Here is a 57,671-nt window from a genome sequence, read left to right as displayed (position 1 = left end):
CAACTCGCAAGCGGCCTTTCGGAGCCGGCCGAAGAGGATGTTCCGCTGCCGCAGCCGGCGAGTGTCTCGGATTTTGACTCCAGCGTCGCCGTCGAGCCGACTGGGTCCGCGCAAGAAGAGCTGCAGTTGCAGGGCTCCGCGGCCCCTTCGACCGCCGTGACCTCCGCCGCTGAGCCCATCCTTCGCGGTTCCCTGGCTGCGCTCGCCGCGTCCAAATGCGCAGGCGGCGCGGAGGCGGACGCCGAGCGAGAAGCCTGGTCGCAAGATGTCACCAAGAAACTCAAAGCCGCGCTCAACAGCTATGGCCTGCAAGCTGCCATCCTGGGCACCCGGTTGACGCCCAACGGCTGCTTAGTGCGCCTGGCCGGCTCCGACAGGCTGCGCGTCGAGGATATTGAAAACAAGCGCACCCAGCTCTTGACCACCCACGCAATCAACCTCGTCACCGTGCAGCCGAAGCCCGGCGAAATCGTGGTGACAGTCGCGGGCTCAAAACGGCAAGCGGTGTCTCTGTGGGAGCTATGGGCTCGCCGCGAGCTCAACCGCAACCTCGCCGGCATCAACACGTCTTTCTTGCTGGGCCTCCAAGAAATCAACGGCGCGCTGCTATATCTGAACCTCGGCGCGGAGTTTGGCGGCCTCTCATCCCACGAACCACATGCACTGGTGGCTGGGGCCACCGGCAGCGGCAAGTCCGTCCTCATCCAAGCCTTACTCTTGGACATTGCTGCGACTAATCCCAAGGAGCTCGCGCAGATCGTCTTAATCGATCCCAAGATGGGCGTGGACTACGCCCCTTTGGCCGACTTGCCGCATATGCGCGAAGAGATTGTCACCACCAAGGAGCGCGCGACTGAGGTGCTTGAAGTGCTGGTTCAGGAGATGGAGGATCGCTACCGGGCCTTCGCTAAGGCCAGGACTCGCGACTTGCCGACCTACAACGCCAAAGCGCAGGTAGCGGAGCGCCTGCCCATGCTTTTCGTCGTTCATGACGAGTTTGCCGACTGGATGCTCGATGACGCCTACAAGGCGGCGGTGAGCGCTGCGGTGCAACGCCTTGGCGTGAAGGCCCGCGCGGCCGGCATCCACCTGATCTTCGCTGCGCAGCGCCCCGACAAGGACGTGATGCCCATGCAGCTTCGCGAGAACCTGGGCAATCGTTTGATCTTGAAGGTCTCTAGTGAAGCCACTTCTAAGATTTCCCTGGACCGCCCTGGGGCAGAGCTCCTGCTCGGGCGTGGTCATCTAGCCGCTAAGCTTAACGGTGAGCAAGGGCTTGTCTTCGCGCAGGCCCCGTTTCTGTCGGACCAAGACATTGAGGCTGCGGTCGAGGCGATTCGAGCTGACAACGCTTAAGCGCCCGTACCAGTGTGGCCTATCGGATGATGAGATCGTCCTGCAGTTTCAGCAGGGCTGCGAATCTGCAAGACGCGACTAAGTGACTTTGGGTGGAAGCTGCGCCGTCTCGTCCGCCATGGCCTTTCGATACCTGCTGAGTAAGGTTGCCTCCGAGTATTTCGAAACCCCGACCATGTGCATCAGGACCTCTCGGACAGTTATTGTGTGGGCGTTTGAAATGGTCTTCGTGCTTGGACTCCACATGAGGCCGCTATAAGGCGCCTCGCCCAAGTTGCGAGGAAGCTTACTGGCCAGTGCAACGGCTTTTTCTAGCGTCATGTGTTTGCTAAGTTTTGCGATGACCTTGGCAAAGATGTCGAGCCCAATTGGACGAAACAATGCAGTGCCCCCATGGGGGCCGCGATGCTGTTGAACCACCGTCTCTGGATTACCCGATTTGAAATAACTCTGAACTTCCGAAAAATTCTTATCAAGCAATCCAAAGAATTTTTTTGACAATTCGAAATAAGCATCAAGCTTATCATCAGAAGGTCGAATCCTTTGGAGGTCAGCCTTTCTTGCTTTTATTTCCGTCGGGATTTGTGTAAAAAGCGTTATGAGCACGTCGTAGAGATTGCCGATTGTTGTTATGCTGACGGCGTTTTTTGTCGGCATGTTGTTAGAGGCAACGAAGGCAATCTTGTCTCCAGAAAAGAAATCCGTCTCTTCAATAAGTTTTCTGACGCAAATCGCCATTGCATCATCTTCATCTAGGGCGATGATGTCGCCTTTCGAGACGGGGCGGGCAGTCTTGTTCAAGGTAGTGAATAACCGGCGGGTTCGCTCCAGTCCTTGCGGAGTGGTTTTGTGTGCGACAAAGATGACGGATAGCTCGTCAGCGTGGTCTTCCGGAAGTCCTTCCGCGACAGCTTTCTTGATGCCCGCCAATCTATGTTGACCATCCAAGGCGAAGAGCTCCTCATCCCCACGGAAAGAGAGAAATCCCACCGATTCCAGCGCCTCTTCTGAGAGCTCGCCAAGTTCAGGCCCACCGGGCTTTGACTTGACGCTGGAGATTGCGTGCCAATTGGGTTGACCTCCATATGTCGCCACTACCAGTGAGTTGAAGAATCGCTCAGGCTGATTCTTGATGTAGTTCGCGATCTGCGCGCTTCTGGTTAATCGAAGTTGCCGCTGAATCATTCCCGACAGGTTCTTGTTCTTGTGGACTTCTTCGGCGAAACGAACTCGCTCAGATAGTTCCTGCACGCTCATTAAGCAGGTGTAATAGACCCAATTACCCATGACTCCGCGAAGAGCGGGGAGGGTGAGTTGTTTGTTGTTGCTGCCGCTCATCGGAATGCCCTCCGCTTTCTCTTTGTATCAGCCTCTAGGTCGCCTTCTGAAAAAGGTGGAAGTAGAGCTGTATTGAGTTGGGTTTCAAGTTCTTCGAGTTGGTCGGAGGTAATAGCGTCTTCGACGGGTGCAAAGTGAAATCGTAGTACGTCTTGCCAGTTTGCAATCATTCGAGCGATCCGTTCACGCTTGATGATCTTTTGAGGGTTTAGATAGTCCTTGTATCGGGCCTTCAGAGAGCGATCCGATCTTCTTCCGGCGATTCCGATGTAGAGGATGTAGCCATGTGGAGGCAGGATTTGGCTCGGATACGATATGGAAAAAGCATAGATGCCGCGTTTGTCTGACGGCACTTGATCAATCTCGGCATCACCATATTTGATGCTTTGCCAATTGAGGCCGGCTAGTACGAAAGCATTGTTTGATAGTTTTGAAGGGGAGATTGCTATTTCAAATCGGTATTTGCCGATTTCTGTGTCGGCTTGATTGACAAAGTCAACAACGGAAGACAGATCCAAACCAACTCCTCCAAGCTAAACTTGCATCACACGTGGCGCCTTCTTTGGGCCTTCTAAGGCTGCAATGCAAGCCACAGTCTCATTTATGGCAGACTAGGCACGAGCCGCCGCCTTCGTCTTCCCCATAGACATCATCGATGTCCTCTGGGCAGGCCTTCACAGGCCGTAGCGGGTTGATGGGGATGCTCTTGCGCTGACGAGCGCGGCGGACTTCGTACTCAGCCTCTATCGCGGTCACGCGCTCGGGCTGCTCCAACTCACTGAGCGACTCGCCCTTTGACCAAGTGAAAGGCGAGCCGTGGTCCAAGGCGTCTTTCTCCAGTGCCTTGGCTGCCTCGAATGACTCGGGGTGGCGCTCTTTCAGCCTGACCCATTCGATCTTTTGTTGGAAGAAGCAGAAGGTGCAGCCACTGCGCGAGCGCCACTCGTAATACTTCGGGTACCCGACGCCGGAGGACTCCAAAATGTCCATCACGCCAGCCTTGTCGATGCCGGCTTCGCGGAAAGGCAGTTTCACGAAGAGGTTGTCGGCCTTGGCCGAATAGCCTTCGCGATAGTCCTCGTCAGCGCGAATGGCGACATAGGAGGTCACCTTGTCCCCTGCGGCTAGCCAAGGCCTAACCCATTGCTCGAAGGGCGCCAACTTGAGCTTGCGGGTGCACCAACGGGTTTGAGGGCTTGGCAGAAAATGGTTGTATTCGCGAAGCCAAAACTGGAAGTCCCGGCGCGGATTGAGTCTGGCGATGGGTTTACCCACATAGCCTTCCAAGCGGCCGAGGAACTCGTACACCTCTGGGAGTTCTTCGCCCGTGTCGGTGAAGAAGTAGTCAATGTCCAGGTCTGGGTGGTGGTCCCGCATGTAGATCGCCAGGGCGGCGCTGTCCTTGCCGCCAGAAAGCCCCAGAACGTGCCGTTCAACCATTTGCCAACTCCTTGTCGCTGGATGCCAGCTTCATCCCTGCCTTGGCGAGGATCGCCAGCAGCACTTCGGTTCCCAAACCTTGTCCTTCCAGCATCGAAGCGATTTCTTCGGCTTTCGCTTCAACGGTCTTCCGATGGCGGTCGGCGATGGAGAACGACCGCGAGATCGTCTTGGTATCGGAGCCGGTCCCGATGACCACCGCGATGGCCTCGCTATGGGCCTTCCGACCCTGGACGGCCACGTAGGCTTCCGCTTCGCGGAAGCCCCGGGCGAACTTGGCCAGTTCCAAGATCGCCGCGTCTATGTGCCGATCCACCCACTCGCGCGGAGGCTTCTCTGCCGCCAAGCTCAGAATACCTTCGAGCGATTCGCGGCTTCCATCGAACCCTGCTAGTCGCGTCGCGAACGCATCCATACGCAGATCTCCCGACACGCCGGCTACGGCTTCGGCGCGCTCACGCAGAGCGTCCATGTCATTGCGGCCTGCGTCGAGCGCGTCGAGCATCTTGGCTTCGACCATCGTCAACATTTTTCCGTAGGCTCCCGCGAGCTCATGAAGCGGCGCCCGCAGGGCCTTCACGTAGGCCTTGCCGTCAGCGGCGCTAAGCACTGACGCCAGGTCGACAAACAGAACCTTGTGAGGGTCGCTGGCCTTCAAGAGCATGTCCCGCATTGCCTTGGCAGCTTCACCCAGGCGCTGCGTCCTCCGGGTCCATTCCGGCAAGTTGAAGACCATAGCCACCAGTCCGCGGGCAGCCTCCAGCGGGTCCGCAGCGCCGGCGCTTTCGCCGATCTCAGCAAGGAGCTTGGCGATGCCTTCGAGGATGCGGTTCTTATCCTCGTCGATCGCTACCCAGCGCAGTGAGAAGCGGCTGGGGTCTTGCAGGCACTCGTCGATATCAGCGTCGGTCAATCGTGGCACGAACATCCCGTCCTTGTAGACGCCGATGTTGGCCTTGTGGGCGAGCATAAAGGCGGAGAGCATGACAGGCTGAATGCCTTGCTTCATGCCGAAGGGCGGCGCGCTCCATAGGCTGTAGATGCCGTCGGCCCCGATCCGGGTGTTGGCGTCCGAAAACAGGTTCCGAGTTGCCCGCCAAACGTCCTCAAACCCCTCAGACTTGCCGTCGCCTGGCGGAAGAAAGCGCCAGGCTCCAGAGGCGTCTTGCCGGTACAGCTCCGTGTGCCTTAGCAGCGTCTCGTAGAGCCCGCGCTCCGCCGGAAAACCTTCGATGCCGAGGGCCTCTTGGCCCTCGGCGCTGACCATGGCGTGGAGGAGATCCCGACGTGCCTTGACGCTGTTGCTCGACACGCTGTCCCGGTTGACCAACTCGCTCCAAACCGGGGGCGAGGAGCTGAAAAGGTCATCGGCGAGCTCGGAGGCGACTGGAGACAGCTTCGAGCCTGGCTCGACGATTTGGTCGCTCCCGTCGTGCCACTTCGCGAGCGAAACTGCAGCCTGGAGCTGGTCCTCCAAGTCGGCTCGGGTCGCCGCCAGCCGGGCATAGACCTCACGACGGGCGACGGCATCGCCTGAGAGCTCATGCCGGTCTTTGACATGCTCCAACGCCACCAGCTCGGCCGAGAGTTCGGCGATGCGGGAGTGGTTGCTGGGGATACCGACCATCACCGGCCAAGGGCGCAACTTTGAGCATGCCTGCGCGCGTTTGCGTGCCTCGCGCAGGCTCATGCCGCGGCTGGGCAGGGCCAGGATGAAGGCTCCGAAGTCGCCCCTGCGAGGGAAATAATCATTGGCGATCTTCTCGGCCTGCTCGATGCTGCACAGGGTCAACTCCATCCAGCGCATCGATCCCGTCTCGTGGTAATGCCGCTTGGCGACCACCGGATGCAAACCCATGAGCTGCGATAGGCGCCCATAGTCGATCCCTGGCGAACTGGCGAGGGCTTGCGCGATGGCGGCGTCGATGTCGAAGTCACTGCCTTCGAAGACTGACCAGGCGCCGGTAAAGCTCTTGTAGAGGGCGACCTTCAGCGCAGCGAGCCTTTGCAGCGCGGCCTCAAGCTCTTCGCGAGACCTGTCGTAGAAAAGAGCGCCCAACACGGCCGCGTCGGCTGCCAAGCCCGATCCATTTCGGAACAGATCAATGACGGCGATGTTCTTGATCAAGGAAACTAGCAACGGATCGCCCGTTTTTGCTTCGGCGCGTTCGACCGCTTCCACGGCTTGCGACCATCGGTGGCCGTCGGGCGAGGCCAGGATTGCCGGCTCCAGGTTCGCTCGCAGGTAGTCCCAGTAGTCGCTCGGCCTGTACCACGTCGCTTGGCTGATCGGGGTCGAGTTCAGGTAAGAGCGGAAGCCATGAGGCTCCACCGACGACAAAAAGCCGAAGGTGCTGCGCTCGTTCTGGCCGAATTGCCGCTTGGAGATCGGGCCTAGCAGCGCGGCCATGGCTGGGTGCAACGGCCAGCACGCGGCGAGTGAATGGGCAAAGGCCTCCCCGACTGCGGGGCGGCGCGATCGTATGGCGTCGGCGATGACCTTGGATGCGTCGATCATCCAGTTGGGACGCCGTTTGGCGTCAATCGCGCGCCCAATGAGCTCTACTACTTCATCGCTGGCCGCCACGAACGGAAGGTCGAGGTATCGACCTTGGACTTTGGCCCAATCATCGCGGGTGTCGATGCCAAGCCGGGCGGAATATTGAGCGAAGGATTGGTGCAGCACACCCACGACCACCAAGCGGCCGTCCGAACGGGCCGCGGCTTCGGCAAGCTCCTGGAAGAAATAGACATCATCTCCGGAACCTAGCGCGGAGGCCTCCAGGAACTTGCCCATCTCATCGAGGATGACCAAAACTCCGTCCTGCAGGCGGTCCTTGGCCTCTTGAATGAGTTCGGCAATGACGCTTTGGGCATTGGGCTTGTTGCGTCCGTCAACGCTCTTGCCTTGAGCTCGCCTGATCGCGGCCCCAAGGTCGGCTACGACGCTACCGCGCCGGCCCACCACGGACATCAGCAGCCACCCTTTGCGGACCGGGAACGCTCTATCGAAAGCGGGCTTGGAGTCCAGCCCCAAGGCGTGGCGTGCGCGGGTTCTGAGGGCCTTGTCGGGATGCAGCGCACTGGCTAGGGCCACGGCCAATGAAGACTTACCCCCGCCGAATGGGCCCGTCCAAGTGAAGCTGCGTTGGTTAGTGTCAGAGAGCTGCCTGCACATGCCGTCAACAATTGACGCGGCAGTGGCATGGCAGATGTAGCCCGCTAGGGCGTCGAGGCGGCCGATGTCCGTGTCGACTCGAATCGAACGTTGGTATTGACGCGAGATTTGGACGAGGTCCGACAATGCGTCTTCTTTATTTTCACTCATAGGCGCGCCTGATCAGTTCTTTGCTGTCTTCCTTCGACATGGCCTTGCGGTGCACTTGGCGCAGGCCCGCCGAATCGGTCCAAGTGAGCTTGCCGCCGGTGAAGTCGGCAAGACCGATCAGCCGTTGCGCGATCGACTCTTCGTCGAGTTTGAAGACGCGCCCCGGCGAGCCTTCTGAATAAGCAACTGTCTCGAATGCCAATGAGCTTTGCCCTTTGGCTGCGCGGTCCCAGAAATCCGCCAACGCGTAAGCGAACACGCCATCGTGCAGAGAAGCCTTTGGACCGCGACGGAAGGCATATTGGCCCTTGTGGACTTCCTGCAGCAGGCCCAACTCGCCCAACAGTGGTTCGGCGAAGTCCTCGGGGGAGCCACCGGCCGCTCGCGGTGCGTAGCTGCGCAAGCACGTCTCCAAATCACGGGAGATCGTCGAGGCGGATAGTCGATGCTTGGGGTCAAGCTCGCGGGCGTATCGCGCCAAGGGCTCTTCGAGCTCTTGGCGAGTGAACGTGGGCGCCGTCACATGATTGAACAGCCATTGCCACGTCGTCGACCGGAAACAATGGCCGGCGAGTTGCCAATGGGCGAGCCAAGCCGTGGAAGGACTTTCAGCGTATGGGTCAAGCCCACCGTCCTGCAGAATTTCCGTGGCGAGGCCACTGACTCGGAAGCTATCGCCGTCCTCGTACATCACGCCGCACGCCAAGGCCCAATGACGGATGGACGCCACCATGTTCTTGCCTACGCCAAATTCAGCGATGGCCGCGTCCTCGGCGAAGATGGACTTACGGATGCCACCACTAATGGATTGGTCGAAAGCCTTCTTGAGCCACATTTGGCGCAGGGGAAACGTCTCATGGCCCGAGAAGTGGGCGGGCGTTCTTCCGCTGAGTTTGGAAATGGCTTGCATGAAAGCATTCTAGTGGCGAGCGGACCTGAACTGGTGGAACCCACCAGTTCAGGTCCGCTCGCTGAACAAGGCATCGCTTAGCCTCGGCAGAGCTGAATACTGTATAAACATCCATATGCTAGCCCCCTCGCTCGAGGTTGTCTACATCGATGGGCACGCGGTATCCGCCCATCGCAGTCGGTAGCCTTACTTTCCGCAGGTCGGGAGACGCATTTGCGCGTAATTTCCTGACTGCGAAGGACGGGTCTAGAACGTGCCGGGCGGGACGCCAAGGAGGGCGAGCACTTGGCGCTGCAACTGTGTGAGCTTGAGGTCGAAGACCTGGACGGGGTGTCCGTGCTGAAGCAGATGGTGGCGCTCGGCGAGGCTGAACAGCCGTAGCACCTGCTCGGTGGTGGGGTGCGCGCACTGGCGTTGCTCGGGATAGATGGGGAGTTCTTCGATGCCCTCGCGCGCCATGGCCTGGCGCAGCTCGCGCTCGATGAGGGCTTGAACCAACAGCGCGATGGCGTATAGCGTGAACAGCGCTTCGATGCGCCCCTCGTTCTTGAGGAAGACCGGGGCGATTTCGTGCACGGTCTTGACCTGCTCGAAGCGCTTCTCGATCATGGGCTGGCCCTTGTGGGCCTCAAGGACCTGGGCGGCGGTGAGCGTGCGGTCGTTGGTCATCAACGGATAGCAGCCATCACTCCTGCGGTCGTAGGTGATGGCGTCCTCGTCAATGACCCACTGCACGTCAAAGCGCCGCTTGGTGATCTTGCGGTAGGCGGTGTCGGGGCCGGGGCGACCGCGGCGCGCTTGCTTGAATACATGCTCCTCGCGCACGACGCGGCGCACCTTGAGGTAGCGGCCCACGTGGTGCTGCTCCAGGAGGAGCTTGATCTGCAGGTCGATCTCCGGGGCGCCGCGCAGTCGGGTCTTGGAGGAGGCCAGGCGCCGGCGCAGATCCTCGAACTGCTCGATGGCCGCAGCGATGTTGCGCAGGCGCCGGGCGTGCTGGCGCAGCGTCAGCAGCGTGCTCCAGACCCAGACGATGGACCAGGCCTCCATGGAGGGCAGAGGGGCGCGGTGCACGTACCAGCAGTCGCGCGGCCCGTCGCCGTAACGCGGGTTGGGCCGGTCCCAGACCAGGGTCCATTCGGGCGTGTGGGTCTGGATCCATTCGCGGAACTGCGCATCCTCCAGCCGGTTGCGCGGCATGACGGTGACGAAGCGGCCGCCCGCGCGGTCGATGTGATCCATGTTCTCGCGGGAACAAAGTTTTGAGTCCGCGCAATACAAGAAGTCGCTGCTGCCGGCAATGGCGCGTAGCGTGTTCCAAGTCTCGATGTGGGTGACTGAGTCGCTGGTGTTGCCGTCGGTGCAGCGAAACGCCACGGGGACGTTGCCATCGGCGCTCATGGTGAGGATGAACAGCAGCTGCTTGAGATCGGGGCGGTGCGCTTTGGACCTCCCGTACGTGATCGCCGGGGCGGTTCGCCCCCGGATCTGGCGCCCGCCCGCGCCGCGATAGCTGCCACAGAAGCTGATCGTCGTGGAGTCGTTGTGGAACTCCTCGAAACGCACACCGAAGCGCTGCCCGACGGCCAGGACGAGTTCGGTGAGCAACGCGGTGCGGTCGGCATCGAACAGGTGGTCCAGGGCCCGTCCGAGGCGGTCGTCGCTCAGGTGCCCCATCTCCCGGGCGCTGATGCCGAACATGCCGTCGGCGAAGCCGTGCACCGTCTCCTGCTGACGGTAGATGGGCTCACGCTCGACGATGATGGAGCGCAGCAGCACGCCCAGCGCGCTGGCGTGACTGACGGCGCAACGCCGGTCCGAGGCCACGAAGCGCGACAGCGTCTCGGTCAGCCCGATGCGCTCGATGAAGTGGTTGATCAGGGGCAGCGGGCCCAGGCGCTCGGTGTGAAGAGTGAAGCCTGCCTCCTCCATGGTGGAAGTGGGGGCTTGCGAGCGCGGCATGCTGGCGATATTATTATCGCCAGCAACACACCCGTCAAGAGCCTATGCCGAGTTCAGTCGCCCAACGCATTGAGCAAACCCGCGAGAAGATCGGGCGCATCCGAGCCGCGCTCACCGAGATCGAATACCTGTGCTCCGGCACGCTGCACAAGCGCACGAAGGTGTGCGGCAGGCCGAGTTGCCGCTGCGCCCAGGACCCCTCGGCGCGGCACGGTCCGTACTACGAATGGGGCCACCTCAGGGACGGCAAGCTTGTGCACCGCGTGGTCACGCCCGAGCAGGCCAGTTTGCTGCAGCAGGCCATAGACAACCAACGCCACGCCAAGAAGCTCATGCGGGCGTGGGAGGAGCAGACCGAGCGCCTCATCGACCTGGAAGCACCGCGCCAACCCTGATCTTCCCGGGCGTCAGGAAATTACGCGCAAATGCGTCTGCCGACCTGCGGAAAGTAAGGGTAGCGGCTCGCCGCGGCACCTTGATTGCGACGGTTCGGCGAGATGGTGCGCGCTTGGCTCCAGGAGCGGGTACCGTAGGGTCGCAAGGCGGCGTTGGCGCATCAGGACTGGAGAAGCCGGAAACTCATATTCGAGTTGGACGACGGGCAGTTTCTCGCTCGCGAGCCGCACAACTTCATCACGGGTCGGTGAGTCCCTACCAAATACACAATCGTCGTGCGCGACGCGGGATCGCTGAAAAATGAGTGCCAGGACATGGCCCTGCGGCGGATCTTGTTCGAAATTTTTTTTTGGAACACCCGTTCCAGATCGAGCGGGACATCCGACGTCTGTCGGCTCGCGAGTTCCGCAGAACTACGACGCGCTGAATGACGATGCCGCCTCCAAAAAGGCTGCCTCACTGCCGGTGGCTGTATTCCTCAATCGAATTGGCAACTGAATTGAGCTCATCTTCCATAAACAACGACAATTCAGGCCCATTTGCTGCATCATATTTTCGTTGAAACGCCAAAATCTCTCGTGCTGCATTGACTTGAGTTTTAGCCAAGCGCACCGCCTTTTGATCAAAATAATCCCGGCGCGCCACACTGTCCCACCAGGTTCTTAATTTTTGAAAGCCCATTCGAAGATGCATTGGGCGACGCACAAAACTGTCGAACGCTTCCTTCACCGCGAGCCATACCTCCAGATGATCGCCATCGTTCAAGGCTAACTCTTCAGTTAATAGCACGTAGCGAGAGAAAAATTCATTCTTCAAATCGCGCAGTTCAAGTACGTTTCCGACCGCTCTTCGTTTTTCGAACGCGCCGAAAATCTCTAGACCACCGGCTCTAAACCAAGTTGCCGCAGATCTAGTATCTCCAATAGCTAGCGCAGTGTTCGCCAGCTCCCTGTAGGCAGTTCCGCGCTGAATATATACCTCGCTTTGCGCCGCCTTATTGTTAATATCCGCAGAGGTGATGTCCAGGAGACCTTTCCAATCGAGAAGTCCGATCTTAGCCTCCACCCATAACTGTAATAGCTCCGGCCTACTAGATCCGTGAGTGCTTGCCTCCCGAAAATTCAACTCCGCATTTTTATAGTCCGGCGGAATGATTCGCAAATAAGCGCGGCCGAGCAAACAATAAAGATCTGGGATCTTCGAATTTTCATGAACCGCCTGCTTAGCAACATCTAGCGCAAGGTTTGGATTATCATCCTGCCAAATCGCGACGACCCGCCTAGCGATGCGCTCGGCTACAAAAGACTTATTGTTGCTCTGGAGGCGCAAACGCGCACATTCATCATCTATTCGCTTTGGGTCTTGCACCCGCTTCCGCACCACATCCCTCATTAATTGCAAACTGGACGGCACCGCGAGCGCAATACCTTGCGCACCAGATTCTCCGGATGAAACCAAATGATATTTTCGAAGCTCTGATACTGTATCTCTAAGCATTGCAAGGTTGGAATTTAGAATGACCACCAATTCATCTAGATAACAACTTCCCAACACAATCGCAGCATAGAGAGTTCGAATTTGAGAGTCCGTCAGATTCTTAAGTTCACGCTCAAATGCAAATTTTCGAACTTCTTCACCGTCAGCGCCCTTCCATCGCTTGAGGGCAGTCTCGATGTGCTCCCCAAGACTCACCAACCGAAGTACCGCATCCGCAAATATAGGACTTCCCTCGGTCGCAGAGTGGAATTGCTTCATTAATTGAGAATTGGCCGCATACTTCCAAGGCAAATCAATAGTCGCAGCGGACTGGGATACGTACTCAAAGAAATCCTGGGATACAAGACCTCCAATTTTAAATAATTGGGAGGGTGCTGCGCCGAGATCAAGACGAGCGGTAATCATGCATTTGCTCGGCTTGGGCGCCTTCGCCGCCGCGGTTATGAACGAATGCAAGAGCGTGTGAAACGCCTCCTGCTGGAGGTCTAAGGGCAGCGAATCAAGATCGTCTACAACGAGTAGTGCAGGCAAGTGCACAAGATTGGTCACCAAACACTCGACCAACTCATCTTTATCGTCAATGTCGGCATAGTTTGCTTCTGGCTCACCAAGCTCATTTAGTATCGCCTTGAGAAGCGAGATTACATCAGTGAAATCCACGCGGGACGCCTGATGAAAACGTCCTTGAATTGCTGTGTAAACAGCTTGCTTGGCGCTTAGCCAGACTACCTTTTCAATTCCGCTGGGTGAAGTTCGAACAACGTCTTCCACAAATTCTCTAACGAGCGTCGTCTTGCCAACCCCTCCGAAACCGGAAAATAGTTTCACTGGCGAATGCTCATCTAAGAACCAATTCCAGATTCGCACTAAATCGCCTTCTCTCCCGATAAACTCAACGAAGGAAGGGTCGCGAGGAGGCAAATTGTTAATCAGCGCTGCGCTGCCAGAAGGTTGAGCAGTGGCGAACGAAAGCGAGCGCCGTCCGATTGAAACAAGAAACTGAAAGTCTTCTGGTTCATCGGCGGGGGCGCAGCTGTCTCCTTTCCGAAGAAACACAGTGCCTTTAGTGAACAGGGCCTTTCCCGATCCGTCTGCGGGACCATCCTTACGAACTAACGTTATACCTTCTACATCAGGGCGCTGAGGGATCAATAAAACACCAATGGTTTTCGCGGCCGTCTTTATGGCGAGAGTTCGAAATGTGCATTCAATAGAGCATTTGCTGTAGGCCAAGACACGTCTATTGAGCTCGTCAACGTCGAAATCCCCTTCAAATCCAGATATTGATCGAGGGCTATCAGCAACTCCAAAGACGATATACCCTCCGTAGCTATTATAGAAAGAGATGATGTCCTTTATGAGCTCAGCCCATTCTCGCTCGATGAAGTATTTTTCCTCCCTGGTTGAGGATTTTGATCGTGTATGTGTGGGTTGTTTCAACTTGAAATCCCACAACTGCCGCTCGTAGGGCAGCGGATTTCCATCTTCAAACAACAAGTCAGTTACACGATCATCTATACAACCTTCGCGGATGAGGCCATGCAGTTGTACTTTTAGCTCAAGAATAGAAAAGGTCTTTTGAGTCATTCAAACTTCACCAATTAGTTGCTCTCGGGGATTTTCTTTTGGGAGGGAGGCATATGCGACCCAATGCCTGTACGGGAGGTTCACTCTGTCCCATGAATTCCGATTCTGGCAGATTTTTCGCGGCAGCCGACCAAGGCTAACCGCCAGAAAGGGAATCAATTCGCCGCGATCCAATATTCCCTCTTTGGGCCTCTCACTCAGGCGTGCACTCCAGGAGCACGGTGAACCTTTTGCCGATGTCGGCGACGTCGGCGGTTCCAAGGATCTTGGTCGATGGCGCAGCGCTATATTTCACGTCATTCGCGTCAAGAAAACCGCGCAGCGTCGAAGGCGACACGGCAAAATTGACGTTCTGGGCAATGTCGCCAGTCAGAGCCGCGGTCTTGAGAACATTCAGCTTGCTTGTCACGACCCCAACGACGTTGCCACTTGAATCAAGCACTGGACCGCCGCTGTTGCCAGGTTGTACTGGGGCTGAGATCTGAACGATTGCCGTGTTGTTGGCTAGGCCTGCAAGCGCGGTTGCGTTGCCCGCCGTAACCTGAGGTCCAGCGGCGAGCAGGCCACGCAACGGAAAACCAACAACGGTCACTGCGTCACCTGCCGCAAACGCGTCTGGCTCAAGGTTGCCGTGGGTGCCATGATTGCATCCACTTCGATCAAAGCCAAATCGTTCTTTGCATCCGACGCTTTTACACGGGCCGAGCCACGATCCGCCACTTCGATCTTCTTGCATCCCTGGACGACATGAGCATATGTGACTACGGGTTGCAGCAATGGCGAAACCAGAGCCGGTCGTCTTTCCCTTGGGTTTGGCCACTTCCTCCGTCTGAGCAGTCTGCGGTGATGCCAGTTTCCCCCGCGCGATCTGGACGTTGCGCCGATCGTCTTGGTCTCGTCGAGGACTTTGCGAGGCGCACTGAGACCAGTATTTGGCGTTGATCGCGTTCCAGTCAAGAGCGGAATCCAGCGCCACCACGTCGGTATAGAAATCTGGATAGGCGGCGCCCGCGTTAGCGTCTGAAATAGCCCATTGTCGCCCGAGCCCGACACCCAGTGCCACCGAACTGACAAGGTGCAGGATCTCGCCCTGACTGCCCGGCGGCAGACCCGTGTTGCCAAGGTTCACCGAATACAGCATGGGCGAGCGAGGGCAAAAGTAGAACGGGACGAATTCGCCCACAAAGCGATTGCCAGCCTGCGGGACTCGTGTTTCCTGGAGCCGTCGGCGCTTCATATGGTTGTGGCCGATGACGACGGCGGGCCCACCTTTGCGCGCAGCGAGCATTGCATCGGAGACGAGGCGGCCCTCCGCGATGATCGCGGGCAGATTGGTGATGTTGGTGATGTGGTAGATCGGCGTAGCGTTTAGATCGCGCGGCATGGCCCCCTACAGACTGTTGAATGACTGGAACTCAGGCGGGAGCCTCATGCGAGCATGGTGCGCGAGATATGTTTCGCCTGCGACGCCGAGTGGCGCCTCCCTCTTGCGCAGCGCTTGCTATTGAACTCTCCTCCGGGCGTGGTTTGGTTACGAATCTACACGATGTTGATGCGATAGGAAAGCTCAGTGCTCCCCTGCAGCTACCGCCATTCTCACGGAGGCACCAGCTCCGCCTCGCGCCACAGGCCGACGCACTTCGCCCTGGATTCGGTTGCTGCGAACGGTCCGTGCTCCTGTGGCATCGGCTCGTGCGCGTAGTCGCGACGCCACTACACCAAGCCGATGGTGAGCATGGCGAACCCAACATCGAGCGTCTTCGGGCCATTCAGGGCTGAGTGCGACGCGACCTTCACTCGACTCACTCGCCCGCCGTGCCGGTCGATCTTCGGGCAGTCGCATGCGCCCGACGTTCGGCGCCGGACAGGCATACAGGCCGCACTGAATATTTGGGAGTTGCCAAGTAAATCGCCAAAAACTGAAGTGCCTTGCTATCAACTTGATAGCGGTTGCTCCAGAGACCTTGCGGATTGCAGTGGCTCCTCGACCTGAGCTCGGACCAGGAACCTGCGGATTAACAGTCCGTCAATGAAGCCCGGTGGGCCCAATTGACCAATGATGAAAACCTCCCTCAGCCCCCGCTCAAGGCTTCCGCCGTCGACGAGCGGCGGACGTATCAGCCTTCGCAGCTGACTTGCTGACCAAAGCCTCGGCCAACATCCGCCGCGTTGTCTCGTGCGCGGCTTTTTCATCGTCGATCCGGCTCTCGAGCGCTTTGGCGCGCGCCGCGAGCGCATCTGTTTGGGTCCGCGCCTGCGCCAAGTCGATGCTTTGGGTGGCCAGCTGCTCGCGCAGCCCAGCCTCGGCATGCCGCGCCGCTTCCCGAACCTGGTGGAGCTTCTCCAACTCTTCCTCCAACCGTTTTGCCGCCGCTTCCTCGCTCTTGGCCCGCCGCTGCTGCTCCCTGGCCAACTCGGATTCCAGCGCCTTGGCCGTTTGCCTGGCCCGATCCACCTCGGCCAGCATCCGCCGCTCCTGACCCGCGTGCCGCTCTTCGGCTTGGCGCAGGTCCTGGTCGCGCGCGGCCATCGCCTCGGCGTGTTCCCGACGCATTCGTTCCTGGGCTTCCCCCGCCTGAGAGAGCAGGGTGGTCAGCCGCCTGATGTCGTCATCCAGGCCCGTGCGCACCCGGTGCGCCTCGAGCGCGTGTTCCTTGAGTTGCCGTTCCAGCGCCTCGCGAGCCTGCTGAGAGGAGGCCAGCGCCGCGTCCAGGCTCGCCCGCGCGTGAGCGAAGGCTTCCTCGCGCTGCGACAGCGCCGCCTGCGCCCCGGCCAAGGCATCCTCGCGGGCCTGCAGGTCCGCCCGAACTGATTCCAGCTCGCCGCGCTGAACTTCCTCGGCCTCGCGCCGCGCCGTCTCCCAGAGCAGCTTCGCCGCATTCCGCACGCCCACCGGCATGCCGTCCGGATCGTTGCCGGCCGGACGCCCGGAAGCTGAACCTGCCGTCGATCCCACCAGCCGTTCACCAAGCGTCGCGAACCACCGCTCGAGCATCGGGCTCACGGTATTCGGCGAGCCGCGCCCGATCTTCAGCCGCACGCGCTCGATCGTGGGCCGCTTGCCCTCGGCCAGCAGTGCATCCGCGGCCGCGAAGACGTCGACCTCCTGGATGCCACGGCTACGAAGTTCGGCGATCTGGTGCATATCGTTCCTTTTCCGGCTTCAAATGGCGGCGAACTTTGGCCAACGTCGCCGCCCTCTTGCAGTACTATTTTAACCTCGATAAGGGAATGTTATCGGGACTTATTGGTGTATAATGTAGCGAATCATACGTCGTATGTAAGATAAAAACATGAAAGCAGCCAAAACGCACCCCCTGGCCAACCTGCCCGAGCGCAGCCCGGCGCTGGAGCCGCTCCTTGATCCAGGTCGTTTGACGCAAACCGCCGAGGACGCAGCCCGCGCACTGCTGCGCGAAGGCGAATCGACCAACACGCGCGCCTCCTATGCCTCGGCAATGCGCTACTGGTGCGCCTGGTACGCCGCGCGCTACGGCGATGCGCTGCAGCTGCCGGTTTCCGTGCCCGTGGTCATCCAGTTCATCGTCGACCACGCCGCACGCACTGCCGCAGCCGAAGGCGCGCCGTCGTCCCGCGCCTGTCTGGTCACCGAGTTGCCCGCGGACATCGACCAGGCCCTGGTCGCCAACGGCTACAAGGCGCGCCTCGGGGCGCCGGCGCTCAACACGCTGGTGCACCGCATCGCTGTGCTGTCCAAGGCGCACCAGCTGGCCAAGGCGCCGAACCCGTGCGCCGACCCGCTGGTGCGCGAGCTGCTGGCCCAGACGCGCCGCGCCTACGCCAAGCGCGGCGCGCGGCCGCGCAAGCAGCGCGCGCTCACCAAGGACCCGCTGCAAGCGGTGCTGGCCACCTGCGACGACACCCTGCGCGGAAAACGCGATCGCGCCCTCCTCCTGTTCGCCTGGGCGACCGGCGGGCGACGGCGCTCCGAGGTCGCCTCGGCCACGCTCAAGAATCTTCAGCGTGTCGATGCCAACTCCTATCTCTACACGCTCGCGCACTCCAAGACCAATCAGGCTGGCGCCCAGCGCCCCGACGACGTCAAGCCCCTGGCGGGCAGTGCGGCGCAGGCCATGCAGGCGTGGCTCGCCGTGCTAGCGGAAAGAGGCATCCAGGAAGGCGCCCTCTTCCGCCGCATCCGCAAGGGCGGCCATCTGGGGGAGCCGCTCGCGCCAGCGGCCGTGCGCGACATCGTGAAGGAGCGATGTGCGTTGGCAGGGGTGGAGGGAAGTTTTAGCGCGCACTCGCTCAGGGCCGGGTTCGTGACGGAAGCCGGCCGGCAGAACATGTCGCTGCCCGAGACGATGGCCATGACCGGCCATCAGAGCGTGGCGACCGTCATGGGGTATTTCAGGGCTGAGAGCGCTTTGGGAAGCAAGGTTAGCCGGATGCTGGATGAACAGTGAAGATTTCCACCGCATTCCGTGGCTGCGAGCTCAGGTAACCCCAGGGCTCTTGCATCCAAATTGATGCACAATTGCATCATTACAGGCGACTCACATGCGAACGACCGTGACACTCGACGATGCGCTCTACGCCAAAGCCCTTGAGGTGGCGGACCCCGGGATGGACAAAGCCGAGTTGTTTCGCGAGGCCATCGAAACTTTTGTTCGGGTCCGGGCTGCCAAGCGCCTCGCCGCACTGGGCTCGTCTGCACCTGACATGCGAAGCGTTCCTCGCCGGCGCCCTCGGCGCCCAGCAACCCAATCCTGATGGGACCCGTTCTCGTCGACACCTCCGTGTGGGTGGGTCACTTCCGCCAGCGGAACAACGCTCTGATCGCGCTATTGCGGGCAGATCTGGTTCTGATACATCCGATGATCGTTGCCGAGCTGGCATGCGGGACGCCGCCGGAACCGCGACTGCGAACATTGGGCGATCTGGACCTGTTGCAGCAAGTTCAGCAGCCGACTCTCACCGAAGTGAGAGATTTCATCGAGCGGGAACGGCTCTACGGGCTCGGTTGCGGTCTGGTGGATCTCTCATTGCTCGCGTCCACAATGCTCATGCGGCCCGCCAAACTCTGGACACTCGACAAAAGTCTTGGCGCCCTTGCCATGCGTTTTGGCGTCATGCATCGGCCAGCACTGCACTGAGCGCTGCGCGATCGGTCTTCTTTCGCCGAAGGCAACAATCTTTCTTATGCGCAAGGCGGCTGCTCAAGGACGGTACCTCGGTCTGGCGGCAGGTGCAATCGCGCAACAAGCGCGCGCTGCGCATCGCACTCACGGCGCGCGGACTGGCCCTCACCTGCGAGCTCATTCCGATCGCACGGCACTACCGGGCCACGTCACTTCACCACTGCCGAAGTGAAGACACTTCGCGCAATGCTGCTGCGCCTGTACGCCAGCACCATCCCGCCCGCCTAAAGGGGTGGCGCGTGGCCTCGGGCCGATGAGCCTCCGGCGTCACGCTCCGCGAACACCCCTTCGCGACGGCTGATCTTTCTTGCCACTATTTTTGGCGTGTTCTGCGATTGAGCCCGCGCAGCCGCGCACGCGACACTCGCCGACATTGGGATTGCAGGAGACGGACATGCAGGAATTTTTCCCCGTGCGACGCCCGGTGCTTGCACTGCTTCTCTGCGCGGGGCCAGCGGCCTGGGCGCAGGTCCCGGCGACCTACCCGGCGCACCCCATCAAGTTCGTCGTGAACTCCTCGGCAGGCGCGTCCGTGGACACGATGACCCGGCTGATCGGCGCGCAGCTCAGCGCGTCGCTGAAGCAGCCGGTGGTGGTGGAAAACCGCCCGGGCGCCAGCGGGACAATCGGCGCCGACGCCGTCGCCAAATCGTCAGCCGACGGCTACACCGCTTTGGTAGGCGTCACAAGCTTGATCCAGACACCGTACCTGATACCGAGGTTGCCATACGACATCTTCAAGGATCTCTCGCCCGTGCTGATGCTTGCACGCGGCGCCAACATCGTCGTCGTTCCGGCCGACTCGCCCGTCAACACCCTGCAGGAGTTCGTCTCGATGGTCAAAGCCAATCCGGGCAAACACAACTACGGCACCTACGGCAACGGCACCACGGCGCACATCTTTGGTGATTCGTTCAACCGCCAGGCCGGCATGGACCTCGTTCACGTTCCCTTCAAGAGCAGCTCGCAGATGCTGGCGGCCGTCATAGGCGGCCAGCTCAGCGCCGGCTTCCCCGACGCGGCATCGGCACTGCCGCAGGTAGCAGCCGGCAAGCTCAAGGCGCTCGCGATCACAGGCAACCAGCGGTACAAGGCAATCGCGAACGTGCCCACATTCGCCGAAGCGGGCTTCAAGGGCTTCGAACTCTATGGATGGTACGGTGTGTTCGTGCCAGCCGGCACCCCTCGAGCGAACATCGACAAGCTCTCCGCGGAGATTGCCCACATCGTGCGAACGCCCGAAGTGGCCTCGCGCTTCGAGGATCTGGGTCTTTTCGTGACGGCCACCGGGCCAGACGCGTTCGCCGCGGAGATGAGAGCCGACTCGCAGGTGTGGGGTCGTGCCATTCGCGCGGGCAACATCCGGGCTGAATGAGAGAGATCGACGTGGCGGCGGTGCAGCAGATGCAACACAGCGGCCTGACCGTGGGCACACAGGTGCTGCGCGCGCTCGCGCGCCATCCCGGGCGTCCCGCGTTCACGTGGGATGGCGGGGAGATGTCATACCGCGGAGCCGCGGAACTCATCGGCCGCATACAGAAGGTGTTCCTTGCGCACGGACTCGGTCGCGGCGTGCGCGTGGCCGTGCTCAGCGCCAATCGCGTCGACAGTTGGTGCGCCAGCGTCGCCGCGCACCTCTGCGGCGCCACGACCACGTCGCTGCATCCCAAGGGATCGTTCAGCGACCATGTGTACCAGCTCGAAGACAGCGGCGCAGCGGCCCTGGTGATCGACGCGCAGACCTTTTCCGAGGTGGGCGGCCAACTCTCGGCGCGCGAGAATCTGAAGGTTTTCACGCTCGGCGCGAGCGGCTGGGGCATCGACCTCAATGCTGCCGCCCTGAAGGCGGGCGCGGCAACTGCACGGGACCTCGCGCATCCTGACGATGTCGCGACGCTGAACTACACCGGCGGCACGACCGGAAAGGCCAAGGGCATCGTCCGGCGCCACCACGGCACGGTAGCGATTGCCAACGCGATCCTCGCCGACTTCGACCTGCCGCGCCGTCCGTACTACCTCGCCGTCGCGCCGGTCAGCCACGTGTCCGGCACCAAAGTTCTGCCCACGCTCATGCGTGGAGGCTGCATTCACTTGGCGCGCACCTTCGACCCCGGCCAAGTGCTTGCCACCATAGAGCAACGGCGCATCAATGCCATGCTCGTCGTGCCGACGATGCTGTACACGCTGCTGGATGAGCCGAAGCTCGCCCGGGCAGACGTCTCGTCGCTGGAACTGCTTCTCTACGGCGCCGCGCCGATCTCGCCGGCGCGGCTGGCTGAAGGCGTGGAGCGCATCGGCCCCGTGTTTGCGCAGCTGTATGGGCAGACGGAATGTCACCCCATCGCCTTCCTGCCGAAGGAGGATCACGATCCCTTGGCTCCGCACCTGCTCGCGGCGTGCGGCTTTCCCGTTTCGCAGAACGCGATCGCCCTTCTGGATGACGAAGGCCGGCCCATTCCGGCCGGTGAAGCGGGCGAGATATGCGTGCGCGGACCGAACGTGATGGCGGGCTATTGGAACCGGCCCGAAGAGACCGCCGAGGCGCTGAAATTCGGCTGGCTGCACACCGGCGACATCGCCAGGTCCGACGACGAGGGACGCCTCTACATCGTGGACCGGAAGAAGGACATGATCATCACGGGCGGCTTCAACGTCTTCACGCGCGCTGTCGAAGACGTGCTCATGTCGAACTCCGCGGTGTCACTGGCGGCGGTGATCGCCACCCCCGACGCGCGCTGGGGCGAGACGGTCACGGCCATCGTCGTGCGCCACCCTGGCGCACACGTGAGTGCCGAGACACTGATCCAGGAAGTGAAGGCGAGCAAGGGCGCCGCGCATGCGCCCAAGCGCGTGGAGTTCGTGGACGCGCTGCCCGTCACGAGCCTGGGCAAGATCGACAAGAAGGCGCTGCGCGCCAAGTACTGGGCTGGCCGCAGCCGAGACATAGGTTGAAGATCATGCAGTTGCCCGCTTCCATCTCTCGGCGACTGAAGCTGCCACTGATCGCGGCACCGATGTTCCGAGTTTCCGGGCCCGAGCTCATCATCGCCGCGTGCAGGCAAGGGGTGATTGGCTCGTTCCCCACCGCGAACTGCCGCACGATCGAGGACTGGGATCACTGGCTGACTCGTATCGAGGAGAGCCTGACTCCCGCGGACGCGCCGTGGTGCCCCAACCTCATCATGCGTCGCAAGACGGTGATGGAGGAACTCGACATCCTGCTCAAGCACCGCGTCGAAATGGTGATCACGAGCGTCGGCTCGCCCGAACCCGTGGTGAAGCCGCTGCACGACGCGGGCTGCCTGGTCTTCGCGGACGTCGCCAACGTGCGGCACGCTGAAAAGGCCGTGGCGGCGGGCGTGGATGGACTGATCCTGCTCACCGCCGGTGCGGGCGGGCAGACAGGCTGGGCCAACGGCTTTTCGTTCGTGCGCGCGGTGCGCTCGATCTTCGACGGGCCGGTGGTGCTCGCAGGTGGCGTGGGCGACGGGCAAGCCGTGTGGGCCGCTCAGACGCTCGGCTGCGACCTCGCGTACATGGGCACTAAGTTCATCGCCACCCAGGAGAGCATGGCAGACGACGGGTACAAGCAGATGCTGGTGTCCTGCCGGCTCGACGACGTGCTGCTCACGCGCGCATTCACGGGCCTGGAGACCAACATGCTGCGGCCCTCCATTGTCGCCGCGGGCCTCGATCCGGACAACCTGCCGACCCACATCAGCGAAGAGCGCGCCGCAGCCCTCTACGGCGGCGGGACTGGTAGCCAGGGGCCCAAGCGCTGGCTCGACGTGTGGGGCGCCGGCCATTCGGTGTCAGGCGTCACCAACATCCCGTCAGTGGCGCAACTCGTTTCAGCCACCGCGCGCGAGTACGAGCAAGCACGCAGCGAGACGGCGAGGCTACTCGCGTGGAGGCCGCGCTAGCGGATTCAATGAGCCGCAGCGGACGTCGCCGCCCTCTCATCGTTCTGCGCGTGCAGGTTCTGGGCAGGTTCTGGATCGCGATCGGGAAGTCGGTCTTCGCCGCGTTCGCGCTCGGCAGCCAGCTAGTCGCCGAGGCATATGCGTGTGGTCGATCGTGCGCATGTTTGCCTCGATCTTTGCTCAATCGAACACACCAGTTAGGCTGCGGCGCCTGCGCAGCACTTCTTGGTTGCGCAGCGCCTCGACTCGCTCGACAGCAACGCCCAATCTGCCGAGCACTTCGGCGTTGCTCACCCCTGGAAGTAGGGGCAAGGCCGGCAACTTGGAGCGGCGAAGCGCCATGGAGGCCCGGGCATGCGCACGGTGCTGCCTTGCCGGTCTTCGACTTCGACGACCGCGCCCCAACCCCTTCGCTCATTCGGTGTCCGCGCACGACGCCGATAGCCAGTCCCGCCTCGCTGACCTGCGCCTGGACTCGTCCAGATCGGTAAAGGTCAAGATCCAGGGCCTTCACTTCGGCCATCAAGCTCGCAAGGTTGGCCTTCGTCATTGACGTCCAGCCCCGATAAATGGGCCCCCGCGGTGCGTGCCCCGATGCTGCAGCGCGGCCAGGACGGCGATGACCCCGTGTAGACGTCGGCGTGGCGGCGTGGCTGCGCGTCGTTGCGCATCTCAACCATCGCGCTTTCGTAGTGCTTCTGAAGGATGTCAGGACCGTCTCCGCATGGACGTAGGCGCGAAAGCAGGTCGATTGCGCCACAGGCCCGTTTGGCCGTAGCCGCTGATCGAAAACGTAGACGTTCTTCGGATTGAACCTCGCAACGCCGCCGTAGCCGAAGCTGAAGCCGAAGCGCGCGACCCTGGCTACGCGGCTTCTACCTGCCTGCCAAGGTGCACATGGTCAGGCGAGGTCTGCCGAGCGCATCCCACGACTTGCCAAGCACACTAGTGGCCTGTGAAGTTTGCAGGCCGCTTCTCGACGAAAGCTCGAACCCCCTCTTTGCCGTCCGCGCTGTTTGCCGCTTCCGCAATTTCCCGGGTTTCGCGTTCCATCTGCGATTCCAGTGTGTCGCTGAAGGCGTGCATCAGAAGTCTCTTCATGCCGCCGAAAGCCTGCGTCGGTCCTTTGGCAAGTTCCTGGGCCCAGGCCTGCGCCGAGGCCTGAAGATCGGCGGCCGGTACGACGCGATTGATCAACCCCCAGTCCAGGGCTTCGGCTGCAGACAGGACGCGCCCGCCCATGTAAAGCTCCGCGGTCCTTCGAATACCAAGAATGCGGGGCAGAAAATATGTCGAACTGCCATCGGGCGTCAGCCCAACCTTCGCGTACGCGCTCGTGAACGTCGCGTGCTCGGCCGCTATGGCGAGATCGCAGGCTCCGACCAGACTCAGCCCTGCGCCGGCAGCCACGCCGTTGATCGCCGCGATCACCGGCGCGTTTCCCCAGGCGAGGCGCGAAATCGCCAGGTGAAGATAGCCGGTGATGTCACGCATCAACAGGCCCGCGGTGTCCGGATCTTTTGCGAAGGACGCGACATCTCCACCGGCGCTGAAGGCCTTGCTTCCCTGGCCGGCGATCACGATTGCGCGCACGCTGCGATCTGGCGTGAGTCTGCTTGCGACGTCGCACATCTCCTTTGCCGTGGCCAAATCGATGGCATTGTGAACGTGCGGGCGGTTCAGCATCAATGTTGCCACGCCACTGCGCACCGAGAGGTCGATGTTCACGTAATCCATTGCGCTTCCTTGTGTTGATCGTTTCTCTGGAGAGAGGGCTAGAAGCGGTGTGCGGCGGCCCTGTGCTGCGGGGGAAGCGCGGGCGAGTGTCGGTGGCCGCCACCGCGATTGCCGAAGAAAGGCTTTGTCATGCTGCGTGCGGATCATCTGCACCCGCGGACGCCGAAGAAGCGACGTACGGCGTCGAAGGCTGCTTCACCGTCGCCGCGTCAGTCAAACGCTCGACCCGGCAGGCGATCCCCTTGAGGTGCGGAATTCCCTGCTCGCGATCGAGATGCTCACGGTCGTCTGGACAGATCTGCGCGTCCGCGTACTCCCAGGCGCCCGACAACGTGCCGTCGCCTTCTTCACGCTCGGGCAGCCACCATCCGTGGGGGACCCGTATCACCCCGTCGGGCATGTCGGCGCGGAGGCTCGCCTTCAGTTTGACCCTGCCTTGGCGGGTGACAACTTGCGCCCAGTCGCCTTCACCCAGTCCAACAGCTGCAGCGTCACGCACGGTGATGAACATCAGGGGATCGGGCTTGCGGGCCCTCAGGCTGGCGATGTGTCTGTGCCCTGTCTGGAAGAACTCGTCGTCCCTGACCCCCATGAACATGCTGAAGGGAAACGCCGGATCGTGCGGCGGGTCATCGCGCCAGTACGGCAGAGGATCAAAGCCTAGCTCCTCAAGGAGTTCGGATGACAGTTCCACGAGCCCGGAAGGCGTAGCAAAGCCAGTACGCTCGTACTTGCGGTACTCCAGCTTGTTCATGTGATAGGCGTGCTCCGCGGCGAAGCTGGCGAAGTCCTGCTTTAGTCTCTGCAGGCGGTAGTCCAGAACATCTTCGTTGGTCTCCCATGGAAACGCTTCGGACAGGCCCATGCGCATTGCGAGACCGCGCCAGAAGTCGTAGACACCTCTGCATTCCCCGGGAGGCTCGACGACTTTCTGAGAGGGCCGGTAGATGGAAGTCCATCCGAATCCGTCCGCAAGAGCGTTGCGCTCCAGCCATGCGTCGCCCGGGAGGATGAAGTCGGCAAGCTGGGCCGTTGGCGTGCGGAAGTGCTCCACGGCCACAATCAGATCCTGCTTCAGGAGCGCCCGCTGGATAAGTTGCATATTGGCAAAGCTCATCAGAGTGTTGTTCCCCAGGGTGAAGAACGCCCGCACGGGATATGGATCGCTGTCCGCCATTGCACGGAATACGGCGGACGGGTTAGCCATGTAGCTGCCGGTGATGAGGTTCGGCCATTCGTAGCCCCACACCCGCTTGGCTGGTCCGCTCAGTCGCGCCATCGCTCGATAGGTGAAGGCGGGATGCGCCTCGCAGCCTAGTTGTTTCGCCTGCTGGGTTGCGGACAAAGCCTCGTGCATCTCCAGTTCGGACTCGTGAATGATGTCGCGGTGAAAGCCATGCAGGACCTCACCTCCCGGAACGTCGAGGTACCCGCAGATCGCGCGCAGCGTGCACATCAGGCGAATGGCGGAAGTGGAGTTTCGCTGCTGGTCCGTGATCGGCGTCCAAGGAATGACGGACGGGCCGGACGCCGCGTACATGCGCGCTGCCTGCGCGATGAGCTCGGGCGCAACGCCCGTGAGGCGCGCAACTCTGTCCAGCGGGAACTCTTCGACACGAGCCTTCAGCGCCTCGAAGCCCTTGGTCCAGCGCTGCACGAAGGCCTTGTCGTAGAGTTCTTCGTCTAGGATGACCTTGAGCCAGCCGAAGCACATCGCCGCGTCGGATCCGGGCCTCAACGGAAGCCAGAGGTCGGCGAGTTCGGCATTCTCGCTGCGCCTCGGATCCAGAACGATGAGTTTCGCACCTCGCTCCTGCGCACGCCGAATGGCGTTGTAGATTGGCGTCCAGGAATGCTTCTTGGGGTTGTGGCCGAACAGGACGATGCAGTTCGTCTTCGGGAAGTCGGGATAGGGGTACCACCCGTACACGAGCCGGTTGACGGCCGCCGTGTTGCCGGCACAGATGGCGACGCCACTGATCCAGTTCGGGGAACCGAGCAGATTCATGAAGCGACGCGCCGCGCCGTTGTCCGTCTGGGTGTTCCACTGCGAGGTAGACACGGCAAGGGCCTCCGACCCATGAACTGCAACGATGTCGGAGAGTCGATTGGCTATCTCGTCAAGCGCCGCGTCCCAGCTCACCTCTGCCCACCGTCCCTCGCCGCGTGCTCCCACGCGGCGCAAGGGCCGAGTGACGCGCTTCGGATGACCGAACCCCGAGGGCGCGTGAACCCCTTTCATGCAGATGTTTGCCATGAGCGGGCGCGAATCCACTGCCTTCACGCGTACGTCGCCGACCTTGCCGGAAGCAGGAACCTCGGCGAGCACCTGGCAATAGATGTCGCAGCCCGAGCACAGTGCTTTCTTCTCTGTCATCGGGTGCCTGAAAGAGCCACAAGGCTCGCACAGAAAAGGCAGGCCCCAATTCGCTTCGACAGCCGTGATTCGCGCTCTGCGCTCGCGCGCTGCAGGGAGCATTCCTTAAGCATAGTGGCCATTGGTAGCATTGCTAGGTGTATACACACGCAGTATAGACCTGAGTGCTGTTCTGCGCAAAGGGCTGCGCCTTAGGGACAATCCACGCAACGCTTCGCGAGGAATGGATGTTTCCCCATCTCGAGGTGCTTGAGAACGTGCGTCTCGGCCTGCAGCGCGCCCTGAGCAGAGCTACCACTTCTGCCGCAGCGACAAGACGCTGGGCGCGCTCAATGCCCGCGCTCGCGAGCTGCGGTGCGATTGGATGCGATTGCCGACGAGCTGACCGCTGACCTGCCCTGTCGTCGCACGGCGCGCTGGAGCTCGCCGACGCTCGCGATGACACCGGAGTTGATGCTGCTGGACGAACCCGACGCAGGGCATGGGTCAATAGGACGTGCATGTGGCGGAACTCATCAAAGCGTGGGTCGGCAGGCCGCGCCATTCTGATGGTGGAGCACAACATGCGCGTGGTCTCGACCATTGCACCTCGCTGCCAGCAACTTAAGGGTGATCTAACGTGTGGCGCACGCATCGGCTTGTCCGCCGATCAGATCGGGCCCACCGCGTCTCGACTGGCTCGTGCCAAGACACGCACGACAGTGATACGCTCCGCCGCCCATACGCAACCCGGTGCCATCGGCGCCCCGCACGGGTTTTGGCATTGCGGGAAACGCTACCCGCGCGCAGCGTCGCTGCTCTCAGGTACGGCCCTTCATGGCGGGGCAGCGACTCCGGCTTATCGGTTGGAATGCGGCGTCGCCAGGAATCGTCTGCATGACCTTGTAGATGTCCCACTTGCTCTTGGACTCTTCGGGTCTCTTGACCTGGACCAGGTACACGTCGTGAACGAAGCGCCCATCGTCGCGGATGCGTCCGTTCTTCGCAAAGAAGTCGTTCACCGGCAGTTCTCGCATCTTCTTGAGCACCGCGCTGGTCTCGGTAGTGCCGGCAGCCGCTACGGCCTTCAGATAGTGTGCGGTCGACGAATAGTCGCCGGCCTGCATGGCCGTGGGCATCTTACCGGTCTCCTTGAAGAAGCGTTGGGACCACGCCCGCGTTTCGTCGTTTAGATCCCAGTAGAACGCCTCGGTGGCCAGAATGCCTTGGGTTGCCCGCAGGCCGACTGCGCTGATGTCTGTGTTGAAGACCGCCAGGGCGACCAGACGTTGCTTGCCCGACTTCGTAAGCCCGAATTCGGACGCTGATCGCAGCGAGTTCTGGACGTCCTGGCCGCCGTTGGCCAACGCCACCACCTGCGCGCCCGAACTCTGTGCTTGCAGCATGAACGAGGAGAAGTCGGACGCCGCAAGCGGATGCCGGGCCGAGCCGAGGCTCTTGCCACCATTGTCGGCCACGACCTTGGAGGCATTGGCCTCGAGCGCCTTGCCGAAGGCGTAGTCGGCGGTGACGAAGTACCAGGACTTCCCGCCCTGACTGGCTACGGCGTAAGCCGTACCGCTAGCCATCGCGAAGGTGTCCCACGCGTAGTGAATCGTGACCGGTGTGCACTCCTCGTTCGTGAGCGCATCGGTCCCGGCTCCGTTGACGATAGCGATACGGTTCTTCTCCGCGGCGACCTTGGTGACCGCGATGGCCACAGCGGAGTTCATCAGATCATTGACCATGTTGACCTTCTCGACGTCGAACCACTGCCGCACCTTGGTGGCGGCGACATCGACCTTGTTCTGGTGGTCGGCCGACAAGACCTCTATCGGTCTGCTGAGCACCTTGCCGCCGAAGTCTGCCACCGCCATCTGCACCGCCTTCACCGAGCCGGCGCCGGTCAAGTCGGAGTAGCCGCCGGACAGGTCGGTCAGCACGCCGATCCGCACGGGTTCGCTGGCCGCGTCCTGCGCGGGTGCACTGGATGAAATGAGGGCCGCGACGGCGAACGCCGCACATGTCAAAGCATTGCTCATGGGATGTCTCCTCGGTAGTGGAATCGGATGGCGCACTAGGCGCGCCGCAGGGTGACCTGATCGTCTATTCGCCATCGGTGGCTGCGGTCGTCTTGGCAAACTCGCGCAGACGGAACTTCTGCACCTTGCCTGTCGCGGTGTGCTCGATAGCGCCGAAGATGACGCGCTTTGGAACCTTGAAGCGCGCGAGCCGGGCACGGCAATGCGCAACGACGTCCTCTTCGCTCATCTCGAAGCCGGGCTTGAGGGAGACGAAGGCCCAGGGCACCTCGCCCCACTTGAGGTCAGGCGCCGCGACGACCACGGCCTCGAAGATGGCTGTATGGGTGTAGAGGGCCTGCTCGATCTCGAGCGACGACATCTTCTCGCCGCCTGAGTTGATCATGTCCTTGCTCCGGTCACGAATTGAGATGTAGCCGTCCGGATGGCGCACGGCCAGGTCGCCGGTGTTGAACCAGCCGCCTGCGAAGGCCTGCCGCGTGGCATCTTCGTTCTTGAGGTAGCCACGCATGACCGTGTTGCCACGCACGACAACCTGCCCGATCGTTTCGCCGTCCCACGGGACCGACTGGTATCCGGAATCCACGACGTCCAGGGCCTCGCAGGCGGGAAATCGAACGCCGGCGCGCGCCTTCAGCTCGTAGCGATTCCCATAGGCACCGTCGTTCCAACTGGTTTTCCAGGCGCTGACGGCGGTCGACGCGTAGGTCTCGGTCAGACCGTACACCTGCGTAACATGGGCGTTGAGGGCCTCCACGCCTTCGATCACTGACGCAGCCGGTGCCGCTCCGGCGGTCAGTATCCGCACGGGCGTGTCGAAGCCTTTCCCATCAGCAGGCCGGCGCGCCAGCATGGACAGCACCACCGGGGCCGCGCAGAAATGAGTCGCATGGTGCGCATTGGCGATATCCAGAATTGCCTGGTCCTCCACTTTGCGCAGGCACAGGTGGGTTCCCGCTAGCAGCGTAATAGTCCATGGAAAGCACCACCCGTTGCAGTGGAACATCGGCAGTACCCAGAGGTAGGCCGGGTGAGCTCCCATGGACCAGGCGACGGTGTTCGCCATGGCGTTGAGGTAGGCGCCGCGGTGATGCGTCACTACGCCCTTGGGATTGCCAGTCGTTCCGGACGTGTAGGAGACAGCGATCGCGTCCCATTCGTCCTCAGGCCCGACGAGCTGGCCGTGTCCATGGCCGTGCGACACGGCTTCCTCGTAGCCCATGTGCCCGAGTGGCACGGTGGTGTACGCGACGCCAGTGTCCACGACTTCGAGTGCTAGCGGCGGACTCTTCATTCCGGCCAGTGCGCCAGCGATCGTCGCTGCGTACTCGCGATCGTAGACGAGCACCTTGGCCTCGGCATGCTCCAACTGGAAGCGGATGACCGCAGCGTCCAGTCGCACATTGATGGTGAGGAGCACTCGCCCGGCCGAGATGCCCGCGTGGCTGAGCTCGAGCATCTCGGGAATGTTGGGCAGCATGGCGGCGACCACGTCGCCCTTGCGAAGGCCCCGCATGTCGAGGAACCCGGCGAAGTCCTCGCAACGTCGCAGCAGTTCCCGATAGCTCATTCTCCTCTCGCGATACACGACAGCGCCGTACTCCGGATAGATCTCCGCCGTGCGCTTGAGGAAGGAGATCGGGGACAGCGCCTGGAAATTCGCTGCGTTCTTCGCCAACCCCTCATCGAATAGTGCACCCATGTGTCGTCTCCGTACTGCAGATAAAAGAGCCAGGCTCTATAGAGAAAATCGCTGTCCGTATTTCAATGCCTGCAAGATCTATCTATGATAGGTGTGTTCACACGTCTTTAACCAGGAGGCAACCCCCGTGGATACCCCTACCGCACTCGTCGTGGGCGCTGGTGACAACCTCGGGGCTCGCTTTGGCACTCCGATTCGCATGCAAGGGAATGAAGGAGTGCGTCGCGCGATGCACGGCCGATCAGCTCGCTGCGTGGAGCGGCACCATCTTCTTCACCGGCGCTACCGCGAGCCTGAGCGGCGCCGAAGGCTACTCGGCGTTTTCCGGCACCAAGCACTGACTTCGATCGCTAGCGCAGAGCATGGCGTGCGAGCTGGGCAAGCAGGGTGCATTTCGTCCACCCGTTCATCATGGGCCGACGGGCGCTTTCCCGAACTGGTGCACCGCGCCCCACCAACGACCTGCTCGCGCCGGACACGTCGCGAATATCTGCTGGCGAGGTGCTCGTGCTGCACGACATGCTGGGCATCAACCTCGGCAAGATGCCGAAGTTCGTGCGCAACTTCATGGCCGATGCGCCCGGCATCGCAGAGGCTCTTGCAGCCTATGTGCGCGCGGTGAAGGACGGCAGCTTCCCCGACGACCAACTCCACGCCTGGTAGGCAGATCACGACCATGCACATCGCCCGCACCCTCCCCGAACTGCGCGAACACTTGAGCCGCTTCCAGCGCCCGGCCTTCGTCCCCACCATGGGCAACCCGCACGAGGGCCACCTGGCGCTGGTGGCGCAGGCCAGGCCGCTGGGCGACGTCACGGTCGCCAGCATCTTCGTCAACCGGCTGCAGTTCCTGCCGCACGAGGACTTCGACACCTATCCGCGCACCTGGGACAGCGACTGCGAGAAGCTGCGTTCGGCCGGCTGCGACCTTCTGTTCGCGCCCGACGAAAAGGCGCTCTACCCCGAGCCGCAGACCTGCAAGGTGCATCCGGACCCGGCGCTGGCCGACATCCTCGAAGGCCATTTCCGGCCCGGCTTCTTCGTCGGCGTCTGCACCGTGGTGATGAAGCTCTTCAGCTGCGTGCAGCCGCGTGTCGCGGTGTTCGGCAAGAAGGACTATCAGCAGCTGATGGTCATCCGCCACATGGTGCGGCAGTTCGCGCTGCCCATCGAGATCGTGGGCAGCGAAACCCGGCGCGCGGACGACGGGCTCGCGCTGTCCTCGCGCAATGGCTACTTGAGCGAAGCCGAGCGCATGGAGGCGGTCCAGTTGTCGAAGGCGTTGCAGGCGATGGCCGATGCGCTGCGCTCGGGCGAGCGCGACCTGGGAGCCATCGAAGCGCGCGCCATGCAGTCCCTGAAAGCGCGCGGCTGGGAGCCTGACTACCTGGTGCTGCGCCGCCGGGCCGACCTGCAGGCGCCAGCCCCCGGCGAGCCGCTGGTTGCACTCGCGGCCGCGCGCCTCGGTGCCACCCGCCTCATCGACAACCTCGAGGTAGAACGGGCAATCTAAGCTTTGGTCGCACGTGGGTTCTTCCGCTCCACTTTGTAGGCGGCGCGCGCGCGCCGATCGCCAAGGAACGGAGGGCCGGCGCCGTCGATACCGTCGGCAGTCACACGCTGGTCAACGTGCTGGCGCAGAACAGATATCGCGGTGTGGTGATGCCTTCGGCCTCGCCCCAACGCAGGATCTTCCAGGATCAGTCCGCCCTCATTCTGCGCAACGTGACCCTCGCGAGATCGATGCCGTCAATGCGCCGCGATCCGCATCCTCGAGAGGAAAGTCATGGGAGGGACCGGGGGTTGACGTGAACGCATGAAGATGGAAATGTCGCGGTGACCCACAAGAACAAGGGCGTCATCACCTTCAACCACCACTAGGTCGCAAAGAGCCCGTTAACCGACGCAGATGGGAACGTTGTTCGTGCGCGGTCGCAGCGCAAGGGCCACCACCGTGTCGGCACACTATGACCGCTGTAGCTTCTCGAGTCTTTGGAGCAGCGCGTATGGCGTACGCGGCCACCCAACACGCCCGAACCAGGCGCCACCAGCAATGGCGCATGCGATAACGACCCCGTACACAAGCAGTCCCACCCCTTGTACTGCGAATACCGGCGCCAACTGACCAGTTCCGCGCAGAACGAACCAGCCACCGATCCCGGCGACGGCCAGGCGCGCGAGGTTTCCGACGACAGGCCAGTATAGGCGGCCGGCGCCTTGTGATGCGAAGTACAACACCAGTCCGACGCCGAAGAACCCGTAGAACGGCCCGACTGCCCGCAGGTATTGCGTGCCAGTCTCGAGCATCACGGGATCGTTACCGAAGAGCAGCAGCCATGGACGAGGGAACAATGCCGCTAACAGCCCGATGGCCTCCGCCAAGCCAAAAGCCATCGCGGCACCAACCCAGGTTGCGCGCAATGCACGCTCCTTGTGATTGGCGCCGATGCAGGTGCCGACCATTGCGAGCAGCGGAGATCCGAAGCCGAACATCAATGGCACCAGCAGATACTCGAGACGTGAAGCCGTGCCGTAGCCGGCGATGGCACCCGGCCCGAACTGTCCGGCGAGGGCGGTCGCTGTCGCGATGGACAAGTTGATGCAGACGGTTGCAATGGCGGAAACGAGACCGACGCGAAGGATGTCGCGGAACATGGGCCACCGCAGCTGGGCCCTTCTGAATGAAATCAGAAGCAAGCTGCGGCTGGAGCGCAAGTACACGACCAGCGCAACCGAACCAAAAAGGTAGTAAAGCAACAGCGCGGTGGCACCGCCCGCGATACCCATTCCCGGCACCGGTCCCCAGCCGAAGATAAGTAGCGGCGACAGCGGTATTACCAACACCACGCCGGCGACGGTCACCTTCGCAGGCACGGCCATGTTGCCGGTCCCCCGAATCACGGCTGCGAGAGAATTGAAAAGCCACACCAGAACGGCGCCCGCGAAGACCCAGTGAGAGTAACTGATGGCTGCTTCCAACGAGGCGCCGGTGCCACCCATTTGCGCATAGAGCCAGCGGCCGCCGACGCTCAGCGCGAGCGTGAAGGCAGTTCCGAAGCACAACGCAACGATGACAGCATGCAGCACCAGCGCCTGAGCATCTTCGCGGCGCCCGGCGCCCAGCGCACGTGCAATCGCCGAAGCGATGCCGCCGCCCATCGCACCGGCCGATGTCATCTGCATCAGCATGACGATCGGAAACACGAGCGCCATTCCCGCCAGCGCATCGTTTCCAAGCTTGCCGACAAAGAAAGTTTCGATCAGGCCGACTGCGGCCTGCGCCACCATCACGACCACGTTTGGTATAGCCAGTCGCAGCAGCGTGCGGCCGATGGGGGCTTCCAGCAGCACCCGTGTCCGCGCATCGACGCCGCTCATGTCAGACCACGGCGGCCGTCGCTCGACGTGCCAGGCGCGCCTCACGAATTGGCAGATTGATGAGAGCTGCGCCAGCGGCCAGTGCGATGTCGATGTACCAGACCCAGTCGTAGCTGCCGGTGACCTCGAACATATACCCGCCCAAGAACGCACCAAGGAAGCCGCCGATCTGGTGCGCAAGCATTGCTACGCCAAAGAGCATTGCCATATTCGCCGGGCCGAACATCTTCGCGACAAGCCCTGCGGTGGCTGGCACGGTCGAGAGGAAGGTCACTCCCACAAGTGCGGCGAAGATCAGCATCACGGCGGGTGTCTTCGGTGCGACGAGGAATGCGAGGACCCCGAGCCCGCGCACGGCGTAGACCAGGGACAGCAGCGACTTCATCCGCCAGCGTCCCACCGCCCAGCCCATGCCGACGCTGCCGACGATGTTGAAAAGGCCGATCATTGCGAGCGACCAGCCACCGATCTCCGGCGGAAGTCCGCAGGCTGCGACCACACTCGGCAGATGAGTTGCAAGGAAGGCGACGTGGAAACCGCACACCAGAAAGCCAATCGTGAGATAGCGGTAGCTCGGCGTCGCGAGCGCCTGACTCACGGCCTCTCGGGCCGTCAGCGTCTTTGTCCCTGAAGCAGCCGCAGCGGCCGCGGCTATGACCTTCGAGTTGCCCTTGAGCACCCACACCGCGGGCAGCGCCAACAGTGCCAACAGGCCAAGCCATTGCATCGACGCGGTCCATCCGACCGCCGCGGTCAGCCCAATGGCGATCGGCGCCATCGCGAACTGGCCGACGGAGCCGCCAGCGTTGACGATGCCCGTGGCCATACCACGCTTGTCAACAGGCACCAATCGCGTGCTCGCCGCCATTAGCACCGAAGGCCCGGCCATGCCGGCGCCACCGGCCCCCAATACGCCGATGGCGAAGATCAGCCCAGCGGTTGACGTCATCAGTGGCGTGATGACGGTGCCGATCACGACCAGCAGCACGCCGATGAAGATCACCCGCCCAGCGCCGACACGGTCAGCAACCGCGCCGGCGAAGGGCTGCGTCAGACCCCACCAGAGCTGCCCGAACGCAAAGGCCAGGCTGACGCTGCCTATGCCCAGACCTGTCGAGGTGTTCACTGCCGGGAGGTAAAGGCCCATCGCCTGACGCACGCCCATCGTGAGCGCAAACGTGCCGGCCGCCGCCAGGAGAACCAGCCAGAGGGCGTAGCCTGAGGACTCGGACCGTGCTCTTAGTCCTTCAGCTGTCTTTGTGATGTCGCTCATCCGCGCCTCTCACATCCTTGCCCCGGCTGTCTCACGCAGACGCTTGATGCTCTCGTCGATAAGCACATGCAGCTCCAACACACGGTCCGAGCCGAGGATCGAGTTGAGCTCCCGCTGCGCAGCGCGCCAACAACGCTGTGCCTCAGCGCATTTTTCACGGCCGGCTTCGTTGATGCGAATGAGACGGCTGCGTGCATCTGGCCCTTCAGCCTGCGTAAGCCAGCCCGCCGCGATCATTGGCTTGAGATTGCGCGTCAGTGTGGAGGCATCCAAGTTGAGGTGATCCGCTAGATCGGTGGCTCGCAGCGCGCCGTACCGCATGACATGCGTGAGCAGGGAGTACTGCGTGGTCTTCAGGCCGGCGGCCGCGATATGCGCGTCGTAGAGGCGCGACACAAGCCGCGTTAGCCCGCGCAGCCTGAAGTTGGTACAGCCTTGCGGTTTCGTGATTGCATCCATCACGATTCATTGTACCTACAATATCTGTACTTGCAATCAAAAGGATGGACCTGTATGCAGAATGAGCTTTCCCGATGGATCGATCTGGAGAACGCGATCATCGAGAAACTGACAGCCGGCGCTGGTCCGGGCGTGGCTACCCTGGCGCAGATCGAAGGCAAGACGGGCCTGGAATTCATGCAGGCGATGCTCGACGGAGAGGTTCCCTACGCCGCTATCGCGAAAACATTGGACTTCACCGCGATCGAGATGCAACGGGGCGTGGCCATCTTCCAAGGCACGCCGCTTGCGCAGCATCTGAATCCGCTGGGCACTATCCACGGCGGCTGGATCGCGACGCTGCTCGACTCGGCGCTGGGGTGCGCGATCCACACCATGATGCTGCCGAGCCGCAGTTTCACCACAGCAGAGCTCAGCGTGAACTACGTCAAGGGCCTCACGCCGAAAGTACTGCGCGTGCGCGCCGAAGGCAAGGTTATCCATTGTGGCCGCCCACCTCGCGACAGCCGAAGCGCGGCTCTTCGACGCCGACGGCACGCTCTACGCCCACGCCACGACTACATGCCTAGTGTTCGAACTGCCAAGGCGCTGACGCACACAATCAGCCGGGGACCTGTGCGTGCGGCCGCCCTCGCAATCGCTTGTCTAGAGTTGCCAGCCATCTCCTGATGTCCAGGGCGATGAGTCTGCACCCAGTACAACTGCGAGTGACTGCGTCTCCGGGAGCAAGCGCTCAAAATAGAATGACGCAGTGCTCAGCTTGACGCGGTAGAGCGGATCGTCGCTTTCGTTCTGTCGCTGGAGAGCAATAGCGGCCATGCGGGCCCACATCCAAGCCACCGCCACATGCCCCGTCTCCGATATCACCCTGGCCGCGCCATTCCGGAAGTCCGACTGGCATTGGTCCCCCTTGGCGTTGCGGGGCGCAAAGATCTCCAGCGCCAGTCGCCTCGCCGCCCCTAGTGCCGCGGCGAATACATCTCCGGTGTGCTCGGAATAGAAGCTACGGCGCACAAGCCCTTGCGTATCAAGGAACTCGTTCATTAAAAAGTCGAACTCACGCTCGCTCACTAGGCCGGTCATGATCTAGGATTGCCCTTGTCTCAGAAATAACGAGCGCTCGCTCGGTTTCCAGGAAGTCTACGGACCCTCCCCCCTCCAGGCAACGTACCGTTCCGCTATGCAGTTCGAATTTGCACCCGGCTTCTCATTCAGTGAATTCCGAAAGGCATCGCCAATCGATGCCAACAGCGTCTTCGACCTGATTCAAATCCGCCATGCGCATCGCATGACGGTCGGGCGGGTCGGCGCCACGACTGAAAACCTGCGAAAAATCATGGCAGCGACCTTCAGGATCGCGAACAAGACAGGCTTCGCGGCCATGTCGCTGCGCGACCTGTCGCGAGAATCGGGGCTGTCAATGGGAGGCTTGTACGGCTACATCAAGACCAAGGACGATCTGGCCGCGATGATCGAGGACGTGGTTCGCTACAGCAGCACCGCCATTCCGGAGTGGTTCGCGACCTGGTCGGATCCCAAGGAAAGACTGGAAGCGACGCTGCGCGGCCACATCTTCCTGTCGGAACTGCTTCATCCATGGTTTTACTTCGTGTTCATGGATACACGCGCACTATCCAGTACTCAGAAGTCAGTTGCCAAGGCCGCCGATCTTCATTTCCAGCAAGAGTTGATGCGTCTGATCAGTGCCGCCAAACTCGCGCGAGGGCCTCAGATCGAATTACTGGCTTCGCATTGCCTTTCTCTTATCCAGGACTGGTATGTCAAACGATGGAAGTACCATCAGTTGCGCATCACGGTGGATGAGTTCGCAAACAGCGTATGCCATCTGATGCTTGCGCTGTCGGCGAGATCACCGGAAAACAATCGCGTCCAGAATGAGACCGAACGCACCGGTTCCAAGTGGCCCCGGGGCTGCAGGCATGTTCGGGTACGCAAACCGTATTCATCGATCTTCCTTTGCTTGAACCGCCCACCGAATGTCGGCACTCACGAGCTCGGCCCGCGCGAATCTGCGAAGCAATCGCAGACGGTTCGCGAGCCCGCCGGGCATGTAACGGAGTTTTGGCTTGGCGACGGCGGCCGCTTCCAACACGAGGTTGACAACGACGCCAGGCTGTCCAGCAGTTGCCATCAGCTCGTTGATCCGGATGACCGACACACGGATGCTCTTGGTGGTGCAGAAACTAGCACCGCACGCTGCGCCGACAAGCCGGCGTGCAGCGCTTCCACCAGCACCGCTGAGCCGATCGAGTGCGCGATCACCGCGTGCAAAGGTCCCAGCGCTTCGCCCAACGCGCGCAACGCCCGGGCTGACTGTGGTATCGACGTTTGCCGCCCGGCAGAGTCACCGTGTGCTGGAAGGTCCATCGCGAGCACGCTGAAGCCGGCGTCGAGCAGCGGGGGCGCGAAGGCAGCCAGAAGCGCCTCACCGCCGTCGAGCACTAGGCGCTGGCGCTGCGACGGAGGTCGTGGCGTCAGAAAGTCGTGTGCGACCTGTTCGGGACGCGGGCGTGGAGCGGCGTCAATCATCGCACTCCGGTGACATGATATTCATCATATTCTTGGTCGAGATCCGCGCCGCCATGGCTCGCGTAAAGTCAGTCGTTGAGGACGGAGATGAGGTGGCTGAGCGCCGCCTCGCGCAGCGCATCGGAAAGGCGGGGGTCGTCGACGGCGCGCGCCAGTGACAGTGCGCCGACCATCACGGCAACTGTGACCAGTGCGCGCTCGTGGGCACCCGGCTCTCCCCATTTAGGCGACTGCCGGCCGACGAGATCAATCATCTCTTTGATGCGGCGAGTGGCGGCTCGCCGCACCTCGGGCGCTTGGCGAGGCATCTCCGAGCCGAGTGCGGCAACAGGACAACCCCTCTCGGTGCCTTCAAGGTGTTCCTTCGACAGATACGCGCGCAGCAGTGACTCCAGCGCACGCTGCGGCGGTGCGCCGGCGGCAATGCGCGCCGACGTGGCGACTGCTTCGGCGCCGGCGCGGTCCGCCGCCTCGGCAAGCATCGCCTCGCGCGACGCGAAGTGGGCGTAGAAGCCGCCGTGAGTCAGACCGGCGGCCTTCATGATGTCGGCGACACCGGTGCCACCGTAGCCGCTGCGCCGAATGGCACGCGCGGCGGCCTCGACGATGCGTTCATGCGAAGCTTCCTTGCGACTATGTGTGGATCGTTTCATGGGCGCAAATCGCTACTATTACTTTCATCATATCCACTTCTTGGCATCCCAGGCAACCTGAACAGACGATGCCCTTCGGGGGCAATCACGACCTGAATGCGCCCTCGCTCGCGGGTAGTCCACGACCGCTCAGTCCCAATGATCTTTCAAGAAGACTTGACAACTCCATGATGCCCCTCATAATATGACGTTCATCATCTATTGCGCCTGGCTTCACGCAGCCAGGCGACGCGTAGAGCCTGACGTACCCCCTCGATCACGGAGTCAGCCTTGCCCATTACCGCCTCATCGCAGCAAGCCTTGTCGTTCAAGATTTGCTTCCCGTCGCTCTCTCGCGAAGGTCGCAGCGTCGACTTTCCGTGCGATGAAGCCGGTCGGGTCGACTTGGATGGACTCGACGAGCGCGCGCGCTGGAACTATCTGTTCGCGCGCGCCATGCTCGGGCGCGAGTACGGGAAGCCCAGCGTACACGCGGCCTAGCTTCGGAAGTTGTCAGTAACCCCTCGAAGGATTCCCATGAGCAAGGATGTCGTCATCTGTTCGCCCGTTCGCAGCAATCGGCAGCTTCGGCGGTTCGTTGAGAGATACCACGATACCACGACGAGCGCACTAGGTGCACATGCCATCGCCGCTACCCTGCGTCGCTCCAAGTTGGATCCCACGCTGGTGGATTCGGTGATTCGGTGGTGATGGGCATGTCGTACAAGCCGGCAACGGTATGAATGTCGCGCGGCAAGTCGCGATCCACGGCGGGCTTCCGGTGGCTGTGCCCGCGATGACGGTCAACCGTGTGTGCGGCTCGGGCGCTCAAGCCGTTGCTACGGCCTATGCGGAGGTAGCTGCGGGACTGTCGCGGATGGTGATCGCGGGCGGCGTCGAGAACATGGATCGTGCACCATACCTGCTGCCCGGCATGCGGTTCGGTGCACGGATGGGCAACGCCGAAGCGATTGACTCGCTGCTGTTGGACGGCTTGCACGATGCCTTCTCGACGCGGCATTCAGGATGGCATACCGAAGATCTCGTTCAAAAGCACGGCCTAACGCGGGAGGAGCAGGACGCGTTCGCGGCGCAAAGTCAGAAGCGCTTTGCCGCCGCTCAAGCAGTCGGGTGGTTCAAGGACGAGATCGAGCCGCTGCCCCTCAAAGGCAAGAAAGGTCCGATCACATTTGCGGCAGATGAATCGAACCGTCCCGACACCACGTTGGAAACGCTCGCCCGTCTGAAGCCCGTGTTCCGTCCCGATGGCACGATCACTGCCGGCAACGCGCCGGGTGTCAACGCGGGTGCCGCCGCGATGATCGTCTGCGACAGCACGATGGCACACGATGCCGGCCTCGCGCCGTCGCTTGTCGTCCGCGGCGTAGGTGTTGCCGGCGTCGAACCCGGCTTCTTTGGGCTGGGTCCCCTGCCCGCGATCCGCCAAGCCTTGGACAGCGCCGGCTGGAATATAGGCGAGGTCGACCGCTTCGAAGTGAATGAGGCCTTCGCTGCTATTGCCATCGTTGTTCGCGACGAGTTGGACATCGACCCGTCGCGTTTCAACGTCGACGGCGGCGCGATTGCACATGGACACCCAATCGGCGCAACCGGGGCGATCCTCATCACCAAGGTGGCCCATGCGCTGCAACGCACCGGGGCCAGTAAGGCTGTGGTGTCGCTATGCATTGGCGGCGGTCAAGGCATTGCCTTGTGCCTGGAGCGCGCTTGATTGCGGCACGGCGGGCCTCCGTACATTGCGCGGATCGACAAGCGAATCTCAGGCAACGAGCGAATGCCGACATCGCGCGCCCACTCGAATGACAGGGTACCGAGGCTAGGAGACAAGTGGGTATTCCGCTGCGCATCCGCTACCAAGAGAGCACTGGAGCACTCACAGAAGCACTTTCCCTGATGAGGCTTCCGGCAAGGCAAAGGTCGTCTGATGATCGGCTGTCGCGCTCTCGCTGGCGACTTGTTACATCGCCAGCACGCCTCGAGCGTTCGGCGATCCCCGGCGGGCCATCGAGATGCGCATTGCATTCGGGGGCCCGCCGCCGAAACCGGCATCATGTGCCGCAATCAGATAGGGATGCATCCCGCTTCTTCGAGATAGCAATGGCAGAACTCGGGCTTGGCTTGGATATTCATGGGGGATGACGACCAACGCGGCGCGAAGGAGAACGAAACGAGAGTTGCTCGCCTTCTATCCAGCGATAAAGAGCCGATTTACGGCCCCTCGAGGCGAAGGCGCGGCCTCCTCTCAGATATCCATCTGCATGCCCACTTCGGCATGATGCGCCCTTCACTGCGGCAGACTCTCCGACTCTCCGAAGTGAAAGAACCGCACGGCCGAAGAACATTGACCGGGAGTGCACCACAGTCAAAAGGCGGCGTGCGAGCGTCATCGCGACGCGCCGACAACAACCGCGAGCGGCAACAGTTACTTCAGTTGACGATGCCCAGATAGTGACCCCTGGGCGCTCTATGTCCGCGCCATGTTCGGCCGCCAACTTGCCCATCTTCGGACGCCGCGCATGAAAGCCCGGCCACGATAGGGACTGGCTGTACTCGGCATAGGACGCGTAGAAATCCGCATCGGGCGGCAGTGTCGCGCGGTTCACCTGGGCCTTCGCGCCCGCGAGAGACTGCTTGTCGAAGCCACTCAATCGCGTGGCCAGAGCCTCTACGAAGGCATCGAGTTCGCGATCAGGCAGCGCACGCGTCACCCAGCCAAAGCGCTCGGCAATATCGGCCGAATAGTCCTGGGCGCTCAGCAGAACTTCCAGCGCACGGTCTCGGCCGATCAGTCGTGGGAGGCGCTCGCTGCCGCCGCCTCCGGGCAGAATCCCGGTACCCACCTCGGGCTGCCCGAACTGCGCCTTCTCGAGACTGGCGTATCGCAAGTCGCACGCCAGCGCGAACTCGTTGCCGCCCCCGCGTGTACGACCCTGGACGCAAGCGATGCTGATGACGGGCGACTTGCTCAACTGCAACACTAAGTTGACCCAGGTCGGTTGCGGAGGGTCGGTCGGCTCCATCGGGAAGCTCTGCGCTTTGCTTAGGTCGAAGTGATTCACGAAGTAGCCTTCGATCGCGCTTTTGAACAGCACCACCTTGACAAAAGGGTCGTTGTCCATGTCCTCTACCACCGCATGCAGCGCCGTGACCATCTCCGGAACAACCAAGTTGAATGGCGGGTTGGCGAAGGTCACTTGCCACAGTTGCGGCGTGCGCCTTTCCAGCTTTACGAGGTCCGATGTCGTGCTCATGGCAGTTCCTGTGGTGGGAGGTGGTGCGATCTGCGCGGCGGTCGGTCGTGCTAAGGGCAACGCAGTAGCAGCGACCGCGGCGGACACGAAATCGCGGCGGTTGACTCCGGCTTCGGTGGAGGCGGCTTCGGGCGTGTTCTTCATCGCGTCTTCACTTTCCCAGAAAGGCGTTGACTTCGGCGGCGAACTCCAGCGGATACTGGAATATGAACGCATGCCCGGCGTCCGGATAGATGATCAGCTTCGAGTCCGGGATGTGCCTGGCCAGCAGGTGCGTGTTCGGGGTGGGCACCATCACATAGTTTTCGCCGTTGGCCACCAGGGTGGGTTGGCGAATCGCTTCAAGGCGCGCCGACACGCTGTCCCTAAAAGTTTCCGGATGTGTCACGACTGTGATGCATGGAGGGATAGCGACGCGAGCGGATACGCTTCATTGCGATCCCAAACGAGGCTCGCCTCTCAGACCTCGAGCCACTCCTTGCGGGTCGCAGCATCGGCACGCAGGCTGTCCGGCGTGCCGTCGAACACGATGCTGCCATGGCCCATGACCAGCGCGCGGTCGGAGATCTGCATCGCGATCGTCAGCTTCTGCTCGATCAAGAGCACCGAGATGCCCTTGTCCTTGAGCGTGCGCAGGTACTGGCCCACCAGTTCGACGATCTTGGGCGCGAGGCCCTCGGTCGGCTCGTCGATGATGATGAGATCGGGGTCGCCCATCAAGGTGCGGCACAGCGTCAGCATCTGCTGCTCGCCGCCCGAGAGCACGCCGGCTTCGGTGTGCTGGCGCTCCTTGAGCCGCGGGAACATGCCGTACATGTCGTCGAACTGCCAGCGGCTGCCCTGCCCCTTGTCCTTCTGCCCGAGCAGCAGGTTCTGATGCACCGTGAGCTTGGGGAAGATGTCGCGGTTCTCTGGCACGTAGCCGATGCCCATGTGCGCGATCTCGTAGGCCTTGCGGCGCAGGATGTCCTGCTCCTTCCAGTGCAGGCCGCCTTCGGCATGCACCAGGCCCATGATGGCCTTGGCCGTGGTCGAGCGGCCCGAGCCGTTGCGGCCCAGCAGGGCCACGATCTCGCCGGGACCGACCGCAAATGAAACGCCATGCAACACATGGCTCTTGCCGTAGTAGGCGTGGATGTCCTGGAGCTTGAGCATTTCTTCAGTGTCCTCCGCTCTGCGCGTCCGCGACCGAAGAGCCCAGGTAGGCCTCCTGCACGCGCGCATTGGCGCGCACCGCTGCGGGCGTGTCGAAGGCGATCACCTCGCCGTAGACGACCACCGCGATCTTGTCTGCCAGGCCGAACACCACGCCCATGTCGTGCTCCACGGTGAGCAGGGTCTTGCCGACCGTCACCTGCTTGATCAGCGCGATGAAGTGCGCGGTCTCGGTCTTGCTCATGCCGGCCGTGGGCTCGTCGAGCAGGATCACGCTGGCGCCGCCGGCGATGGTGACGCCGATCTCCAGCGCGCGCTGTTCGGCATAGGTGAGATTCACCGCATGCACGTCGCGCTTCTTCTCAAGGCCGACCTGGCGCAGCAGTTCCTCGGCGCGCTCGTTGGCGTCGTCGAGCTTCGAGAGGAAGCGCAGGAAGCTGTAGCGGTAGCCCAGGCTCCACAGCACGCCGCAGCGCAGGTTCTCGAACACGCTGAGCTTGGGGAAGATGTTGGTGATCTGGAAGCTGCGCGAAAGGCCCAACCGGTTGATCTCGAAAGGCCTCTTGCCGTCGATGCGCTGCCCGTGCAGCAGCACCTCGCCGCTGGTCGGCTCGAGACGGCCGCTGATGAGATTGAACAGCGTGGACTTGCCGGCGCCGTTGGGCCCGATGATCGCGATGCGCTCGCCGGCTTCCACCGCCAGGTCGACGCCGCGGATGATCTCGGTCTTGCCGAAGTTCTTGCGCAGGCTCCTGAGTTCGAGCGCATGGGTTTGCTGCACGGCGCTCATGCGAGTTCCATCCGCTTGATCTCGGCTTCGATCTCTTCCTGCGCCTGCCCCCAGACCCGCACGAAGCGGCGCCGCACCACCTCGAGGATGCCAAGGCCGATGGCAAGAATGGCGACCGCGCCGAACCAGCTGCCGAATCCGGAGGTGTCGAGCGACACGCCGAAGAAATTGAGCACCGGCCCGAGCGCCGAGTTGAGCTGGATGTGATAGATCATCTCGATCAGGGCGGCAGCGCCCACCACCACCGGAATGGCCGCCAGCAGCAGCCCGCCGTAGAGAACCCAGAAGCGGTTGAACTTGCCGAACTTCGCGACCCTGAGGTTCATCATGATCAGGCTCGCGATGCCGCCCGGCGCGAACATCACCATGAAGACGAACACCAGGCCGAAGTAGAGCTGCCAGGCCTTGGACAGTTCGGACAACAGCACCGAGGCGAACACCAGCAGCACCGCGCCGATGATCGGCCCGAAGAAGAACACCGCCCCGCCGAGGAAGGTGAACAGCAGGTAGCCGCCCGAGCGGATCGCATTCAGGCTGTCGGCCGCGTTGACGATCTCGAAGTTGATCGCGGCCAGCCCGCCGCCCACGCCGGCGAAGAAGCCCGCGATGATGAACGCGAAGTAGCGCACGCGCTGCGTGTTGTAGCCGATGAACTCCACCCGCTCCGGGTTGTCGCGCACCGCGTTGAGGATGCGCCCGAGCGGCGTGCCGGTGAAGGCGTACATCAACCCGGTGCAGACGAAGCAGTAGACGGCGATCAGGTAGTAGACCTGAATCTGTGGGCCGAAGGTGAAGCCGAGGAAGGGCGTGCCGTAGACGCGGTCGGTGGTGACGCCGCCCTCGCCGCCGAAGAAGCCCGGGAACATCAGCGCCATGGAGGCCACCAGCTCGCCGATGCCCAGGGTGATCATTGAGAAGGTGGTGCCCGATTTCTTCGTCGTGACAAAGCCCAGCAGGATGGCGATGACCATGCCGGCCAGGCCGCCCACGAGCGGAATGGCCACCAGCGGAATCTGCAGCCCGCCCTTGTCGCCCATGTTCATAGCGTGGATGGCAAGGAAGGAGCCGAACCCGACGTACACGGCATGGCCGAAGCTCAGCATGCCGCCCTGCCCCAGCAGGATGTTGTAGCTGAGGCAGATGATGATCAGATAGCCCATCTGCGAGAGCATCGTCAATGCCAGGCTACCGGGAAACAGCAACGGCGAAACTACCAAGAGCAGAGCGAACAACGACCAAACCAACACGCGGCCGATGTTCCAGGGCCTGTAGCGGATGTACGACATGGTTGCAGTTGTCATCGATTCAGTTCTCCCTCGTCCCGAGAAGACCCTTAGGCCGGAAGATCAGGATCAGCACGAGGAACAGGAACGGCAGGATCGGAGCCACCTGAGAAATCGTGAGTTTGAGAACTTCGTAACCGAACGTTTGGTTAGTGACCGTCACACCCAGCGCCTGCAGGCCGCTCGCGAGCGAATGATCTACCGCGACCGCGAAGGTCTGGATGACTCCGATGAGAAGCGAGGCGAGAAAGGCTCCGCCCAACGACCCCATACCGCCCACCACGACGACCACGAAGATGATGGAGCCAACCGAGGCCGCCATGGCGGGCTCGGTGACGTAGGTGTTGCCTCCCACCACTCCGGCGAGGCCCGCCAATGCGGAACCGCCGCCGAACACCATCATGAACACCCGCGGCACGTTGTGGCCGAGTGACTCGACAGCGTCTGGGTGCGTGAGCGCCGCCTGGATCACCAGCCCGATCCGTGTGCGCGTGAGCAGCAGCCAGACCGATATCAGCATCAGCACCGCTACCAGCATGATGAAAGAGCGTGACTTGGGAAACTGCGTGCCATACAGGCCAAATAGGGGGCCCTGGAGTTGCGACGGCAAGGTGTAAGGCACAGTCGAACGCCCCCAGATCAGTTGGACCAGTTCCAGAACAAGATAAGAGAGCCCGAAGGTCACCAGCAGTTCGGGCACATGACCAAATTTGTGCACGCGCCGCAGCGCGAAACGCTCGAAGCCAGCGCCCAGCGCGCCGACCAACAGCGGCGCAATGAGAAGTGCTGGCCAGAAGCCGATGATTTCGGACAGCGTGAAGGCGATGTAGGCACCCAGCATATAAAAACTGGCATGCGCAAAGTTGAGCACGCCCATCATGCTGAAGATCAGCGTCAGGCCGGAGCTCAACATGAACAATAGCAATCCGTAGCTGACTCCGTTGAGCACGGAGATGGCGAAGAGTTCGATGTTCATCGGTCTTTCGGATACGGGAAAAGAAAGAGGCCCGAGCGGCGACGTCGGGCCTCGACCGGTCAGCGCTCGATTAGGAGTTTGGCCGTTTCATCTGGCACGAGGTCGGCGTACTGGAGACATATGGCGCGTAGTGCTTCACAGGGGCCAGGGTGTAGCCGGAATTTTCCGCATCGTAGGGGTACTTGGCGCTCTTCTTTTCCCAGCGTGTGACGTACAGGCTTTGTTGCAGCTGGTGGTCGGACTTCCGCATCTCGATCTCGCCATTGAAGCTCTTCAGCTTCATGCCCTCCATTACCGCGGCCACCTTGACGGGGTCCGTCGACTTCGCTTGCGCAAAGGCGGCATCGAGCAGCGAGAAAACATGGTGGATCGACGGCTGATAGAGATCCTCGTTCATCTTCCTTTTGAACTCCTCCATGCTCTTCTGAATGTCGCCGCCCATGTTGTGGTGGGCATAGGCCACATTGAAAACCTTGCCCTCCGACGCACTGCCCATGGCCGTCGGTGTGCCAGTGGCGTAGGCGTAGTAGGTCAGAAAATTCACATTGTTAAGGCCGGCGTCGTTCGCGGCCTTAAGCAACAGTGACAGGTCGGATCCCCAATTTCCCGTAATGACAGAATCAGCGCCAGATTGCTTGATCTTCGCGATATACGGGGAGAAGTCCCGTACCTGGGCCAAAGGATGCAGATCTTCGCCGACGATCTGAACGTCTGGCCGCTTTAGCCTCAAGCCCTCCTTGGCGTACTTGACCACCTGCACGCCATGCGAGTAGTTCTGGCCCAGGATGTAGACCTTCTTGATATCCGGCTGGTCCTTCATCCACGTGGTAAGCGCTTCCATCTTCATTGACGTGTCGGCTTCCACCCTGAAGTGCCAGTAGCTGCACTTGCTATTGGTCAGGTCGGGGTCGACTGCCGAGTAGTTCATAAAAAGCATCTCCTTGCCGGGGTTGCGCGCATTGTTTTTCTCGATCGCATCGATGATCGCCAGTGCCGGGCCGGAGCCATTTCCCTGCATGACGTAGCGCGCGCCCTGGTCCTGCGCCGACCGCAGGGCGCTCGCGGTCTCCTGGGGGCTTAGCTTGTTGTCCAGGCCGATGATCTCGAACTTCACACCCGATCGGTTCTTCTTGTTGAACTCCTCCGCAAGAAATTGCGTCGTCTTGAACTGATTGGTTCCCACCGCGGCCATCAGACCGGACAGCGGATCAATCCAGGCAATCTTGACCGTCTCTCCCTGCTGGGCCATAGAAAGCGTAGCGCTGAAAAGCATCGCGCAGGTCAATGTGGTTTTGATAAAGAATTTCATTTCTGTCTCCATGTCTTGGCTAAGTTTCTTGATAGGAATGGCCGTGGCCTATCGGCGATTGGTCAGCGTGCTGGGCGCGCGTTACACCAGGGCTTAGGCCATTGCGGCCGACTTCTTGTAGATGCTGTTGACGGGACTCAGGAACAGCCGGCGCACCATTGGCTCGAACTCCGACAGCGGCAGCGTCTCGGCCTTCGGGTCGAAGGCCGGGCTGTCGTACAGCTCGCAGAACTCCGCCGTCCGGTCGTAGTGCGGATGTCCGCTGAACTGCGCGCGCATGTCGCGGTCCATGCCCAGGTGATGGAAGAAGTAGTAGCCCTGGAAGATTCCGTGGTTCTGGACCATCCAGTGATCAGCTTCGCTCACGAATGGCTTCAGCACCGCCGCTGCGATGTCGGGATGATTGAACGTTCCCAGGGTGTCGCCGATGTCGTGCAGCAAGGCACAGCACACATAGGCCTCATCGCGACCGTCGCGCAAGGCCCGAGTGGCTGTTTGCAAGGAGTGGTCGAGCCGGTCGATGGGAAAGCCCCCAAAGTCGCCCCGAAGCAGACTCAGGTGATGAAGGACACGGTCGGCCAGCCCCTTGGAGAAAGACTGGAACTCGCCTGCGATTACTTTCCAATCCTGGGCCGTGCTCTCCTGAAAGCTCCGAAAGGTTGCGCGCTCCACCATGGAAATACACCCGTCTGGTAATGAATGGCTGCGCATCTTAGGAACCTTAGGCCTCCTTTGATTGCAAGCCGTCTGACAATCCGCGGGTAAGTCCTAGCGCTTGCGCGCACCGCTCGCAAGCAGCCGCGGGGCGTCGACGGACAAGCTCGCCTGTCACGATGCGGGCACCCGTCGCGCAGTGCCGCGTCCTCTACGCCGCTCTGCTCTGGAGCGCACTATGGGCGTGGATCGGCATGGTTTGGCGATGGAACTACTCCAAAAATACACCAAGAAAATGGCTCGTAAACTGGCGCATAGCTACTTTCCGGCGCAAAAGTAGCTAGGAGCGTGGGCGGCAGAAGACCGGACGTGGGACAAGAACTGGCATGAAGCTTGAGTGTTGAACGGCATGGCCATCAGTTACCGCCCCTACGAACCGCAGCAGGAGATGCTGCTGCCCGCGTCGCTGCAAGACTGGCTGCCAAAGGGGCACCTGGCGTACTTCATCGGTGACACGGTCGATGCGCTGGACCTCAAGGCGTTCTACGTGCGCTATGCCGGAGGCGGCGCGCGCAACCAGCCGTTCCATCCGGCCATGATGGTCAAGGTGCTGGTCTACGGCTACGCCACGGGCGTGTTCAGCTCGCGCAAGATCGAGCGCCGGCTGCACGAGGACCTGGCGTTTCGGATGCTGGGTGCAGGCAACTTCCCCAAGCATCGCACCATCCGTGACTTCCGCGCGCTGCACCTGAAGGAGCTGGGCGATCTGTTCGTGCAGGTGGTCAAACTGGCTCGAGAGATGGGGCTGATCAAGCTGGGCACAGTGGCCATCGACGGCACCAAGATCAAGGCCAATGCCAGCCGGCACAAGGCGATGAGCTACGAGCGCATGCAGCAGACCGAGGCCGAACTCAAGGCGCAGATCGACGCTTTGCTGGAGCGTGCCAAGACCACCGACGCCGCAGAGGCCGATGAGCCCGAGCTGGACATACCGGCCGAGATCGAGCGGCGCGAGGCCCGCCTGAAGGCCATCGCCGAAGCCCGCGAGCGCTTGGAGCAGCGCCAACGCGATGCCGACATCGAGCGCGGGCGTAGCCAAGACGACGATCGCAAGCCCCGCGACGAGGACGGCAACCCCAAGGGCGGGCGCTACAAGCGCGAGTTCGGCGTGCCCGAGGCCAAGGCACAAGACAACTTCACCGACCCCGACAGCCGCATCATGAAGCGCGCCGGTGGTGGCTTCGATGCCAGCTACAACGCGCAGACGGCCGTGGACGACACGGCGCACATCATCGTGGCCGCTGAGCTGAGCAACAACGCTGCCGACACGCACCAGTTGGTGCCGATGCTGCAAGCGGTGAAGACCAACATCGGCGAGTTCCCCCGGCAAGGCCTGGCCGATGCGGGTTACCGCAGCGAAGACAACTTCGAGCGGCTGGCGGGCCTGCCCATCGAACTGGTGGTGGCACTGGGTCGCGAAGGCAAGCAGCACGCACAGATCGATCCCAACACCCATCCGCACACGGTGGCGATGGCCACCAAGCTGCAGACCGACCAAGGCCGTGCGGCATACCGCAGACGCAAGTGGATCGCCGAGCCGCCCAACGGCTGGATCAAGAGCGTGCTGGGGTTCCGTCAGTTCAGCCTACGAGGACTGCACCGCGTGCAAGCCGAGTTCAAGCTCGTGTGCCTGGCGCTGAATCTGCGGCGCATGGGTGCCATGCAAGTGGCATGAGAACAGCACGATGAGCCAACTCGACCCCAGTGTTGTGCCTCTGAGTGGCCCTGCGGTGCCTCTGGCACTCAAGATCACCGCACCGACGCGTGCAACCCCGCGAATCGGCGCACCGCGCCGCCATTCGATCAACTTCGTGGGCTCGGCAAACTTCTGCCGCCCACGCTCCTAGGCGTGTGTTGGCGTACTTTGACGGCACTTGCGGACCTTCCTGTGTGGATCCGCAACGTGCTGTCGCGCCATGGAGATACGCAAAGGAAAAGGGGTCCGGCGTCCTCAGCCGGCACCTTGAGCCAGGCCCTAAAACATCGGAAGACTTCGCAAGCCAGATGAGAGCGTTCGATTTGGTGGGGTGGGCAGCCACTAACATCGTGTCACGGCCAGAGGCGCCGCCTTCGCCGGCAGAGAATGTCGTCCCTGCTCGCTTGGAGATTTTGGCCATGCGCATAAAGCTCAGTCTGGCGGTCTGTGAAGGAGAGGTCGATTCGGATCCGGAGCCGCTGCTCACGCTGGAACTGGATTCGCGACCGAGCATCGAGACGCTGGGCTTGAGCCTGGCGAATGGCAAAGCGGCCCTCGCGCAGTTGCAGTCCCAGATTGTCAAGCGGCAGATCGAACTGATGTCGAAGCCAGCGCCGATGCGATACCTGCGGCCTGAATCGCGCGGTCAAGGATTACCACGAAGTCCATTACCGCAGCCTGTTTGGCCGGGTTGCCGTACGAGTACCGAGGTGGCAGCGCTGGGCGTGCTCTGCCCCCGCTGAAATCGCTGTTCACCGCCGGCGCTGGCTGTCGGCAGAACTGGAGTACGTTCAGAGCCGCTTGGCCGCCACGATTCCCTACGCCAGATCATCCGAGTTGCTGGAGCTGTTGCTTCCGGTGGCCGCAGCCAACGCGCCAAGCACGGTGCGAGAGCACACGCTGCGCATCGGACGCCGACTGGATGCTCAGGGGCTCGAGCCCCGGCCAGAGGTTGCCAGCATGGCGAGCAAATCGAACGTCACCACGGTTGGTCTGGACGGCGGCTACCTGCGGCTTTGCCACCCCGACGAGGAGAAATCGTTCGAGGTCGTCGCCGGCCGAGCCATGCGCGTGGACGTTGGTCAGCGCAGCGTGGCGTTCGTTCGAACTGTGGATCCAAACTCGCACGAGCGCGTGCGAGGTGTCTTGGCTGCTTTCGGCCAACACGACAGCTCGATGGAGGTCTTCACCGACGGTGAGATTCAACTTCGCCAGTGGCAACTGTCCACGCTGCCGCGCGCGAGGCACATCCTGGACTGGTACCACCTGCGACGAAGGGTGGAAAAGCTCAATGCCGTGGTACATGGTCGGCCAACGGCCAGCCAGCTCAGAACTGCTGACCACGACTGGTTGTCCGGGCTGGCCGGCGGATTGAAGTGGCGGCTTTGGCATGGTCGAGCACAGGAAGCGACGCGGCGCCTGGCCGTCATGCTCTACGTCCTGGGCAAGTCGACAGTGTGTCGCAAGCCGGCCGCGCGTCAGATCCGAAAGCTCACCCTCGAACTGCTCGGCTACTTGCGCAACAACTCGGACTCGCTGCCCAACTATGGACGGCGATATCGAGCAGGCCGACGCATCTCGAGCGCCTTTGTGGAATCCGCGGTCAACCAGCTCATCGACAAGCGCATGTCGAAGTCGCAGCAGATGCGCTGGGATCCGCGCAGCGCGCACCTTCTGCTGCAGATGCGGGTGGGCGTCGTCGATGGCCAACTGCGCGAAGATTTCGCCCGCTGGTATCCCGCCTTCCCTTCCAATGACTCGACGCTGTCACTCTCCGCGTGACCCCACCAAATCGAACGCTCTCTTACTCCGGCATGCGCCGCGCGAAGGACCGCAAGAGGGGATCACCGTCCGGCTGCGGAATATTCAGCAAGCCACTTGGTCAATTTTGAATCAACAGACCAGGGTTTAGGTGAATGGCACTTACTTTGGGCCGCTGAGCCTTCGGCGAGGCGTAAGTGCTTGATTGCAAAGGGAGGGTGGCTGACCCTGGATCGATAGGATGGTTGGTTACGAAGCATCCAAACCATCTCACCAAAGGCCAGCCAGCATGGATCGTAAAGCCCGAAGCGATTTGCATCAACGCCGCAGAGGCATTCAACGGCGGGCACGCACGACCGAGGCGGTGGAGTTCTTCAACATCCTGACGAGCCCGCAGTTGCTCGAGACGACCGAAGCGCTGCTGCCCGAGCATCGCGAGCGGCTGTATCCGCCGACGGTGACGCTGTCGATGTTCATGCGCCAGACGCTGGAGGCCGATGGCTCATGCCAGAAGGCGGTCAATGGCTGGGCGGCGCAGCGCGCGGCCGACGGGTTGAGCGCGTGCAGCGTTCGCACGGGCGCGTATTGCAAGGCTCGCCAGCGCTTGCCCTTGGAGATGGTCACGGCGCTCACACAGCAAACGGGGCGCGAGCTGAGCGCAAAGGCGTTGGCGCCCTGGAAGTGGCGAGGCCGCGCGGTCAAGTTGGTGGACGGCACGGGCCTGTCGATGCCCGACACGCCCGAGAACCAGGCGGTGTATCCGCAGCCCAGCACGCAGGCACCGGGCGTGGGCTTCCCGCTGGCGCGGCTGGTGGCGGTGATCTGCCTGGCCACTGGAGCAGCCCTGGACGCGGCGATTGGCCCGTACAGCGGCAAGGGCAGCGGAGAACTCGCGCTGGTGCGCCGCCTGCTCGAAGGCTTTGGCGCGGGCGATGTGATGCTCGCCGACGCGCTGTACTGCAACTACTTCCTGATCGCCGCGCTGCTGGACAAGGGCGTGGACGTCGTGTTCGAGCAGCACGGAGCGCGGATCACGGACTTCCGCCGCGGCCAGCAGTTGGGCACGCGCGATCACATCGTGTGCTGGCCCAGGCCGGCGCGTCCCGAGTGGATGACACACGAGCAGTACGCGCGCGTGCCCGAGGACATCATGCTGCGCGAAGCCAAGGTGGGCCACCAGGTGCTGGTCACCACGCTGCTGGAGCCTCGAGAGGTGAGCAAGAGTGATCTGTCGGCGCTCTACGCACGCCGCTGGAACGTCGAGCTGGACCTGCGAAACCTCAAGACCACCACGGGCATGGAGGTGCTGAGCTGCCAGACGCCGCAGATGAACGAGAAACAGATGTGGGTGCACCTGCTGGCCTACAACGTGATCCGGCTGCTGATGGCGCAGGCCGCTTGCAAGGCCGGCGTCGATCCGCGCGGCCTGAGCTTCAAACACACGGTGCAACTATGGACGGAGTGGACCACGCGCGGACTATGCGCCGCGAAGGACAACCAGCGGCTGTTCGCATTGATCGCTCAATCCAAAGTCGGCCACCGCCCAGGGCGCATCGAGCCGCGAATGCGAAAGCGACGGCCCAAACCGTACCCATGGCTGAAGACGCCGCGCGAGCAGGCCCGTCGACATGTGCAGCGACACGGTCACGCGTGCAGGCCAAAGTAAGTGCCATTCGGGTTTAGGTCGGTCTGCGCCAGCCGCCCGGAACTAACAACCACGCCAGCGAGCTCGGACCGCCCCGGCGCTCGGGTTTTCCCGCATAGCGGTCAGCGCTTGCGCCACCTACATTTCATCCAGTTCGATTGCATCGATTTCGAACTAATCGAACACGATATAGGAACACGGCAGATCAGAAGTGCAGCGGTACGGCAGGTCGTGACGCGGGCGCTCCAACACAACCAGTGACGTCGATCATGAAAATACCGAATTCGACAACCAGCGGTTATCCGCTTCCTGCAGCCGTTGCAGCCTCGTTACTGTGTCTGACGACCGGTGCAAACGCCGTGAAGCTCGATGCAGGGCCAGACTGGGCGGTTAACCTGGACACGTCTCTGCAGTACACGTTGGGCACGCGTGCGCAGTCGCGCAACAACAACATCGGCAATCACCCGTTCTTTGCCGAGGGCGATTACAAGTTCGATCGTGGCGACCTGGTGACAAATCGGGCTCAAGGCATCGTTGAATTTCAGGGCGTCTACAAGGACAACGCCGGCTTCAGGCTGTCGGGATCCGCCTGGTACGACGCCGCCTACAACGACGAGGTGAGGACGAACCCGGCGCCGGGGTACTCGTCGTTTCTCTCCTACACGGGAGGCAAATACTCGAGCACCACAAAGAAGTACCACCTCCGTGGCGGCGAATTGCTGGACGCCTTCGTGTTCGGCAACACCTCTGTCGGCGACACGAAGCTCTACGGCAAGCTCGGCCGCTTCACCCAGCATTGGGGGAATGCCTTCCTGTTTGGTTTCTCGAACATCGCCTACTCCCAGCACCCGATCGATTTCATCAAAGGCTTTTCGCAGCCCGGCTCGGAGGTGAAGGAGTTGTTCCTGCCGCGAGCCCAGGTGCTGGCCACGGCCGAGCTCAGCCCGGAGTTGTCGGTCAGCGGCCAGTACTTCCTCGAGTTCCGGCCCAACCGGTACCCCGAAGGTGGGACGTACCTAGGTCCGTTTGACATCCTGTACTACGGGCCGAACAGCGGTGGCGCATTGGCCGGTCTGTTCGGCGGACCGGTCGTAGCGGGCGTGCGGGACGAACCCAAGAACAAAAACAAGAATTTCGGCCTCAAGCTCACTTGGTCCCCTCAATGGGCCGGCGGCGATCTGGGCTTTTACTACCGGCAGCTGGACGAGGTGCATCCATGGCCGTTGGTGAACGTGGGTGCAGCAGGGGGTGGCGCGCTCCACCTCTCGTACCCTCAGAAGGTCAAACTCTACGGTGTTAGCTACGAGCGCACTTTCGGCCCGATAAGCACGGGATTCGAAGCGTCGTACCGAAAGAACAGTGGCCTGAACAGCGCGCTCACAAATGGGATCCCCGGCAGCACGACGAGCGAAGGTGCGAAGGGCAACTTGGTGAACCTGATCGCCAATGCGTTCGTGCAACTGGGCACCACGCCTTTGTGGGACACGGGCACCCTGATCGCGGAGGCGAGCTATACGCAGCTCACGTCAGTGACGTCGAATGCGCGGCTGTTCAACGGAGTGGGTTACCCGGGATGTCCGTCCGGGAGCAAATGGGAAGGTTGCGCGACAAAGCGATCGCTCGCCCTTGGGTTCGCGTTCGAACCGCAGTGGCTTCAAGTTTTTCCGGGCTGGGACCTGAGCATGCCGATCTCGCTGACGCTCGGCGTCAATGGCAATCCGGCCTACGCCGCCGGCAGTTTCTATGCCCAAGGCGCCAACATTCACTCGATCGGCATCCGCGGCACCTTCCAGTCCAAGAGCACGATCACGCTTCAATACAACGGATATCACTGGCGCCACAACAGGGCCACTTTCGACCCGGCGCTCGGCCAAACCTACTACCCGGGCTTCGGCGGCAACGGCGCCGTGGCCCTGAACGACAAGGGCTGGATCCAGCTCACGTTCAAGACTTCCTTCTAAACGATTCAGCAAGGAGACGATAAATGAATAAGCGATGGTTTGGCCGTGCCTGCGTGGCAGGCGTGGTTATGGGACTGGCTCAAGCGGCCGTGGCCGCGGTGTCGGCAGAAGAAGCAAAGAAGCTGGGCAGCACGTTGACAGAGTTCGGGGCAGAGAAGGCTGGCAATGCCGACGGCAGCATTCCAGCCTACACGGGCGGCATTTCTGCGCCCACTGGCTACAAGAAGGGGGACGACTTGTACGTCGACCCATTTAAGGACGAGAAACCGCTGTACACGATCGATACAAGCAACATGGAGCGCTACAGCGCGGTGCTCACCGAGGGTGCCAAGGCCATGTTGAAGCAGCTTCCTTCCTACCGGCTCGATGTCTACAAGACTCACCGATCGGTCCGGTATGCCCCATGGGTGCTCGAGAACACCTTGAAAAATGCGAGCTCGGCCAAGCTGGAGGGTGATGTGGAAGGCGACAGCATGTCCGGCGCGGACGCTGGCGGCTTGCCGTTTCCGGGTGTTCCGTTCCCCATCCCGAAGACTGGCTATGAAGTCATGTGGAACCACAAGCTGAGGTTCGGCCCAGCCGTCATGCACAGCGCAGTGGCTGCTTGGTTAGTCGATGCATCCGGCACTCCCAGCCCCTTGCCGACGACCACCTCGGCCGTCCTGCACCCTTGGTACGACCAGAGCGGCAAGCTGCGCAAGGAAACGTTCGACGCGGTCTTCGGCTTCTCGTCTCCGCTGACCTCGCCGCCGTCGTCGGCGGGGGTTCACTTCCTCGGGTACTACCTTGCGAACTCCGCGGAGGGTGGGCAGAAGATGTGGTTCTACACCCCAGGTCAACGTCGGGTGAGGTCGGCCCCGGAGTTCAACTACGACATCCCCATCGCCAGCTATGGCGGCGTGATGCTCTGGGACGAGCTATATGGATTCGTCGGTCGCATGGATCGCTTCGATTTCAAACTCGTTGGCAAGAAGGACTTGATTGTTCCCTACAACGCGTTCAAGGTGACCAACGGCATGGCCTCGAAGGACACACTTGACGCCAAGCACATGAAGCCGGAAGTGCTGCGTTGGGAAAAGCACCGCGTCTGGGTCGTTGAAGCAACCCGCAAGGCAGGCGCGCGTCACGCCTACTCGAAGCGGACCTTCTACGTAGACGAGGACAGCTGGGGCATTGTGTCCAGCGAGTCCTACGACGATGCCGGCAAGCTTTGGCGTGTCAACAACATCTACAGCTTCCCGACCTACGACATCGGTGGCGTCAACGACATCGCGTGGAGCACCAATGACCTGATCAAGGGCAACTACTTTGTCGTGGACATCGGCGGCAAGGATCCCGGCGGGTTCTATCGTTCCTACCCCAGCGCTGAAGGCGTGCCGGGACTCAAGTTGACGCCTCAGTCCGTGGCAGCTGGCAGCGCGCGCTGACGGCCCACCTGCCGTGCATGCGTTGACACATCACAGGAGGCGTTTTTCCATGCGTCATCTCGCTTGTCTCGCCATGAGCACTCCTTGTTTGGTGAAAGGCCTGGTGCGAGGTTTTGTCGCCTTCGGCTGGGGGCTGGCGGGTTGCGTCTGGGCGGCACCCTTCGCTGATCCGCTAGACCATCCTGCAGTCATGCGCAGCGACATCTCAAACCGGCCGTTCATGGCCGTTACGCAGGCCGGAACGAGCCTCGTGGTGGTGGGCTCACGCGGCATGATCGCCTTATCCAAGGATCAGGGACAAAGCTGGCAGCAAAGTCGAGTGCCCGTGCAAAGCGACCTGCTCGCGGTGCACTTCCCCACGCCTGCGCGAGGGTGGGCGGTGGGCCACGACGGGGTCATCCTGCACAGCCCCGATGGCGGAAACACGTGGACGAAGCAGCTCGACGGGCGTTTGGCGGCGGTGGCCTTCAAGCAGTACTACGCACAGATGGCGCAGAGTGGGGATCCTGCTGTCCAGGAAAGGGCACAGAAGGCACTCGCGACGCTGGAGCAGAACTTCAAGGTCGGCCCGGCTCTGCCATACCTGGACGTGTGGTTCGCCGACGCGCAGACGGGCTATGTGGTGGGCTCATTTGGCATGCTCGCCACCACGCG

The 57,671-nt window shown here is 61.8% G+C and carries 44 protein-coding genes and 7 pseudogenes (2 of these 51 only partly in view); 24 read left to right on the top strand and 27 right to left on the bottom strand.

Annotated elements, in window-relative coordinates:
- Positions 1-1,356, top strand: the 3' portion of a protein-coding gene (locus GXN78_RS34050) for an FtsK/SpoIIIE domain-containing protein (protein ID WP_106560453.1). Its footprint begins 4,047 nt before the window's first position; only the last 1,356 of its 5,403 coding nucleotides appear in the window; its start codon lies beyond the left edge, outside the window; it ends in the stop codon at positions 1,354-1,356.
- 78 nt (positions 1,357-1,434) lie between these two features.
- Here the strand turns inward: GXN78_RS34050 and GXN78_RS34045 are convergent, their stop codons facing one another.
- The 6 genes from GXN78_RS34045 to GXN78_RS34020 all read right to left on the bottom strand — a co-directional run bounded on the left by GXN78_RS34045 (position 1,435) and on the right by GXN78_RS34020 (position 10,334).
- Positions 1,435-2,694: a DGQHR domain-containing protein gene (locus tag GXN78_RS34045; protein ID WP_106560454.1), complete on the bottom strand. Its 1,260-nt coding sequence runs from the start codon at positions 2,692-2,694 to the stop codon at positions 1,435-1,437.
- A complete protein-coding gene (locus tag GXN78_RS34040; RefSeq protein WP_146163184.1) occupies positions 2,691-3,212 on the bottom strand; it encodes a hypothetical protein in 522 nt (173 codons plus the stop codon). Before GXN78_RS34040 ends, GXN78_RS34045 begins: the two co-directional genes overlap by 4 nt.
- Before the next feature lie 79 nt (positions 3,213-3,291).
- Positions 3,292-4,134, bottom strand: coding sequence for a phosphoadenosine phosphosulfate reductase family protein (locus GXN78_RS34035; RefSeq protein ID WP_106560455.1), 843 nt, complete (start codon positions 4,132-4,134; stop codon positions 3,292-3,294).
- Positions 4,127-7,462 carry an ATP-binding protein gene (locus GXN78_RS34030; RefSeq protein WP_106560456.1) on the bottom strand — a complete coding sequence of 1,112 codons (3,336 nt, stop codon included), beginning with the start codon at positions 7,460-7,462 and terminating at the stop codon, positions 4,127-4,129. The genes GXN78_RS34035 and GXN78_RS34030 overlap by 8 nt, the downstream gene beginning before the upstream one ends.
- Positions 7,455-8,297: a DUF4007 family protein gene (locus GXN78_RS34025; RefSeq protein WP_239143064.1), complete on the bottom strand. Its 843-nt coding sequence runs from the start codon at positions 8,295-8,297 to the stop codon at positions 7,455-7,457. The genes GXN78_RS34030 and GXN78_RS34025 overlap by 8 nt, the downstream gene beginning before the upstream one ends.
- 321 nt (positions 8,298-8,618) lie before the next feature.
- Entirely contained in the window at positions 8,619-10,334 is a 1,716-nt protein-coding gene (locus GXN78_RS34020; protein WP_106561496.1) for an IS1634 family transposase, read from the bottom strand.
- Positions 10,335-10,378: 44 nt separating this feature from the next.
- Here GXN78_RS34020 and GXN78_RS34015 point away from each other — a divergent pair, with 44 nt between their 5' ends.
- On the top strand, positions 10,379-10,729 hold the full coding sequence (locus GXN78_RS34015; protein ID WP_106561495.1) for a DUF6788 family protein: 351 nt from the start codon (positions 10,379-10,381) through the stop codon (positions 10,727-10,729).
- A gap of 457 nt (positions 10,730-11,186) precedes the next feature.
- On the opposite strand, the gene GXN78_RS34010 is transcribed toward GXN78_RS34015, so the two are convergent.
- The 3 genes from GXN78_RS34010 to GXN78_RS34000 all read right to left on the bottom strand — a co-directional run bounded on the left by GXN78_RS34010 (position 11,187) and on the right by GXN78_RS34000 (position 16,959).
- A complete protein-coding gene (locus GXN78_RS34010) occupies positions 11,187-13,814 on the bottom strand; it encodes an RNA-binding domain-containing protein (RefSeq protein ID WP_106560271.1) in 2,628 nt (875 codons plus the stop codon).
- A 193-nt stretch (positions 13,815-14,007) separates the two neighbouring features.
- Positions 14,008-15,198 carry a DarT ssDNA thymidine ADP-ribosyltransferase family protein gene (locus GXN78_RS34005; RefSeq protein ID WP_106560272.1) on the bottom strand — a complete coding sequence of 397 codons (1,191 nt, stop codon included), beginning with the start codon at positions 15,196-15,198 and terminating at the stop codon, positions 14,008-14,010.
- Positions 15,199-15,897: 699 nt separating this feature from the next.
- Positions 15,898-16,959 (bottom strand): DNA-binding protein, encoded by a 1,062-nt coding sequence (locus GXN78_RS34000; protein ID WP_106560273.1) that lies wholly within the window; start codon positions 16,957-16,959, stop codon positions 15,898-15,900.
- A 148-nt stretch (positions 16,960-17,107) separates the two neighbouring features.
- Here GXN78_RS34000 and GXN78_RS33995 point away from each other — a divergent pair, with 148 nt between their 5' ends.
- The 6 genes from GXN78_RS33995 to GXN78_RS33970 all read left to right on the top strand — a co-directional run bounded on the left by GXN78_RS33995 (position 17,108) and on the right by GXN78_RS33970 (position 22,899).
- Complete coding sequence (locus GXN78_RS33995; protein WP_106560274.1) at positions 17,108-18,241, top strand: site-specific integrase; 1,134 nt, start codon at positions 17,108-17,110, stop codon at positions 18,239-18,241.
- A 94-nt stretch (positions 18,242-18,335) separates the two neighbouring features.
- Complete coding sequence (locus GXN78_RS33990; protein WP_106560275.1) at positions 18,336-18,548, top strand: type II toxin-antitoxin system VapB family antitoxin; 213 nt, start codon at positions 18,336-18,338, stop codon at positions 18,546-18,548.
- Complete coding sequence (locus tag GXN78_RS33985; RefSeq protein ID WP_106560276.1) at positions 18,548-18,931, top strand: VapC toxin family PIN domain ribonuclease; 384 nt, start codon at positions 18,548-18,550, stop codon at positions 18,929-18,931. Before GXN78_RS33990 ends, GXN78_RS33985 begins: the two co-directional genes overlap by 1 nt.
- A 586-nt stretch (positions 18,932-19,517) precedes the next feature.
- Positions 19,518-20,351 carry a tripartite tricarboxylate transporter substrate-binding protein gene (locus GXN78_RS33980; RefSeq protein ID WP_239143063.1) on the top strand — a complete coding sequence of 278 codons (834 nt, stop codon included), beginning with the start codon at positions 19,518-19,520 and terminating at the stop codon, positions 20,349-20,351.
- A gap of 29 nt (positions 20,352-20,380) precedes the next feature.
- Positions 20,381-21,928: an AMP-binding protein gene (locus tag GXN78_RS33975; RefSeq protein ID WP_106560298.1), complete on the top strand. Its 1,548-nt coding sequence runs from the start codon at positions 20,381-20,383 to the stop codon at positions 21,926-21,928.
- A 5-nt stretch (positions 21,929-21,933) separates the two neighbouring features.
- A complete protein-coding gene (locus GXN78_RS33970; protein WP_106560299.1) occupies positions 21,934-22,899 on the top strand; it encodes a nitronate monooxygenase in 966 nt (321 codons plus the stop codon).
- Positions 22,900-23,844: 945 nt separating this feature from the next.
- Here the strand turns inward: GXN78_RS33970 and GXN78_RS33965 are convergent.
- Both GXN78_RS33965 and GXN78_RS33960 read right to left on the bottom strand, forming a co-directional pair.
- Entirely contained in the window at positions 23,845-24,636 is a 792-nt protein-coding gene (locus GXN78_RS33965; protein WP_106560278.1) for an enoyl-CoA hydratase-related protein, read from the bottom strand.
- A gap of 127 nt (positions 24,637-24,763) precedes the next feature.
- The gene (locus GXN78_RS33960) at positions 24,764-27,013 is read right to left on the bottom strand and encodes a molybdopterin-dependent oxidoreductase (protein ID WP_106560279.1); all 2,250 of its coding nucleotides are present in this window, start codon (positions 27,011-27,013) and stop codon (positions 24,764-24,766) included.
- Positions 27,014-27,240: 227 nt separating this feature from the next.
- Between GXN78_RS33960 and GXN78_RS41670 the strand changes: the two are divergent.
- Positions 27,241-27,600: pseudogene (locus tag GXN78_RS41670) on the top strand (ABC transporter ATP-binding protein); the annotation flags it as partial.
- A gap of 213 nt (positions 27,601-27,813) precedes the next feature.
- On the opposite strand, the gene GXN78_RS33955 reads toward GXN78_RS41670, so the two are convergent.
- Together GXN78_RS33955 and GXN78_RS33950 are read right to left on the bottom strand one after the other, a co-directional pair.
- Positions 27,814-29,034 carry an ABC transporter substrate-binding protein gene (locus GXN78_RS33955; RefSeq protein WP_106560280.1) on the bottom strand — a complete coding sequence of 407 codons (1,221 nt, stop codon included), beginning with the start codon at positions 29,032-29,034 and terminating at the stop codon, positions 27,814-27,816.
- Positions 29,035-29,098: 64 nt separating this feature from the next.
- Complete coding sequence (locus tag GXN78_RS33950; protein ID WP_106560281.1) at positions 29,099-30,736, bottom strand: AMP-binding protein; 1,638 nt, start codon at positions 30,734-30,736, stop codon at positions 29,099-29,101.
- 260 nt (positions 30,737-30,996) lie between these two features.
- Here GXN78_RS33950 and GXN78_RS33945 point away from each other — a divergent pair.
- The 4 genes and pseudogenes from GXN78_RS33945 to GXN78_RS41665 form a co-directional block, all read left to right on the top strand.
- Positions 30,997-31,074 (top strand): annotated as a pseudogene (locus GXN78_RS33945) (short-chain dehydrogenase); the annotation flags it as partial.
- Positions 31,075-31,228: 154 nt separating this feature from the next.
- Positions 31,229-31,399 (top strand): annotated as a pseudogene (locus tag GXN78_RS33940) (3-methyl-2-oxobutanoate hydroxymethyltransferase); the annotation flags it as partial.
- 13 nt (positions 31,400-31,412) lie between these two features.
- On the top strand, positions 31,413-32,249 hold the full coding sequence (gene panC / locus GXN78_RS33935; protein ID WP_106560282.1) for a pantoate--beta-alanine ligase: 837 nt from the start codon (positions 31,413-31,415) through the stop codon (positions 32,247-32,249).
- Positions 32,250-32,299: 50 nt separating this feature from the next.
- Positions 32,300-32,499: pseudogene (locus GXN78_RS41665) on the top strand (oxidoreductase); the annotation flags it as partial.
- Between the two features lie 202 nt (positions 32,500-32,701).
- Here GXN78_RS41665 and GXN78_RS33930 read toward each other — a convergent pair.
- The 3 genes from GXN78_RS33930 to GXN78_RS33920 are packed head-to-tail and all read right to left on the bottom strand — an operon-like array spanning position 32,702 to position 35,846.
- Positions 32,702-34,114, bottom strand: a complete 1,413-nt coding sequence (locus tag GXN78_RS33930; RefSeq protein ID WP_106560283.1) for an MATE family efflux transporter — start codon at positions 34,112-34,114, stop codon at positions 32,702-32,704.
- 1 nt (position 34,115) lies between these two features.
- Positions 34,116-35,387: an MFS transporter gene (locus tag GXN78_RS33925; protein WP_106560284.1), complete on the bottom strand. Its 1,272-nt coding sequence runs from the start codon at positions 35,385-35,387 to the stop codon at positions 34,116-34,118.
- A 9-nt stretch (positions 35,388-35,396) separates the two neighbouring features.
- Positions 35,397-35,846 carry a MarR family winged helix-turn-helix transcriptional regulator gene (locus GXN78_RS33920; protein WP_106560285.1) on the bottom strand — a complete coding sequence of 150 codons (450 nt, stop codon included), beginning with the start codon at positions 35,844-35,846 and terminating at the stop codon, positions 35,397-35,399.
- Positions 35,847-35,900: 54 nt separating this feature from the next.
- Here GXN78_RS33920 and GXN78_RS33915 point away from each other — a divergent pair.
- Positions 35,901-36,438 (top strand): annotated as a pseudogene (locus GXN78_RS33915) (PaaI family thioesterase).
- Positions 36,439-36,491: 53 nt separating this feature from the next.
- On the opposite strand, the gene GXN78_RS33910 reads toward GXN78_RS33915, so the two are convergent.
- Positions 36,492-36,929: an acyl-CoA dehydrogenase C-terminal domain-containing protein gene (locus GXN78_RS33910; RefSeq protein WP_106560286.1), complete on the bottom strand. Its 438-nt coding sequence runs from the start codon at positions 36,927-36,929 to the stop codon at positions 36,492-36,494.
- A 97-nt stretch (positions 36,930-37,026) separates the two neighbouring features.
- On the opposite strand from GXN78_RS33910, the pseudogene GXN78_RS42295 reads away from it, so the two are divergent.
- Positions 37,027-37,251 (top strand): annotated as a pseudogene (locus tag GXN78_RS42295) (hypothetical protein); the annotation flags it as partial.
- A gap of 746 nt (positions 37,252-37,997) precedes the next feature.
- Here the strand turns inward: GXN78_RS42295 and GXN78_RS41655 are convergent.
- Both GXN78_RS41655 and GXN78_RS33895 read right to left on the bottom strand, forming a co-directional pair.
- Complete coding sequence (locus GXN78_RS41655) at positions 37,998-38,234, bottom strand: alpha/beta hydrolase (protein WP_239143062.1); 237 nt, start codon at positions 38,232-38,234, stop codon at positions 37,998-38,000.
- Positions 38,235-38,464: 230 nt separating this feature from the next.
- Positions 38,465-39,049 carry a TetR/AcrR family transcriptional regulator gene (locus tag GXN78_RS33895; protein WP_106560287.1) on the bottom strand — a complete coding sequence of 195 codons (585 nt, stop codon included), beginning with the start codon at positions 39,047-39,049 and terminating at the stop codon, positions 38,465-38,467.
- 270 nt (positions 39,050-39,319) lie between these two features.
- On the opposite strand from GXN78_RS33895, the gene GXN78_RS33890 reads away from it, so the two are divergent.
- Both GXN78_RS33890 and GXN78_RS33885 read left to right on the top strand, forming a co-directional pair.
- Positions 39,320-39,529 carry a hypothetical protein gene (locus GXN78_RS33890; protein WP_106560288.1) on the top strand — a complete coding sequence of 70 codons (210 nt, stop codon included), beginning with the start codon at positions 39,320-39,322 and terminating at the stop codon, positions 39,527-39,529.
- 36 nt (positions 39,530-39,565) lie between these two features.
- A pseudogene (locus tag GXN78_RS33885) lies at positions 39,566-40,760 on the top strand (thiolase family protein).
- Between the two features lie 415 nt (positions 40,761-41,175).
- On the opposite strand, the gene GXN78_RS33880 reads toward GXN78_RS33885, so the two are convergent.
- From GXN78_RS33880 to GXN78_RS33845, 8 genes are all read right to left on the bottom strand, one after another.
- Complete coding sequence (locus GXN78_RS33880; protein WP_219910119.1) at positions 41,176-42,444, bottom strand: enoyl-CoA hydratase/isomerase family protein; 1,269 nt, start codon at positions 42,442-42,444, stop codon at positions 41,176-41,178.
- Between the two features lie 7 nt (positions 42,445-42,451).
- Positions 42,452-42,688, bottom strand: a complete 237-nt coding sequence (locus GXN78_RS33875) for an alpha/beta hydrolase (protein WP_219910120.1) — start codon at positions 42,686-42,688, stop codon at positions 42,452-42,454.
- A gap of 71 nt (positions 42,689-42,759) precedes the next feature.
- Positions 42,760-43,455 carry an ABC transporter ATP-binding protein gene (locus GXN78_RS33870; protein ID WP_106560291.1) on the bottom strand — a complete coding sequence of 232 codons (696 nt, stop codon included), beginning with the start codon at positions 43,453-43,455 and terminating at the stop codon, positions 42,760-42,762.
- 4 nt (positions 43,456-43,459) lie between these two features.
- A complete protein-coding gene (locus GXN78_RS33865; RefSeq protein ID WP_106560292.1) occupies positions 43,460-44,245 on the bottom strand; it encodes an ABC transporter ATP-binding protein in 786 nt (261 codons plus the stop codon).
- A complete protein-coding gene (locus tag GXN78_RS33860; RefSeq protein ID WP_106560293.1) occupies positions 44,242-45,546 on the bottom strand; it encodes a branched-chain amino acid ABC transporter permease in 1,305 nt (434 codons plus the stop codon). Before GXN78_RS33860 ends, GXN78_RS33865 begins: the two co-directional genes overlap by 4 nt.
- A gap of 4 nt (positions 45,547-45,550) precedes the next feature.
- Complete coding sequence (locus GXN78_RS33855; protein WP_106560294.1) at positions 45,551-46,504, bottom strand: branched-chain amino acid ABC transporter permease; 954 nt, start codon at positions 46,502-46,504, stop codon at positions 45,551-45,553.
- Positions 46,505-46,574: 70 nt separating this feature from the next.
- Positions 46,575-47,813 (bottom strand): branched-chain amino acid ABC transporter substrate-binding protein, encoded by a 1,239-nt coding sequence (locus GXN78_RS33850; RefSeq protein ID WP_106560295.1) that lies wholly within the window; start codon positions 47,811-47,813, stop codon positions 46,575-46,577.
- A gap of 93 nt (positions 47,814-47,906) precedes the next feature.
- On the bottom strand, positions 47,907-48,488 hold the full coding sequence (locus GXN78_RS33845; protein WP_106560296.1) for a phosphohydrolase: 582 nt from the start codon (positions 48,486-48,488) through the stop codon (positions 47,907-47,909).
- Positions 48,489-48,876: 388 nt separating this feature from the next.
- On the opposite strand from GXN78_RS33845, the gene GXN78_RS33840 reads away from it, so the two are divergent.
- From GXN78_RS33840 to GXN78_RS33810, 7 genes are all read left to right on the top strand, one after another.
- Positions 48,877-50,202: an IS1182 family transposase gene (locus GXN78_RS33840; RefSeq protein WP_106560301.1), complete on the top strand. Its 1,326-nt coding sequence runs from the start codon at positions 48,877-48,879 to the stop codon at positions 50,200-50,202.
- 440 nt (positions 50,203-50,642) lie between these two features.
- The gene (locus GXN78_RS33835) at positions 50,643-50,966 is read left to right on the top strand and encodes a hypothetical protein (RefSeq protein WP_146163178.1); all 324 of its coding nucleotides are present in this window, start codon (positions 50,643-50,645) and stop codon (positions 50,964-50,966) included.
- The gene (locus tag GXN78_RS33830; RefSeq protein ID WP_106560297.1) at positions 50,857-52,005 is read left to right on the top strand and encodes an ISKra4 family transposase; all 1,149 of its coding nucleotides are present in this window, start codon (positions 50,857-50,859) and stop codon (positions 52,003-52,005) included. Before GXN78_RS33835 ends, GXN78_RS33830 begins: the two co-directional genes overlap by 110 nt.
- 268 nt (positions 52,006-52,273) lie before the next feature.
- The gene (locus tag GXN78_RS33825; RefSeq protein WP_106561512.1) at positions 52,274-53,650 is read left to right on the top strand and encodes an IS4 family transposase; all 1,377 of its coding nucleotides are present in this window, start codon (positions 52,274-52,276) and stop codon (positions 53,648-53,650) included.
- 248 nt (positions 53,651-53,898) lie between these two features.
- On the top strand, positions 53,899-55,590 hold the full coding sequence (locus GXN78_RS33820; protein ID WP_106559994.1) for a DUF1302 family protein: 1,692 nt from the start codon (positions 53,899-53,901) through the stop codon (positions 55,588-55,590).
- Positions 55,591-55,613: 23 nt separating this feature from the next.
- Complete coding sequence (locus GXN78_RS33815; protein WP_106559995.1) at positions 55,614-57,017, top strand: DUF1329 domain-containing protein; 1,404 nt, start codon at positions 55,614-55,616, stop codon at positions 57,015-57,017.
- 49 nt (positions 57,018-57,066) lie between these two features.
- A protein-coding gene (locus GXN78_RS33810) for a YCF48-related protein (protein ID WP_106559996.1) crosses the window boundary here: on the top strand, positions 57,067-57,671 show its 5' portion. It continues 520 nt past the right edge of the window; 605 of the gene's 1,125 nt are visible here — the first part of the coding sequence; the start codon lies at positions 57,067-57,069; its stop codon lies off the right edge, out of view.

It is taken from the genome of Variovorax sp. WS11, from assembly GCF_010499245.1.
GTDB lineage: Bacteria > Pseudomonadota > Gammaproteobacteria > Burkholderiales > Burkholderiaceae_C > Variovorax.
The sequence above is the reverse complement of the archived record's forward strand: the minus strand, read 5'-3'. Positions and strand labels throughout refer to the sequence as shown.

Coding starts and splice junctions, on each gene's coding strand:
- GXN78_RS33950 (WP_106560281.1), bottom strand. CDS start 30,736: ATGGGTGCACTATTCGATGAGGGGTTGGCGAAGAACGCAGCGAATTTC.
- GXN78_RS33850 (WP_106560295.1), bottom strand. CDS start 47,813: ATGAAATTCTTTATCAAAACCACATTGACCTGCGCGATGCTTTTCAGC.
- GXN78_RS34035 (WP_106560455.1), bottom strand. CDS start 4,134: ATGGTTGAACGGCACGTTCTGGGGCTTTCTGGCGGCAAGGACAGCGCC.
- GXN78_RS33825 (WP_106561512.1), top strand. CDS start 52,274: ATGGATCGTAAAGCCCGAAGCGATTTGCATCAACGCCGCAGAGGCATT.
- GXN78_RS34020 (WP_106561496.1), bottom strand. CDS start 10,334: ATGCCGCGCTCGCAAGCCCCCACTTCCACCATGGAGGAGGCAGGCTTC.
- GXN78_RS33910 (WP_106560286.1), bottom strand. CDS start 36,929: ATGACCGGCCTAGTGAGCGAGCGTGAGTTCGACTTTTTAATGAACGAG.
- GXN78_RS33985 (WP_106560276.1), top strand. CDS start 18,548: ATGGGACCCGTTCTCGTCGACACCTCCGTGTGGGTGGGTCACTTCCGC.
- GXN78_RS33865 (WP_106560292.1), bottom strand. CDS start 44,245: ATGAGCGCCGTGCAGCAAACCCATGCGCTCGAACTCAGGAGCCTGCGC.
- GXN78_RS33870 (WP_106560291.1), bottom strand. CDS start 43,455: ATGCTCAAGCTCCAGGACATCCACGCCTACTACGGCAAGAGCCATGTG.
- GXN78_RS34000 (WP_106560273.1), bottom strand. CDS start 16,959: ATGCACCAGATCGCCGAACTTCGTAGCCGTGGCATCCAGGAGGTCGAC.
- panC (WP_106560282.1), top strand. CDS start 31,413: ATGCACATCGCCCGCACCCTCCCCGAACTGCGCGAACACTTGAGCCGC.
- GXN78_RS34025 (WP_239143064.1), bottom strand. CDS start 8,297: ATGTGGCTCAAGAAGGCTTTCGACCAATCCATTAGTGGTGGCATCCGT.
- GXN78_RS33970 (WP_106560299.1), top strand. CDS start 21,934: ATGCAGTTGCCCGCTTCCATCTCTCGGCGACTGAAGCTGCCACTGATC.
- GXN78_RS33920 (WP_106560285.1), bottom strand. CDS start 35,846: ATGGATGCAATCACGAAACCGCAAGGCTGTACCAACTTCAGGCTGCGC.
- GXN78_RS33930 (WP_106560283.1), bottom strand. CDS start 34,114: ATGAGCGGCGTCGATGCGCGGACACGGGTGCTGCTGGAAGCCCCCATC.
- GXN78_RS33925 (WP_106560284.1), bottom strand. CDS start 35,387: ATGAGCGACATCACAAAGACAGCTGAAGGACTAAGAGCACGGTCCGAG.
- GXN78_RS33980 (WP_239143063.1), top strand. CDS start 19,518: ATGACCCGGCTGATCGGCGCGCAGCTCAGCGCGTCGCTGAAGCAGCCG.
- GXN78_RS34010 (WP_106560271.1), bottom strand. CDS start 13,814: ATGACTCAAAAGACCTTTTCTATTCTTGAGCTAAAAGTACAACTGCAT.
- GXN78_RS33820 (WP_106559994.1), top strand. CDS start 53,899: ATGAAAATACCGAATTCGACAACCAGCGGTTATCCGCTTCCTGCAGCC.
- GXN78_RS34045 (WP_106560454.1), bottom strand. CDS start 2,694: ATGAGCGGCAGCAACAACAAACAACTCACCCTCCCCGCTCTTCGCGGA.
- GXN78_RS33835 (WP_146163178.1), top strand. CDS start 50,643: ATGCGCATAAAGCTCAGTCTGGCGGTCTGTGAAGGAGAGGTCGATTCG.
- GXN78_RS33895 (WP_106560287.1), bottom strand. CDS start 39,049: ATGAAACGATCCACACATAGTCGCAAGGAAGCTTCGCATGAACGCATC.
- GXN78_RS34030 (WP_106560456.1), bottom strand. CDS start 7,462: ATGAGTGAAAATAAAGAAGACGCATTGTCGGACCTCGTCCAAATCTCG.
- GXN78_RS33845 (WP_106560296.1), bottom strand. CDS start 48,488: ATGGTGGAGCGCGCAACCTTTCGGAGCTTTCAGGAGAGCACGGCCCAG.
- GXN78_RS33955 (WP_106560280.1), bottom strand. CDS start 29,034: ATGAGCAATGCTTTGACATGTGCGGCGTTCGCCGTCGCGGCCCTCATT.
- GXN78_RS33815 (WP_106559995.1), top strand. CDS start 55,614: ATGAATAAGCGATGGTTTGGCCGTGCCTGCGTGGCAGGCGTGGTTATG.
- GXN78_RS33995 (WP_106560274.1), top strand. CDS start 17,108: ATGAAAGCAGCCAAAACGCACCCCCTGGCCAACCTGCCCGAGCGCAGC.
- GXN78_RS33860 (WP_106560293.1), bottom strand. CDS start 45,546: ATGACAACTGCAACCATGTCGTACATCCGCTACAGGCCCTGGAACATC.
- GXN78_RS33855 (WP_106560294.1), bottom strand. CDS start 46,504: ATGAACATCGAACTCTTCGCCATCTCCGTGCTCAACGGAGTCAGCTAC.
- GXN78_RS33840 (WP_106560301.1), top strand. CDS start 48,877: ATGGCCATCAGTTACCGCCCCTACGAACCGCAGCAGGAGATGCTGCTG.
- GXN78_RS33975 (WP_106560298.1), top strand. CDS start 20,381: ATGCAACACAGCGGCCTGACCGTGGGCACACAGGTGCTGCGCGCGCTC.
- GXN78_RS33965 (WP_106560278.1), bottom strand. CDS start 24,636: ATGGATTACGTGAACATCGACCTCTCGGTGCGCAGTGGCGTGGCAACA.
- GXN78_RS34015 (WP_106561495.1), top strand. CDS start 10,379: ATGCCGAGTTCAGTCGCCCAACGCATTGAGCAAACCCGCGAGAAGATC.
- GXN78_RS34005 (WP_106560272.1), bottom strand. CDS start 15,198: ATGCCGCGCGATCTAAACGCTACGCCGATCTACCACATCACCAACATC.
- GXN78_RS33990 (WP_106560275.1), top strand. CDS start 18,336: ATGCGAACGACCGTGACACTCGACGATGCGCTCTACGCCAAAGCCCTT.
- GXN78_RS33880 (WP_219910119.1), bottom strand. CDS start 42,444: ATGAAGAACACGCCCGAAGCCGCCTCCACCGAAGCCGGAGTCAACCGC.
- GXN78_RS41655 (WP_239143062.1), bottom strand. CDS start 38,234: ATGGACCTTCCAGCACACGGTGACTCTGCCGGGCGGCAAACGTCGATA.
- GXN78_RS33960 (WP_106560279.1), bottom strand. CDS start 27,013: ATGACAGAGAAGAAAGCACTGTGCTCGGGCTGCGACATCTATTGCCAG.